This window comes from Vibrio sp. OPT41 (assembly GCF_015163595.1).
Taxonomy (GTDB): domain Bacteria; phylum Pseudomonadota; class Gammaproteobacteria; order Enterobacterales; family Vibrionaceae; genus Vibrio; species Vibrio alginolyticus.
In genome coordinates, this window is sequence record NZ_JADDYH010000009.1 from 30,869 (window position 1) to 75,211 (window position 44,343).

At 44.2% G+C, this 44,343-nt stretch carries 44 protein-coding genes; 27 read left to right on the forward strand and 17 right to left on the reverse strand.

Annotation, left to right across the window (positions count from 1 at the left end):
• Positions 1–138: 138 nt before the first annotated feature.
• Both pyrC and IQP38_RS00800 read right to left on the reverse strand, forming a co-directional pair.
• Complete coding sequence (pyrC, locus tag IQP38_RS00795; RefSeq protein ID WP_042521573.1) at positions 139–1,167, reverse strand: dihydroorotase; 1,029 nt, start codon at positions 1,165–1,167, stop codon at positions 139–141.
• A 155-nt stretch (positions 1,168–1,322) separates the two neighbouring features.
• A complete protein-coding gene (locus tag IQP38_RS00800; RefSeq protein WP_005375297.1) occupies positions 1,323–1,487 on the reverse strand; it encodes a YqaE/Pmp3 family membrane protein in 165 nt (54 codons plus the stop codon).
• Between the two features lie 267 nt (positions 1,488–1,754).
• On the opposite strand from IQP38_RS00800, the gene IQP38_RS00805 reads away from it, so the two are divergent.
• Entirely contained in the window at positions 1,755–3,572 is a 1,818-nt protein-coding gene (locus IQP38_RS00805; protein WP_193837187.1) for a hybrid-cluster NAD(P)-dependent oxidoreductase, read from the forward strand.
• Between the two features lie 100 nt (positions 3,573–3,672).
• Here IQP38_RS00805 and nadE read toward each other — a convergent pair whose 3' ends face one another.
• Positions 3,673–4,503, reverse strand: coding sequence for an ammonia-dependent NAD(+) synthetase (gene nadE / locus IQP38_RS00810; RefSeq protein ID WP_005375299.1), 831 nt, complete (start codon positions 4,501–4,503; stop codon positions 3,673–3,675).
• 178 nt (positions 4,504–4,681) lie between these two features.
• On the opposite strand from nadE, the gene IQP38_RS00815 reads away from it, so the two are divergent.
• Positions 4,682–5,215, forward strand: a complete 534-nt coding sequence (locus IQP38_RS00815) for a nicotinate-nicotinamide nucleotide adenylyltransferase (RefSeq protein WP_005375300.1) — start codon at positions 4,682–4,684, stop codon at positions 5,213–5,215.
• A gap of 14 nt (positions 5,216–5,229) precedes the next feature.
• Positions 5,230–5,712 carry a hypothetical protein gene (locus IQP38_RS00820; protein ID WP_017635276.1) on the forward strand — a complete coding sequence of 161 codons (483 nt, stop codon included), beginning with the start codon at positions 5,230–5,232 and terminating at the stop codon, positions 5,710–5,712.
• Between the two features lie 127 nt (positions 5,713–5,839).
• Here IQP38_RS00820 and IQP38_RS00825 read toward each other — a convergent pair whose 3' ends face one another.
• Positions 5,840–6,448 carry an AraC family transcriptional regulator gene (locus tag IQP38_RS00825; protein WP_193837188.1) on the reverse strand — a complete coding sequence of 203 codons (609 nt, stop codon included), beginning with the start codon at positions 6,446–6,448 and terminating at the stop codon, positions 5,840–5,842.
• A 191-nt stretch (positions 6,449–6,639) separates the two neighbouring features.
• Here IQP38_RS00825 and IQP38_RS00830 point away from each other — a divergent pair, with 191 nt between their 5' ends.
• Entirely contained in the window at positions 6,640–7,749 is a 1,110-nt protein-coding gene (locus IQP38_RS00830) for a 1-acyl-sn-glycerol-3-phosphate acyltransferase (RefSeq protein ID WP_005385027.1), read from the forward strand.
• A gap of 74 nt (positions 7,750–7,823) precedes the next feature.
• Here IQP38_RS00830 and IQP38_RS00835 read toward each other — a convergent pair whose 3' ends face one another.
• Positions 7,824–8,423, reverse strand: coding sequence for a hypothetical protein (locus tag IQP38_RS00835; RefSeq protein WP_025998668.1), 600 nt, complete (start codon positions 8,421–8,423; stop codon positions 7,824–7,826).
• A 319-nt stretch (positions 8,424–8,742) separates the two neighbouring features.
• Here IQP38_RS00835 and IQP38_RS00840 point away from each other — a divergent pair, with 319 nt between their 5' ends.
• On the forward strand, positions 8,743–9,015 hold the full coding sequence (locus IQP38_RS00840) for a YnjH family protein (RefSeq protein ID WP_005375306.1): 273 nt from the start codon (positions 8,743–8,745) through the stop codon (positions 9,013–9,015).
• 88 nt (positions 9,016–9,103) lie between these two features.
• Here IQP38_RS00840 and IQP38_RS00845 read toward each other — a convergent pair whose 3' ends face one another.
• Complete coding sequence (locus IQP38_RS00845; protein ID WP_005375307.1) at positions 9,104–9,403, reverse strand: YfcZ/YiiS family protein; 300 nt, start codon at positions 9,401–9,403, stop codon at positions 9,104–9,106.
• A gap of 607 nt (positions 9,404–10,010) precedes the next feature.
• On the opposite strand from IQP38_RS00845, the gene IQP38_RS00850 reads away from it, so the two are divergent.
• Positions 10,011–10,472, forward strand: a complete 462-nt coding sequence (locus IQP38_RS00850; RefSeq protein ID WP_005385033.1) for a TetR/AcrR family transcriptional regulator — start codon at positions 10,011–10,013, stop codon at positions 10,470–10,472.
• A 112-nt stretch (positions 10,473–10,584) separates the two neighbouring features.
• On the opposite strand, the gene IQP38_RS00855 is transcribed toward IQP38_RS00850, so the two are convergent.
• The 6 genes from IQP38_RS00855 to IQP38_RS00880 are packed head-to-tail and all read right to left on the reverse strand — an operon-like array spanning position 10,585 to position 15,166.
• Positions 10,585–11,367 (reverse strand): heme ABC transporter ATP-binding protein, encoded by a 783-nt coding sequence (locus IQP38_RS00855; protein WP_005385036.1) that lies wholly within the window; start codon positions 11,365–11,367, stop codon positions 10,585–10,587.
• Positions 11,367–12,404 carry a FecCD family ABC transporter permease gene (locus tag IQP38_RS00860; protein ID WP_005375318.1) on the reverse strand — a complete coding sequence of 346 codons (1,038 nt, stop codon included), beginning with the start codon at positions 12,402–12,404 and terminating at the stop codon, positions 11,367–11,369. Before IQP38_RS00860 ends, IQP38_RS00855 begins: the two co-directional genes overlap by 1 nt.
• Positions 12,405–12,413: 9 nt before the next feature.
• A complete protein-coding gene (locus tag IQP38_RS00865; RefSeq protein WP_193837189.1) occupies positions 12,414–13,283 on the reverse strand; it encodes a heme/hemin ABC transporter substrate-binding protein in 870 nt (289 codons plus the stop codon).
• 28 nt (positions 13,284–13,311) lie between these two features.
• Positions 13,312–13,725: an ExbD/TolR family protein gene (locus IQP38_RS00870; RefSeq protein ID WP_005375322.1), complete on the reverse strand. Its 414-nt coding sequence runs from the start codon at positions 13,723–13,725 to the stop codon at positions 13,312–13,314.
• Positions 13,722–14,420 (reverse strand): MotA/TolQ/ExbB proton channel family protein, encoded by a 699-nt coding sequence (locus IQP38_RS00875; RefSeq protein WP_005375324.1) that lies wholly within the window; start codon positions 14,418–14,420, stop codon positions 13,722–13,724. The genes IQP38_RS00870 and IQP38_RS00875 overlap by 4 nt, the downstream gene beginning before the upstream one ends.
• On the reverse strand, positions 14,420–15,166 hold the full coding sequence (locus tag IQP38_RS00880; protein WP_080773752.1) for an energy transducer TonB: 747 nt from the start codon (positions 15,164–15,166) through the stop codon (positions 14,420–14,422). Before IQP38_RS00880 ends, IQP38_RS00875 begins: the two co-directional genes overlap by 1 nt.
• A gap of 160 nt (positions 15,167–15,326) precedes the next feature.
• Here IQP38_RS00880 and hutW point away from each other — a divergent pair, with 160 nt between their 5' ends.
• The 4 genes from hutW (at position 15,327) to IQP38_RS00900 (ending at position 18,454) form a co-directional block, all read left to right on the forward strand.
• The gene (gene hutW, locus IQP38_RS00885; RefSeq protein WP_025768508.1) at positions 15,327–16,697 is read left to right on the forward strand and encodes a heme anaerobic degradation radical SAM methyltransferase ChuW/HutW; all 1,371 of its coding nucleotides are present in this window, start codon (positions 15,327–15,329) and stop codon (positions 16,695–16,697) included.
• A gap of 32 nt (positions 16,698–16,729) precedes the next feature.
• Complete coding sequence (hutX, locus tag IQP38_RS00890; RefSeq protein WP_053303816.1) at positions 16,730–17,233, forward strand: heme utilization cystosolic carrier protein HutX; 504 nt, start codon at positions 16,730–16,732, stop codon at positions 17,231–17,233.
• 56 nt (positions 17,234–17,289) lie between these two features.
• Positions 17,290–17,820 (forward strand): heme utilization protein HutZ, encoded by a 531-nt coding sequence (gene hutZ / locus IQP38_RS00895; RefSeq protein ID WP_005375331.1) that lies wholly within the window; start codon positions 17,290–17,292, stop codon positions 17,818–17,820.
• Between the two features lie 97 nt (positions 17,821–17,917).
• Complete coding sequence (locus tag IQP38_RS00900) at positions 17,918–18,454, forward strand: ATP:cob(I)alamin adenosyltransferase (protein WP_053303815.1); 537 nt, start codon at positions 17,918–17,920, stop codon at positions 18,452–18,454.
• A gap of 80 nt (positions 18,455–18,534) precedes the next feature.
• Here the strand turns inward: IQP38_RS00900 and IQP38_RS00905 are convergent, their stop codons facing one another.
• Positions 18,535–19,449, reverse strand: a complete 915-nt coding sequence (locus tag IQP38_RS00905) for a chemotaxis protein (RefSeq protein WP_005385059.1) — start codon at positions 19,447–19,449, stop codon at positions 18,535–18,537.
• 214 nt (positions 19,450–19,663) lie between these two features.
• Between IQP38_RS00905 and ppiC the strand changes: the two genes are divergently transcribed.
• From ppiC to IQP38_RS00935, 6 genes are all read left to right on the forward strand, one after another.
• The gene (gene ppiC, locus IQP38_RS00910; RefSeq protein WP_080276970.1) at positions 19,664–20,005 is read left to right on the forward strand and encodes a peptidylprolyl isomerase PpiC; all 342 of its coding nucleotides are present in this window, start codon (positions 19,664–19,666) and stop codon (positions 20,003–20,005) included.
• Positions 20,006–20,349: 344 nt separating this feature from the next.
• Positions 20,350–21,654: an MATE family efflux transporter gene (locus IQP38_RS00915; protein WP_193837190.1), complete on the forward strand. Its 1,305-nt coding sequence runs from the start codon at positions 20,350–20,352 to the stop codon at positions 21,652–21,654.
• Positions 21,655–21,827: 173 nt separating this feature from the next.
• A complete protein-coding gene (locus IQP38_RS00920; RefSeq protein ID WP_193837191.1) occupies positions 21,828–22,589 on the forward strand; it encodes an ATP-binding cassette domain-containing protein in 762 nt (253 codons plus the stop codon).
• Positions 22,590–22,609: 20 nt separating this feature from the next.
• A complete protein-coding gene (locus tag IQP38_RS00925) occupies positions 22,610–23,458 on the forward strand; it encodes an ABC transporter ATP-binding protein (RefSeq protein ID WP_193837192.1) in 849 nt (282 codons plus the stop codon).
• Positions 23,448–24,962: an ABC transporter substrate-binding protein gene (locus tag IQP38_RS00930; protein WP_193837193.1), complete on the forward strand. Its 1,515-nt coding sequence runs from the start codon at positions 23,448–23,450 to the stop codon at positions 24,960–24,962. The genes IQP38_RS00925 and IQP38_RS00930 overlap by 11 nt, the downstream gene beginning before the upstream one ends.
• A 4-nt stretch (positions 24,963–24,966) precedes the next feature.
• The gene (locus IQP38_RS00935) at positions 24,967–26,721 is read left to right on the forward strand and encodes an ABC transporter permease subunit (RefSeq protein ID WP_416222585.1); all 1,755 of its coding nucleotides are present in this window, start codon (positions 24,967–24,969) and stop codon (positions 26,719–26,721) included.
• 177 nt (positions 26,722–26,898) lie between these two features.
• On the opposite strand, the gene IQP38_RS00940 is transcribed toward IQP38_RS00935, so the two are convergent.
• The gene (locus IQP38_RS00940; protein ID WP_005375354.1) at positions 26,899–27,657 is read right to left on the reverse strand and encodes a DeoR/GlpR family DNA-binding transcription regulator; all 759 of its coding nucleotides are present in this window, start codon (positions 27,655–27,657) and stop codon (positions 26,899–26,901) included.
• 274 nt (positions 27,658–27,931) lie between these two features.
• Here IQP38_RS00940 and ltnD point away from each other — a divergent pair, with 274 nt between their 5' ends.
• From ltnD to IQP38_RS00970, 6 genes are all read left to right on the forward strand, one after another.
• Positions 27,932–28,840, forward strand: a complete 909-nt coding sequence (gene ltnD, locus IQP38_RS00945; protein ID WP_005375356.1) for an L-threonate dehydrogenase — start codon at positions 27,932–27,934, stop codon at positions 28,838–28,840.
• 25 nt (positions 28,841–28,865) lie between these two features.
• Positions 28,866–30,122 carry a 3-oxo-tetronate kinase gene (gene otnK / locus IQP38_RS00950; RefSeq protein WP_031777204.1) on the forward strand — a complete coding sequence of 419 codons (1,257 nt, stop codon included), beginning with the start codon at positions 28,866–28,868 and terminating at the stop codon, positions 30,120–30,122.
• Positions 30,123–30,133: 11 nt separating this feature from the next.
• Positions 30,134–30,781, forward strand: a complete 648-nt coding sequence (locus IQP38_RS00955) for an aldolase (RefSeq protein WP_005385078.1) — start codon at positions 30,134–30,136, stop codon at positions 30,779–30,781.
• Positions 30,781–31,557 (forward strand): 2-oxo-tetronate isomerase, encoded by a 777-nt coding sequence (gene otnI, locus IQP38_RS00960; protein ID WP_047101720.1) that lies wholly within the window; start codon positions 30,781–30,783, stop codon positions 31,555–31,557. The genes IQP38_RS00955 and otnI overlap by 1 nt, the downstream gene beginning before the upstream one ends.
• Before the next feature lie 61 nt (positions 31,558–31,618).
• Positions 31,619–32,578 carry a D-erythronate dehydrogenase gene (denD, locus tag IQP38_RS00965; RefSeq protein ID WP_017635260.1) on the forward strand — a complete coding sequence of 320 codons (960 nt, stop codon included), beginning with the start codon at positions 31,619–31,621 and terminating at the stop codon, positions 32,576–32,578.
• On the forward strand, positions 32,578–34,071 hold the full coding sequence (locus IQP38_RS00970; protein WP_005375369.1) for a GntP family permease: 1,494 nt from the start codon (positions 32,578–32,580) through the stop codon (positions 34,069–34,071). The genes denD and IQP38_RS00970 overlap by 1 nt, the downstream gene beginning before the upstream one ends.
• A 266-nt stretch (positions 34,072–34,337) precedes the next feature.
• On the opposite strand, the gene rcnR is transcribed toward IQP38_RS00970, so the two are convergent.
• Positions 34,338–34,610, reverse strand: coding sequence for a Ni(II)/Co(II)-binding transcriptional repressor RcnR (rcnR, locus tag IQP38_RS00975; protein WP_005375370.1), 273 nt, complete (start codon positions 34,608–34,610; stop codon positions 34,338–34,340).
• A 135-nt stretch (positions 34,611–34,745) separates the two neighbouring features.
• Here rcnR and IQP38_RS00980 point away from each other — a divergent pair, with 135 nt between their 5' ends.
• Both IQP38_RS00980 and IQP38_RS00985 read left to right on the forward strand, forming a co-directional pair.
• Positions 34,746–35,822 (forward strand): nickel/cobalt efflux protein RcnA, encoded by a 1,077-nt coding sequence (locus IQP38_RS00980; protein WP_132936325.1) that lies wholly within the window; start codon positions 34,746–34,748, stop codon positions 35,820–35,822.
• A gap of 550 nt (positions 35,823–36,372) precedes the next feature.
• Complete coding sequence (locus tag IQP38_RS00985; protein WP_017635256.1) at positions 36,373–37,932, forward strand: methyl-accepting chemotaxis protein; 1,560 nt, start codon at positions 36,373–36,375, stop codon at positions 37,930–37,932.
• A 147-nt stretch (positions 37,933–38,079) separates the two neighbouring features.
• Here IQP38_RS00985 and IQP38_RS00990 read toward each other — a convergent pair whose 3' ends face one another.
• Positions 38,080–38,979, reverse strand: coding sequence for a LysR family transcriptional regulator (locus tag IQP38_RS00990; protein WP_115386754.1), 900 nt, complete (start codon positions 38,977–38,979; stop codon positions 38,080–38,082).
• 141 nt (positions 38,980–39,120) lie between these two features.
• Between IQP38_RS00990 and accD the strand changes: the two genes are divergently transcribed.
• Positions 39,121–39,984: an acetyl-CoA carboxylase, carboxyltransferase subunit beta gene (accD, locus tag IQP38_RS00995; protein ID WP_193837195.1), complete on the forward strand. Its 864-nt coding sequence runs from the start codon at positions 39,121–39,123 to the stop codon at positions 39,982–39,984.
• 31 nt (positions 39,985–40,015) lie between these two features.
• Here accD and IQP38_RS01000 read toward each other — a convergent pair whose 3' ends face one another.
• Positions 40,016–40,993: a hypothetical protein gene (locus tag IQP38_RS01000; protein WP_193837196.1), complete on the reverse strand. Its 978-nt coding sequence runs from the start codon at positions 40,991–40,993 to the stop codon at positions 40,016–40,018.
• 448 nt (positions 40,994–41,441) lie between these two features.
• Between IQP38_RS01000 and IQP38_RS01005 the strand changes: the two genes are divergently transcribed.
• Positions 41,442–43,868: a M9 family metallopeptidase gene (locus IQP38_RS01005; RefSeq protein WP_193837197.1), complete on the forward strand. Its 2,427-nt coding sequence runs from the start codon at positions 41,442–41,444 to the stop codon at positions 43,866–43,868.
• 282 nt (positions 43,869–44,150) lie between these two features.
• Positions 44,151–44,343, forward strand: a 193-nt coding sequence (locus IQP38_RS01010) for a PAS factor family protein (protein ID WP_193837198.1), incomplete at its 3' end; no start/stop codon positions are given.

The window sequence follows — 44,343 nt, forward strand, 5'->3', positions numbered from 1 at the left end:
GGTGGCGGTATGGACGATGGTTGAAAAGCTTCGTGGTCAATAATCACATCTAAAACATGAGACGATAATAACAAGGGTCATGACTTCTTTTTACAAAAAGCATGACCCTGTTTTATATGTGAAATGTCAGTAAAGTACTTACTTCACTTTCCACTCGATCTGTTCATTTGCTCGAATAGGCACAACGATATCATTGCCAAATGGCATCGTTTCTGGCACATCCCAAGCGGATTTTTCTAACGTTACTGTATCTGTGTTACGTGCAATGCCGTAAAAATCAGGACCGTTGAAGCTTGCGAAAGCTTCCAAGTTTTCCAACTTGCCTTCTTTTTCGAAGACTTCTGCATAAAGCTCTAGCGCAGCGTGTGCAGTGTAAGAACCAGCACAACCGCAAGCCGATTCTTTTGCCCCTTTCGCATGTGGCGCTGAGTCTGTACCTAGGAAAAACTTCTTGCTACCACTAGTTGCTGCTTCGATCAGCGCTTGCTGGTGGGTTCCGCGCTTAAGAATTGGCAAACAGTAGAAATGAGGTTTAATACCACCCACAAGCATGTGGTTACGGTTGAAAAGAAGGTGGTGGGCAGTGATGGTAGCCGCTACGTTGTCTGAGGCGTTGTTAACGAAGTTTGCTGCGTCGGCGGTGGTGATATGTTCTAGTACGATTTTAAGATTAGGGAAATCATTGACGATAGGAGCGAGGACGGTATCAAGGAATTCTTTTTCTCGGTCGAAGATATCAACATCGTGATGTGTTACTTCGCCATGAACCAGAAGTAACATTCCGACTTCTTCCATCGCTTCTAAAACGTGATAAATGTTCTTCGCATTGGTCACACCGGAATCTGAGTTTGTTGTGGCGCCAGCAGGATAGAGCTTGGCAGCAACAATGTGTCCGGTTGCTTTAGCCTTACGTATTTCGTCTGGTGTCGTGTTATCTGTAAGGTAAAGCGCCATTAAAGGCTTAAACTGTTCGCCATGTTGCTCTTTGAGAATTCGGTCACGGTAGGCTAGGGCGAGCTCAGTTGTAGTAACAGGTGGGACGGTATTTGGCATAATCAGCGCACGGCCATTGTAGCGGCTGATGTCGCGAACGGTGTCTTTAAGAACTTCCCCATCGCGTAAGTGAACGTGCCAGTCGTCAGGACGAGTGATAGTCAGTGTTGTCATTAATTGCTCCCACCATTGAAAAGTTGTCTGATTGGAGCCTAAGCGCCGTATTTGCTTTTGAGCAAACGCTTGCGCTTAGGCGACAGGATGATAGAGGAATTGCCCTCATATTTCATCCCATTTTTCAATTTTATAAAGAGTGAGAGTGTAAGTGGTTACTTCATTGTTAACCAAAGCGCGTGGATCGTACCTGGTAGAAAGAAGAAACACGTCAATATTAGATTAATCAAAAAGTCTTTATTTAGACCTTTCTCCATAAACACCGCGACAGGCGGAAGAAAGATACATAACAAAATCAGAACCAGTTTTCTTGTATCCATAATTAAGCTCCAAATCGATAAATGGGAGTAGTGATAACTTGGGTGAATTATGTGTGTCGTATCACACTTTATCAAACGGTATTTGGTCAGAACGGTGTTAAAAAACGCGAATATTGAGTGTAGTAAATACTTGTCACTAAAACCAAATTTATAAGAATATGGTTTCGAGAAAGTTGAAATGGATGAAGAGGCAGCAGACTCTGCAACTTAATGTGATTTGAGTATACAATACCGCAACAAATAAAAAACACCCGTAGGAAGAAGGCTATGTCGCAACCCGTTTTATCCCAAATTAATGTTTTTCCGGTTAAGTCAGTTGGCGGATTATCGCTGTCGTCCGTATGGGTTGAGAAGCAAGGATTGAGCTTCGATCGTCGCTTTATGATTGCGAAAGCTGATGGCTCGATGATCACTGCGCGAAAGTATCCGCAAATGGTAACCATTAAGTCTGCCTTATTGTCCGATGGAGTGGTGTTTAGTAGTTTGGGTATGGAGCCACTTAAAATCCGTTACCAAGATTTCAAAATGCAGGAGACACCTGCAACGGTTTGGAAAGATACGTTTACTGCCTATACCACGACAGATGATGCAGATGACTGGTTTAGTCGTGTGTTGGGGCAGCGCGTTGAGTTGTTGTTTAGTGGTGAGCAATCGAATCGTGTCCGTGAAAAGCTAGGTCAAAACGTCAGTTTTGCTGATGGTTATCCGGTTTTAGTGATCAGCCAAGCTTCACTTGATGAGCTGAACCGAAGAAGTTCAGAGCTACACTCAATGGATCAGTTTCGTACTAACTTAGTTGTCTCTGATACTAAGCCATTTGAAGAAGATTCATGGAAGCGCATACGAATCGGTGAGGTAGAGTTTGAGTCTCTCAAACCTTGCGAGCGCTGTATCCTGACTACGGTGAATACCCAAAGAGGCACATTCCGTGAGAGCAAAGAGCCGCTCAAAACCTTGCAACAGTTCCGTGCAAACGGTGTCGGTGGTGTGTTCTTTGGCCAGAATCTTGTCGCGCGAAATGAAGGCATTATTCGTCAAGGCGATAAAGTTGAAGTATTGGAGTACAAAGAGCCGGAGTTTTACGCAGATAACTCGCCAGTGCGCATGAAGCTTACATGTGTTGAGCGTGAAGAAATTGCCCAAGACTTTGTGACCTTATGGTTAGAGCCAAACAAAGGTTCGTTGCCTAATTACTTGCCAGGACAACACCTGCCAATAGAGGTGAATATTGATGGTAAGAAAGTGGGTCGACGCTATACCTTGTCATCCAGTCCTTCTCGCCCGGGTCGTTATGCTATTTCTGTAAAGCGTATCGCGGGTGGAAGAGTCTCTAACTCACTCTTAGACAACTTACAAGTCGGTGATGTTTTAGAGGCAGAACAACCTGACGGTCAGTTCCACCTTAAAACGCATGAAGCGCAGCCTCTGCTGTTACTCTCTGCGGGTAGCGGAGTAACGCCAATGTTATCAATGGTGCGTTACTTAGCGGATCACAATCAGTTGGATAACGTGGTTTTCTACCATCAATGTCGCACCGAGAATGATATTCCTTGTCGCTCAGAGTTGGAGCAGTTAAAGCGTGAGCACCCAGGGCTAGAAGTAAAAGTCTGTTTAACGCAACCTGCTGTTGATTGGTTTGGTTTGAAAGGGCGTTTAAGTTTGTCACACATTAAGCAAATCAAAGATGTTGAACAGCGGCAGGTGTTTGTGTGTGGCCCGGATGGCTTTATGGATAAAGCAAAAAGTCTTCTACTAAGAAAAGGGCTGTCAGAGGAAAACTACCATCAAGAAGCGTTTGGAGTTTCTTCTCTTACGTCAAAGCCAGAGAAAAGTCTCGCTATTGACTTTAATGGAACTAAAGTCGTAGGCAACAACCAAAAAACGTTGTTAGATCAGCTCGAAGATGCTGGGAAGGTCATCAGCAATAGCTGTCGTGCTGGCTTATGTGGCGCGTGTAAGGTTCAGCTTACGTCGGGTCAAGTACATCATCCGGACGTGCCCGCGTTGACTGATGAGGAGCGTGCAATGGGAACCGTATTGGCGTGTTGTGCTGTGCCAGAGACGGACGTAACAGTAACCAACTAGGCGAGAGCAACTTTGTCCTTCGACAAAAACTGTTCCTAGACAAAAAAACGCTGCTATTTTTAGCAGCGTTTTGAGTTTTAAAGAGAGCTGAAAATATCGCTTAGTCGTAAATCGTCGGGATTGGCTGGCGTTTGTGCTGTGTTGCTTTGTAAATCGCTACCAGACGGTCACTCACTTGCTGTGGAACAGGTTTGCCCTCTAAGAAGTCGTCGATTTGCTCGTAAGTTAGGCTTAGGGCATCTTCATCTGCTTTTTGTGGAGCAAGCTCTTCTAAGTCTGCTGTTGGCACTTTCTTCACTAGTTGCTCAGGTGCACCCAATGTAGCAGCCACTTCACGAACTTGGCGCTTACTTAATCCGAACAATGGTGCCATGTCACAAGCACCATCACCAAATTTAGTGTAGAAACCAGTGATGTTTTCTGCTGAGTGATCAGTACCAAGAACAAGGCCGCCTACGTAGCCCGCGATCTCGTATTGAGCAACCATGCGAGCACGCGCTTTTACATTGCCTTTTACGAAGTCGACTTTTGCTGCATCAGTTGGTAGAAGGTCTGTGCCTTCTAATGCAACGTGAGAAGCCGAATGAAGCCCGTCAACACCTGCTTTGATGTTCACCGATACAGAATGGGTTGGCTGGATAAAAGACAGAGCGAGCTGAGCCTCATCTTCATCTTTTTGCTCCCCGTAAGGCAGGCGAACTGCGATAAATTGGTAGCTATTGTTGCCCGCTTCTTCGTTTAGTTGGTCTACAGCCAACTGAGCTAAACGACCACATGTCGTTGAGTCAACGCCACCGCTGATGCCAAGAACAAGAGACTTACAGCCCGCTTCTTGCAATTTACGCTTAATAAAAGCGACACGGCGTTCAATTTCAAAATGCGGATCAATTGAAGGGAGTACGCGCATTTCGTCACGGATGGATTGTTCCATTTAGGGTTCCTTTTCCTGCAAATATTTCAGACTCTAAAGCGCATTTGCTCAAATGGTGATAAACCATACAGTTGAGGCTCATTAAACGCGACTTTAGGGTCAAAAGCTGTAAAGATTAGTAGTATCATACCGAAATCATCAGATTAGAAAACTCTCTTCAACCAGGTAATCACCGGATATGAAAAAAATCGCCATTTTTGGTAGTGCATTTAACCCACCTAGTTTAGGGCATAAAAGTGTTATTGAGTCTTTGAGCCACTTTGATCTTGTGCTACTTGAGCCAAGCATTGCACACGCTTGGGGCAAGAACATGCTTGATTACCCAACTCGGTGCAAAATGGTTGACGCGTTCATCAAAGATATGGGGCTTTCTAATGTTCAGCGTTCTGATGCAGAGCAAGCTTTATACCAACCTGGACAAAGTGTGACGACCTATGCGTTGTTAGAAAAAATTCAAGAAATTTACCCAACTGCCGATATAACTTTTGTCATTGGTCCTGATAATTTCTTCAAATTTGCTAAATTTAGTAGAGCTGAAGAGATTACGGAACGTTGGACTGTTATGGCATGTCCTGAAAAAGTAAAAGTCAGAAGCACAGATATTCGCAAAGCATTGGCCGAGGGTGAAGAGATCGGCGCCTATACAACACCTTCCGTACGTGATTTATTACTTAGTAAAGGCTTATACAGAGAAACATTGTCTGGGAACTGAGAGGTCAGATTTTCATGGTCAGAGTCGTTTTATTTAGTGCATGTGCGCTGCTTGTGGTGACACAAGCTCATTCCGCGTGTAACTATTTTTCTGATCGTTCCGTGGTGTTTGAAGATAACACGCTTCCAATCTGTGAAGAAATTTTAGATTCCATCGGCGTGTTAAGTACTGAAGCATTGATTTGGTATGCAGCGGAAGCGAAGCTTGAAGGACCAACAGAAAACTATTGGGAGGAGTGGGCGATTAAGCCGGAAGACACCCCACTTCTAACTCAAAACTTAGAAAAGAATTACTTTGGTCTTGGTTTTTGGATGCCGGAAGAGCTCCGAGACGAAGAGAGTAAAATGGATACAGAAGAGTGGCTTCGTAGTCACGGGTTGATGTTCAGCGTTGGTTTTGGTGATAAATCCGACGGACAGCCAAGAATGCGGTTTGATTATCGTTGGCACGAATATTATGACGCTGACTGGATGATGCAGATAGAAGTACCTTTCTAGACACCTCAAGCAAATGAAAAAAGGGCGTACATTATCAATGTACGCCCTTTTTGCTTTTACTTGAATCTCTACTTTCTGTATCCGTAACTCTACGTAATGCTGAAAACGTAGCTTGTTAAAGAGCAAGTTATAGCGCTTCTCCAAAGACTAAAAAGCAAAGCTGTTCATATTCTTCGGTGTTACCAGCAAAAAGAGAGTCAACAATTTGCTCTTCCTTCTTCCCCGACAGTTTCATTTTTCTTGCTTCACGTAGTGTTAGTACCAAGCAAAGCTCTTTAGAAATATTAATGTCACAGCCAGGAGTCCATTGATTGATGGTTCTCGTTAACGTTGAGTGCGCTAGTTTAGGAGACAGCGTCAATACTTCATGTCTTACTACTGTCAGTAGATCGGTTTGCAGATCCGAGCGTTCGGCAGTTGTTGCTAGCTTCTCGACGAGCGCTTTTAGTAGCGGTGAAGGCTTCACAAAGCCCGCTTGTTGTGAGAAGTCGTCATTTAAACGCACAGAAAAATCACAACGATATACACGAGAATTAGGTAAAAAGGTGAGGGAGCTCAAACATCCTTGAGGAATCCAAAAATATTGGCCTGGTTCAATGGCATACTCCTGCTTACCCAATTTAATGACGGCTAACCCTTCGATGACAGACAATAGACTGTGCTTCAGTGCTTTTTTACGCGCAGCTACATCAAGAAAGGGGTATTTAGCGTCGTGAAATTCAATTGCGTAGTTCATTATGAGTACCAGTGTTTTTTGGCGCTAAGGGTAACGTTAAACCCATACGATTCCAACCTGCTGAGAGAATTTTTTAGCATGATAAATGGTGGCTTAACTGGTATGACCATGTTAAAAGTATGGGTTGAAATGCTGCTTGTCAGCAAAACTATGCGTAAAATGTGCCAGCTTTTTTTGATATGTAATGAACAATGACAGCCAATACCGATCCTTATATTGAAATTCGTCCTTACAACGACGAAGAAATTCCAGCAGCGCTGGATCGTCTAATCCAAGATGATGAATTTATCACTGCTATCCTAGAACATCGCTTTGCTAATAAAGCAGCGTGGTTCAAAACGCTAATGAGCCCGATCCTGCGCATCTACCTGAAAGCTAAGTGGAGCAAGCTTGATTCTGTCGAAGCAATTCAGATTGAAGTGAAGAAGTATCTGAAAGATACATTGAATAAGACAACGGATGGCGTCACTTTTTCTGGTTTGGATAAGCTGGATAAAAACACGTCATACCTATTCGTTTCTAACCACCGTGATATTGCGATGGACCCTGCGCTCGTAAACTATGGCTTGTACCAAAGTGGGCACCGTACAGTTCGTATAGCGATTGGCGATAACCTGCTGAAGAAGCCATGTGCGACAGAATTGATGCGACTCAATAAGAGCTTCATCGTTAAGCGCTCTGCTAAAGCGCCTAGAGAAATGATGAAAGCATTGGGACAACTTTCAAGCTATATCAAACATTCGCTTGATACTGGCAATTCAATTTGGATTGCCCAAAAGGAAGGCCGTGCTAAAGATGGAAACGACTTTACTGATCCTGCGATTTTAAAAATGTTCCATGTTGAAGGTCGTAAACAAAAGATCAGCTTTGGTGAGTACACGCGTTCTCTGAAAATCGTTCCTGTCTCGATTGCCTATGAAAATGATCCATGTGACATTGCCAAAGCAAAAGAGCTGTACGAAAAAGCAGAAAATGGCCGCTATGAAAAAGGCGAATTTGAAGATATCGAAAGCATCATTCAAGGTATCGTTGGCTATAAAGGCCGTGTACATGTTGCGTTTGGTGATGTGATTGAGCAAGAGTTTGAAACGCCGGAATCTCTTGCTGGTGAAATCGACCGCCAAATTCACAACAACTACAAGTTGTACCCAATCAACTTGTTAGCTGCTGGGCATGAAGATTCGAGCATCATTACGGAAGCGGTTAAGCGTCATCTCGCGGATAAGTTGGATCAGCTACCTGAAGGCGCAAGACCTTATTTGGTGGCGAGCTATGCTAATCCTGTGAATAACCAAGAGTAATCTTCGTCACTGAACTCTGTTGATTCAGAATGCCTTAAAGCCTCGGCCTGCCGGGGCTTTTGTTTATCTGCTCTTTAAGGTGCGACGGCGCCACCAAGGGTTAAATTGCTAGGCCATTTGGTGATCCTGTTACCACCTAAATAGATATTCCCTTTCACCGTCATTGTGTCTGGAAATACTTTCAGCGCTGATCCTCCAATATAAAGATTACCATCAACCACCAATCCTTCAGGAAGTTCAGAAATGGGAGTGCGAATAACACTTAGATCACCTTTTACTCGAAGTTTAGCTGGAAGCGCTTTTAACGGTGTATCTGTCAGATTTAGGTAACCGCCTAGTTTGATGCCTTTAGGCCAGTTTTCGATCTTACTACCTAGTAGGTTTGCATAGCCTTTTATCTTTGTTCCTGAGCGAATAACTTTGAGTGCGCTGTTAGTTGCTTCCAGACTGCCTTCAACATCAAGCCCTTTAGGCAAGGTTTTGATAGGGGTTTGTGAGATGTTTAAGTTGCCCTTTACCACTAGGCCAGAGGGGAGTTGGGTGTAAGGCTTGTTTCTAAGATCAAGATTGCCGTAATTATCGATGTGACCAAACTTAGAATAGTAATCTAGCTCATATGCCAAAGGAGACGAGCAGAGCAGGATTGAAGTAATGCATAGGGAAACAAAACGCATAGTCAAAGAGTTAGTTAAATACCGAGATCAACAGGTGCTTATCTTATACTTAAATAAACCTATTATGCATTTTTTGCTCACAGTTTTTGATTCATAACTTAAATATTCAAATTAGAGATACACGTTAAAAGTGTGCGCTTCTTTACTGAGCTAAGTAACTTCAAGCTTACTAAAATGAGATAAATTAAATGATTGAATGTGAAGCAGACCCAAGTGTAGAGGTGAGAAAAATATCAGTAGATATTTGAATAATATGAGATTCTTCCAAGAACTTCACAAGGGTCCTTGTTAGTATTATTGAGGTTTGAGGGAGATTTTCATGAAGTTAAAAAGTGTATCTATTTTTACCGCTGGTGTTTTTGCAGTACTGCTGTCGGGTTCCGTTTTTGCTAAATCATACAGTACACCAGAAAACAAAGCGCTAATAGTTGCTGACGGTAAGGTAGGTCAGCGTATCTGTTACTACGATGATAAAGCCTACACCACAGGGGCCGTGATTAATGTTGAAGGCGTATTACTGATGTGTACCGCTGAGAACGATTTTGAAACCAATGGCTCGTTAAAGTGGGTCGTGTTCAAAAAAGATAAATAAACGCGCCGAAGTTGTCTGTTTCATTTAGAGCGGTTTAAGATTAAGAGATTGGAAAAATAAAAAGCGAGCATCATGCTCGCTTTTTTCATTAACGCGCGAGTGAGCGAGTTTTTAATTCAAAGATAAGTTTTTCAGCACTTACTTCAAATTTGAATCGAGCCGTCGCTTGGTTCGATTCTTCGGTTATTTCTGAAACATTGTATTCAACATCAGCACATACTGATTTAGCGAGCTCGATGTATTTTTGTAGTTCAGACTCTAGCTCTGTTTTTGTCTGTGCGAAAACCGTTACGTCGGCAACTTCGTCACCTTCTTTGATGATAAAGCCAATCTCGCCAGCACAGCCGCAGGCCTCACATACTTGGTTTTTTTCTAATTCGACACTCATAACGAATCCTCTTGTAAATACTAAGGGTATTCTATCAGGTATTTGATCTGTATCTACAAAAATGACGACTTTTGCGTAAAAAAGGAACAGAATAGGCACTTGTTAAGTAAGGGTTAAAGATTGGATTACTAAATCATCAAGAACGTTAATGTGATATATATCAACATTTAAAATCAATTAACGAACATAGTGACGAGATTTTGCTCAGTCCAGTTGAACTAATGGTTAATTTATAAGACTATTTCTTGATTGATTATTTTTAATAATTATCATTCTTGGTCTTTGAATAGTTTCGATGAATAATTGGCGCAAGGTTTTGATGAGACTAACTTTTCGCCTTATTTTGAGTAGCATGTATTGACAAAAACATAACTGAAAATTACACATTACGCAGTGTAAAGACGTTATGGTTTGGAACTCGACATGATATTAAATAGTCGCAATACATATACCCAAAGCGCTTTCAAGTGCAGCGCTTAGCAACCTGATTTCTAGGTTTTCGCTAATCGAACCGCATCGGCGAGCCGGGTATAATGCTAAGAATGATTTCATTCTGGCCTCATTTAATAGTGAGTTAGATGGATTTACAAAGAGAAGAGCTTAAAATATGCCAAAGCGTAGTAAAGAAGATACCGAAATCACTATCCAAAAGATCATGGATGCCGTTATTGATCAGCTACTCAGATTAGGTTACGACAAAATGTCGTACACGACGCTAAGCCAGCAGACAGGTATATCGCGTACCGGTATTAGCCATCACTTCCCTAAGAAAACGGACTTCACCGCCGCACTGGATGGCCGTATCTTTAAAATGTTTATTGAACACTTAGAGTTTGATAAAGGATTAAATGCATTTTCACAAAGTTGGATTAAAGCGCTGGAAGATGCTGAGTTTCTCGCGATTTTACGACTGCTATTCCATCACATTGTCACCGCTGAAAATGCGCAAGAATTTGCTGCTAATGGTATTGACCGCTTATACAAAATGGTTGAAAGCCAGTTTGGTGCGGGTGGTGACAAAGAGCTTGAGTGGTTGATTGGTCGATCATTGATCCAAATGAGCAAGTAATAGCCTTTAAAGCACCAAATTCTGCCACTATCAAAGCAAAGGCCCGCAACTCTCATATTGCGGGCCTTTGTCGTATCGAAGTGTTTTAGAGACGGCTTAGAGGAGATACGCTTTATGCTGCGGCATGCACTTGAGGGAAGTCTAGCGTCGGATGTTTTGTCACAATAGATCGATAGCCATAAACTTGCTCAATGCGCTCTGACGTTAGTGCATTCCATGGCGTGTCATCACAAACTAGTTTCCCGTTATGCAAGAGTACAAGGCGGTCTGCGTACTGAGAGGCTAGATTCAAGTCATGTAACACCACAACCACCGCTGCGTTTTGTGCTTTTGCCGTTTCACGAGCAATCTTTAACGTGTTGTGTTGGTGGGCGAGATCCAACGCTGAGGTAGGTTCATCAAGCATTAAGATTCGTTTTTCGCCAGATTGATGTAGTTGTGTCATCACTCGTGCTAGATGCAGTCGTTGCTTTTCTCCACCAGATAAAGACGGGTACAGGCTTTCTGCTAAATGCAATACGTCGGTTTGTTCCATGTAATGTAAAGCCAGTTTAGTGGTTTCTTTATTGGACAGTGATAGCGGTATTGCCCCCAGCTCTACTACTTCTCTGGCTAGAAATGGGAAGGTTAAGGTGCTGTGCTGCGGGAGCATTGCAATATGTTTGGCGCTTTTTTCAGGCTCCCAATCATGCTTTTGTTTACCGAAGTAGGTGATGTGATGATTCGAAGAGATCTCACCGCATAGAAGCTTGAGCAAAGTACTTTTACCTGCGCCATTGGGGCCGAGTAGGGCGGTCACTTCACCAGCTCGGATATCAATGTTGATGTCATCGAGCACCACACGGTTGCCATACGTCATCGAAATGTTTTTCCCCGATAAAACGATCTGGTTCATTACAAAATCTTCCCTTTTTGCTGGAACAATAAGTAGATGAAAAAGGGCGCGCCAATCAATGCGGTCACGATTCCAACTGGTAATTCAGCTGGTGCCACGGCAACACGAGCAAACATATCTGCGGCAGTAAGAAGCAGTGCTCCCATTAAGGCAGATATTGGTAATAGCGTTCGATGGTCAGGCCCAGCGAGCATGCGCCCTAAGTGAGGAATCACGAGCCCAATAAAGCCAATTGCACCACTGATGCTCACCGTAATACCAACACCCAGTGCAGAAAGTAAAATAAGCTGACGTTTGAGTTTTTGAACCGGAACTCCTAAGTGTCTTGCTTCTGATTCCCCTAACAACAGAGCATTCAGCGCCATCGACTTCTTCTGGAACCAGAGTAATAGGATGACGAGTGTTACAGCAGATAGAGCAATCCCTGACCAATTTGCACCAGCTAATGAGCCCATCGACCAAAGCGTCAAGTCTCGCAGCATCTGATCATCTGCGATAAAGTTCATGTAGCCAATCGCAGCACCCGAGAGCGCACTGATGGCAACGCCGGCTAACAACATAATTGTAACTGAGGTACCAAACTTACTTGTGCCGAGTTTATAAACGAGAATAGTCGTTAGTGCACCGCCAAGGAAAGCAAAAAGAGGCAGAGCCGCTAAGTTCATTAGTTGCGGATAGTTTTGGCTAAATTCAGCAAATACAACAATAGCGAATGCACCACCAAGAGCAGCGCCAGCAGACACACCAATGATACCAGGCTCGGCTAATGGGTTACGGAACAAGCCCTGCATAACCACACCACAAATTGCCAAAATGGCGCCGATGAACATACACAAAATGGTGCGAGGCAATCGGATTTCGTTAATGACCAACTGAATGTGAGGAGCGAGATCAGAACTGCCTCCCGTTAGGCTACGCAAACTGTCAGCAAAGCTAATGTTCATTGGGCCAACGGTAATAGAGGCGATAGCAATAAATGCTAAAAATCCACTAAGCACTGATAACGTCGTTGAAAGGGGGATGCGTCTTAACAACATGTCATGTCTCTATGGGTAAAGCAGTGCATTCAAGCGTTTAGCTTCTGCAAGGCTTTTAAGGCCCAAACCACCTACCAGAGCATGGCCATCAATCGTTATGATGTCTTTGTTCTTTCCAGCGGGTGTTGCAGCAAGAAGCGGCATTGCTTTTAAAATTGCATCGGCACCACCCAACGTTTCATAGCTGCGACCACTAACAAGAATCACGTCAGGCTGCATCTCTACCATCGCTTCTGTGGATAGAGGCTTGTAAGACGAGAGTTGTGTAGCGGCTGGGTTTTGTCCGCCGGCGAGTTGAATAATTGCATCGGGTGTCGTTTGTGAGCCCGCAACATTTGCAGGTCGCCCTTCATGGATCAGCAGAAAGAGCACTTTCTTTTTCTTTGCTTGATTAGGCTGGTTTGCATTGAGTGCTTGTACTTGCGCCTGGACATCTTGCTTTAAGCTTTCAGCTTGAGCCTTGCGATCCATAAGGTTCGCAATTTGATCAATACGTTGATAAAGGCCCTCGACATTTGCATCAGTATTAACAATTTCTACATCTACGCCAGCCGATTTCAATTGGCTCAATGTTGTTTTCGGCCCCATCTCATCAGAACCAATGACTTTTGTCGGACGTAAGGCGAGCAACCCCTCCGCTGAAAGACGACGATGGTAGCCCACTTTAGGCAGTTCCATCCCTTTTGGTAATTGACTGGTGACGTCGATAGCAACCAAGCTATCTTTAGCGTCGAGTTCAAGCAAGAGTTCAGTGACGGCGCTGCCTGCGCTAACAACGCGCTCTGAGGATGGCGTTTCATTGGCAAAAAGTTGACTACTCGCGAGTAGGGAAATAGCTGCCGTGATAACAGCATGAATAGTGATGCGTGTGTTCTTCATTTTGAAAGGATCTCTATCTTACTTATTTTTATGATGGCTCTTCAGTGAGTAACTGAGTTGCTTGAATTCCGTTTTCTTGTAAAAAGCCGAGAAGTTGTACTAGCGACTGAATATTCGCGGTTTTTTCTGCTCCAATTACAATCGGTTTATCGCTTGACTTACTCTCTTCTAACAGCGCGAGGGTAAAGTTGTCCCAATCGATATATGTCTTGCCGTTAATAGCCCAGTAAGGCTCGTCTTTAAGAATATTTACCGTGATGGATTGCTTATCGACATCTGCAACAGCCTGAGATTCTGTGCTCGGTAAATTGACGTCTAATGAATCGAGTTTGACCGCTGCGGTTAACATCAGGAAAACCATGACGATAAAAATAATGTCTAACAGCGGTGTTAAATCGGGGGTTAAACCGTTACGACTATTTTCTTGTGGTGTTTTAATCATTTAGTTGCTGCCTCAATCTTCTCAGAAGAGCGCAGTGTTACTTTTGAGTGGTCTGGCGAGACATGCTGTAACGAGATACCTTCAAGCCATAAGTTGACGTAGTTTAAAGTGTGCTCAAGCTTGGCGATTACACGATCCGCCCACAAACCAATGATCTGCGCTCCTGAAATGGCAGGAAGTGCGATAATGAGACCCGCGGCAGTGGTGCGCATAGCAAGACCTAGGCCGTCAGCCAAATCATTCGGAGTGATATTCCCCGTTGAAACCGCGATGCCTTTAAACATGTCAATTAAGCCAAGTACCGTACCAAGCAAGCCAATTAAAGGGCTGATGACGCCAATCAGCGTCAGCAAACGAAGGCCGGAATGCAGCTGATGGCGTTTTTCTTGCAGCCAAATACCTGCGGCATCCTCTCTTAAAGATTTCGAGAAAGAATGATGAGCAAGCAACATCGCAACACCACGGTACAGAAGCGGCCGCTTATTCGACAACTCTTCAGCAAGTGCTTCAAGCTCGCTCCCATTTGTTGGGTCTAATCCTGTGAGCTTTTGGCGAATGGCTCGCTTTCCTACACCAAGGCTAATTAACACATGGAATAATCGCTCGGCGATGATCATCACCGTTAGAGCTGAGCAAATGATCAAAGGCCATGTCATCAGCCCAAATTGAGTTTGTAATTCTTGTAGTTGTTCCATTATCCATCCAACTTAAAACGAACAGGTACTTGTACTCGGTGAGCGACTTTTAGCCCACCTGAAATATGTGGTGTAAATTGCCACTGTTTGATCGCACGAAGTGCTGAGGCATCTAGCGACTCTGTGCCGGAAGACTCAATCAAAACCTGTTTAATCTGGTTACCATTCTCATCTAGCCATATCTCATACAAGGCTACACCCTCAATACCGCGTCTTTGTGCAGATCTTGGGTAACGGGGTTGTGTTGGTTGACTCACAAACGTTGGTTTGTCGACCAAGACAGGCTGAGACGTTGCCCCTTTGGATTGGCTCGCAGGTGCGGATTGTTGAGCTACCGTCTCTTTCTTCACTGGTTCCGTTTTTTTCTTTGGTTTCGCTTCGGGCTGAACCTTTTGCTTTGTTACGGTTTTGGTGGGCTCGACCGCTTTAGGTTTAGATTGTTTAACCGGTTCAGGTTTTTTCTCTACTACCTTCTTCTTAACAGCGTCTTTCTTGACGACCTGTTTTTTTACAATTTTCTTTTCTGGTTCAGGTTGGTCTTGAGGCTGCTGCTCTTTTGATGGCGCTACATTTTCTGGTGTAGATTTTTCGACAGCGGGAGGAGCAGACACAAGATTTAGACTTACCGAACTTGCTGGGTTTCCAGCCGGCATCGCGAACACCTTTGTCTCTTGAGAAACAAAAAGAAGTGCGGCATGGATGACAAGGGAAGCACCTCCTGCAATGACATATCTTTGTACGTTCACGGAATATCTCGGGAAACTATGAAAACTTGGGAAGATTATTACTTACAATGGAAATAAGATCAATTATCAATTGCATTATCATTACGCTCAAATTATGATTCTTGCAGAATTTTTAAGATCAGCTTCCATCCCTTACATGATGGGAGTTAAGCGAGTATATATGAGCGTCGATATCGATAAGCTTGATGAATCAGTGTTGGGCAGTGATAGTCCTGATCCATTGCGATTTGCTTTTGTTAAGAAGCATTCTGCACATGCCGGGGGAGCGAGCGTACCTGTGCCCTCGTCTCAACAACAGGCGATTTTTTCGAGTATTACGGCTAACTCAATTAAAGCGACCAATAAGCGCTGTCTTTATATTCATGTTCCGTTTTGTCGCGTTCGTTGCACTTTTTGTAACTTCTTTCAAAATGCTGCAAGTCGCACACTGGTTGATGAGTACTTTGAAGCATTAATGCAGGAGCTTAGAGAGAAAGCGGCATTACCTTGGACACAAAATGGTATTTTTCACGCCGTATATATCGGGGGCGGAACGCCAACGGATTTATCTCCAATACAGGTTCGTGTGTTAGGCCAGGCTATCCGAGACCACTTTCCTTTGGCCGCAGACTGCGAAATCACCTTAGAAGGTCGCATCAATCGTTTTTCTGATGAGTTGTATCAAGGCGCTTTAGACGGTGGGTTTAATCGTTTCTCTTTTGGTGTGCAAAGTTTTAATACACAAGTGCGCCGCAGCGCAAAACGTTTAGATGATAGAGAAGATGTCCTCAAACGGGTGAGCGAGATCGCCAAAGAAGACAAAATTCCGGTCATTATTGATTTACTCTATGGCTTACCTTATCAAACCAAAGAAGTGTTAGAGCAAGATTTAAATGATTTCCTCTCGACTGGCGCACACGGACTGGACTTGTATCAGTTAGTGGTTGGTGGGTCAGCTCCCATGCTCAACCTCGTAGAAAAGGGAAAAATCCCGCCACCTGCGACCACACCAGAAAAAGCGGGAATGTATGAGCTCGGTGTGAACTTTATGGCCAAACACCATATGAAGCAACTGAGTGTGAACCATTGGGCAATCGATAACCGCGAGCGTAGTTTATACAATAGTTTAGCCAAGACTTATGCAGAGGTATTGCCAATTGGCTGTGGTGCTGGAGGTAATATCGGTGGCTACGGGATGATGCAACACCGCACACTAGAGACCTATATTAAAGCGGTCAAAGAAGGTCAAAGCACCATCGCGATGATGATGAAGCAAAGCCCTCTAGAACCACTTTTTTCTGCACTCAAATCTGCGTTTGACCGTGGCATTGTTCAAGCAAATCAACTTCCATCATTTATGGGAGAGGACGCGTTCGGGTTTTTATTGCCTCTATTTAAAGTGTGGCAAGCGAAAGGCTTAGTACAACTACATGAACGTAGCGCAGTCCTTACTCTTGCAGGCAGCTTCTGGGCTGTGTCATTGGCTCAAAGTTGTATTCAGGTACTCACGTCAGAGATGAACGAAACCGTACCGAAAGCATCCAATAATTAATGAAAACAAATTGAACAAAAACGGAAGACACAATGGAATCAATCAAGCAACAAGTTGAAGTATTACTAGAGCAAGAACCACAATTATTGCCAGCTGCGATGGCAGAGCGTCTTGGCATTTCCGAGTTTGAGGTTGTTGCGGCTCTACCTCAGGAAATGGTGGCTATTGCACCAGGAGAGCAAGCGCAAAGCATCTTAGAAAGTTTGGTTGGTTTTGGCCCGGTGACGACCATCGTCCACTCTTTTGGTTCTATCTTTGAAGTTAAAGCGCCGTTTCCAAAAGGAAAAGTGGCGCGTGGCTATTACAATTTAATGGGTAGAGAAGGTGAACTGCACGGCCACCTTAAATTAGATAACGTTAAAAATGTCGCATTAGTCAGTAAACCGTTTATGGGTAGAGAGAGTCACTATTTTGGTTTTTTCTCAGAGTGCGGAAGCAATATTTTCAAGGTTTATTTAGGCCGTAACGAAAAGCGCGAGTTGATTGAAGAGCAAGTAACCGAATTTCGCGCCCTACAAGCCGAATTAAAAAAGTAATCACAAACATAATCGAGGCTTAACTCGAATACTAATTAGTAAAGTCAGGTATCAATATGGATCAACAAGTTAAACAAGAGCGTTTGCAAGGTCGTTTAGGGCCAGAGATCAAAGAGTTCCGTCAGGAGCGTCGTACACTTCAGCTTGCAACTGTCGATGCAGAAGGTCGCCCGAATGTAAGCTACGCGCCTTATGTCCAAAACCAGGAAGGTTATTTCGTTCTCATTTCTAAAATCGCTCGTCATGCCCGTAACCTTTTAGAAAATCCAAATGTTTCATTGATGATGATCGAAGATGAAGAGTCTTCAAAGCAGCTGTTTGCTCGTAAGCGCTTAACTTTTGATGCGGTAGCAAATGTAGTTGAGCGAGACACAGAGATGTGGCAACAAGTTGTTGGACAAATGAAAGAGCGTTTTGGTGAGATTATTGATGGTCTAAGCCAGCTAGAGGATTTCGTTTTGTTCAACTTAAAGCCAGAATCGGGGCTATTTGTTAAAGGTTTTGGTCAGGCGTATCAAGTGTCTGGTGATGATTTAGTCGATTTTGTTCACCTTCAAGAAGGTCACAAGAAAGTCGAAAGTGCCTGATTGTAAACCGATCATATGAATGTCGATCATTTGGCATAATGAACGTTTAAAGGGAGTTAGGTTATACTGACTCCCTTTTTTATATTGGAACAAAAGCATGAAACCTGTAAGCAAGGAATTGAGCGAGATTTGCTATCCGTTTATTTACGAGGACAGTCCGGTTTGTGACTTTGAAATTACAGCAGATGAACTTTGTAGTCGTATTGGCCTTGTTCTCGCTATGGAATTGGACGAGTTTAGCCGCGATATACTGACAAGAATGCAGCCTAATGTTTATCATCTAAATGGTTCGGTTCGCGGAAAATTAGCGATTACAGAAGCGGAAGTTGAAGAGTTAAAGGCCGATTATGCTTTGCTCAAGCAACGTATTGATGGCGGCTTCAAAGGCTTTGTTCTACCCGGAGGGCACTCGGCAGCCAGTCAATTGCATTTGTGCCGTTGCCAAGCTAAAAAAACGGTACGAGCATTAGTTGCCGTTGAACATACAGGTAAGAAGCAGCCCTCACCTATTTTGTTTCGTTACGCGAACTTATTAGCGAATGTACTTTACAGCCTAGCTTCTTATATTAATCATGCTCACCAAGTCAAAGAGACGGAATTCGTTTCTCGTAGTTACGCGATGCCAAAGAAGTGAGCTGAGAAATTAGCGGATGTGAGCATCAGGGATAGGACAAGCACTGCATTATATTCTCAAATCAACTCGTCCAATAAGAGTTAAGAAGTCATAGCTTTGGCTTCTAGCTCTTTTGCTCCGCGAAGCATCGCTTCGATTAGTTCTCCAGCATTGAACTTCTCAAGTGCCTCATGCGCGCCAACTTGGTGAGCTCTGTCTACACAGATTTCGCTCGATAACGATGTATGTAAAATGCGGTATGAATGGTTCAGAGAGGAATTATTCTGAACTTCAAATGCTAACTCATAACCGTCTAATCCGGGCATTTCAATATCGCTGACCAGAATATCAATTGGGCGATGAGCCGCAGCGTCACTTTTCATCAGTTCCAATGCATCTAAACCATTTTTACAGATTTGATACCCAATATTGATGCTATCGAGTGCGTCACACAGCTGTTTACGAGCGATGGAAGAGTCATCCACCAATAGAATACTGAGTGCTTTTAGGCGTTCTCGCTCAATATCTGTCAGCATTGGGATCTTTGAATTCTCGTACTGCGGATAAATTTTGGAAAGTAGCAGCTCCACATCCAGCATTTGAACAGTTTTGTCCTCGTAGCGAGTAATTCCAGTCACGAAAATATTTTTTCCAGCGCTCGGAGGTGGCGTTTCAATAGCTTTCCAATCGCACTCAATGATCTTCTCTATACTACGAACCATAAAAGCAACCACGGTTCGCAAGCAATCTGTCACGATCAAGTAGCAGCTTTTATATTCTTCTTCACTTATAGGACGAAAGCCAACAGCTGCTGACATATCGATCACTGGTACTGTTAAGTTACGTATCGTAACTGTTCCAATGACGTGATGATGCGAGTAAGGGATCTTCGTCGTTGGCATGTATGGGACGATTTCACGGACTTTTAGCGTACCGATAGCGAAACTCTGTTGCAGGGTGAGCTTAAACATCAACATGCCCTGAGACTGATTCGCTTTGCTTACGACTTTTGCCATGAAAATAACCTTATAAATACCACCGAATTGTGTCTAATCTAATCTTATCAGACGAAGGCTTCAACCATCGGAGAGACAAATGTGAGCTTTTTAGACAATCTTTTAGAGAATAGTGATTAACTGAGCAAAACTTGTTTGTATTTTAAACTCATTATGTAGACGATTTTATATTCCTCGTGTATTGGGGCCTTTACCGCTGAGCTATTATTAAGAAATGTTTGGTCTGTTAAAAAGGATTGGGTACACTTGCGCGACCAGAATAGTGAGAGATAGATCAATGGCAAATACAGCAGCCGCATTACATATTCTTGTGAAGCACAAAGAGCAAGCGGAAGACATAATCAAGCAACTGAAAAAAGGCGCTAAGTTTCAGACATTAGCGAAGAAGTATTCAACTTGCCCGTCAGGCAAACGCGGTGGTGACCTTGGTGAATTCCGCCGTGGTCAAATGGTACCTCAGTTCGACAAAGTGTGCTTTTCTGGCGAAGTGTTAACGCCGCATTTAGTTAAAACCAAGTTCGGTTGGCATGTTGTAAAGGTGCTTTACAGAACATAAGGCTTGGTATCGACCTAAACATTGTCAGATGAAACCCACAAGCATTAAATATCATCTGTACGGTCTCTTTTCACCAATCACTACCGTTATGACATGGCAGATACATTCTGATCTGCCATGCTCAACCAAACGCTAATCTTTCCAAACTAGAAACTCATTTATATGCAGTTAACTTGGCTTTTCTCATAAGTCGTTATCCTATTTCAAGCTTTGGTATGAGAATACGTTTGCTGGTTGTATCAATTATCAATGCTATTCCTTGCTGGCGAACTTTGGTTCATGTTCGGACGCCATTCGCATATGATAGCGACCTTATAAAAAATTAACCCCGTTCATAATTTAAGATGTCCCTGACTCATAAAGACTATTTTAAAATCGCATTTCCTTTCATCGTTTCTACTGTTACCCAACCATTATTGGGGGCGGTGGACACCGCGGTGATCGGTAAACTCGGTGTGGCTGAGATGATTGGTGGTGTAGCGATCGGCACCGTCATCATGAATACCTTGTATTGGCTGTTTGGCTTCTTCCGCGTCAGTACTACCGGGCAAAGTGCAATCGCATTAGGTAAAAATAGCCCAGAGGATCAAGCGAGTAGCTTATTGCGTCCTTTCGTGCTTTCGCTCTGCCTTGGCTTGATTTTCATTGCGTTGCAGTCCGTGATTTGGATGGGGGCAGAGCTGATTATCTCCCCTGATGCAGTCGTGGCCGAAAACGCTAAGATTTACTTCGATATTATGATCTTTGGTGCGCCATTTGTACTGCTGAACTACACCGTGATTGGTTGGTTGATGGGGCAGGCGAAAGCCAAAGAAACCTTGTTCACGCAAGTGTTTGGTAACGTGCTGAACATCGTGCTGGATATCGTATTTGTGTTGTACTTCGATATGGGGATTGCTGGTGTTGCGGTGGCGACACTTATCGCGCAAATCTCGACGTTTGTTATCGGTGCAGTGCTGGTGTTGAAAACCTGTCGCTTCCCGCTGTTTGATTACATTCAGACCGCAAAAATGACGCGTAAAGATCTCAAAGTCATCGCGTCTTCCAATATGGATCTGCTGCTTCGTACTGTGTGTCTATTGGTGTTCTTCAACATGATGGCGCGTGTAGGCTCTCAGCTTGGTTCTGATGTGCTTGCTGCGAACGCAATCTTGATGCAAGTGACCTTTATCGTCAGCTACATGTTCGACGGTGTGGCGAATGCGTCGAGCGTCTTTGCAGGTAAAGCAGTAGGGCAGAAGAATAAGACATTGCTTGATAACGTGATTAAGCTAAACACGCAATGGACCGCAGCGTTCGTTGTTGTCTTGACCTTGCTGCTAGTGCAGTTCAAACACCAAGTGGTGTCGTTATTTACCACTTTGCCAAATCTTGTTGAGCTGTATTTGGACATGAGCCCTTGGTTATTGGCATTCCCGTTGGTTGCTGGTTTTGGTCTTACGTTTTACGGAATCTTTACCGGTACAGGGACGACGCGACCAGTGCGTAACTCTACCTTTCTAACCATGGTGTTGTTCTTAGTGACTCAATTTATTGCGGTGCAATATTGGGGCAACCACGGTTTATGGCTGGCATTCACGTTGTTCTACGTTGGGCGCTTTGTCTTCTTGTTTCCATACCTCGGTCAAGTTAAACAAAAGTGTCTTTAATACACACTGTCACAAATGACCTAACTTAGATGTTCTTATCACAAGGGGGGGAGCTATCTGCCCTTGTTGATAAATCTGAAAAAGGTGATGAAATAACCTTTCCGACTGGTTTCCTTGCTTTAACCCGCATGATATTATTTGTGATGTTATATTATTACATTTAGTTTGATGCCGTGATTTCTCGACCAATACTCTCCGTTAATAATCTCAGCCTTATAGACTCAGAACGCACACTCTTCAAAGACATTTCTTTTGAGCTGTTTCAAGGTGAAGTTCTTGCCATTATGGGACCTTCCGGCATTGGTAAATCCATGTTGTCGAAAGCCGTCGCAGGTTTTTTGCCGTCTGATATTTGGGTAGACGGAAGTATCCAGCTTAACAGCAGTGAAGTCGCACAAACTGCCATGCTGCAACGCAGTCAATCGCAGCGTCCTGCGGTCATTTTCCAAGATGCACTTAAAGCGCTGAATCCATTGGCGTCTGTCGAACAACAACTGTGTTTGGCATTGACGGGCAACAAAACACGCTTGTCTTCAGCAAACCGAGACACGGTGACGACCTTGTTGTCTCAACTCGGATTTGCAGATCCAAAAGCAGCATTGGCGCAGCATCCAAGCCAGCTATCTGGTGGTCAGCGCCAGCGTATTTGTATTGCGATCGCGTTGCTTGGTAGTGCCAACTTGATCATCGCGGATGAGCCCACCAGTGCGCTCGATCCAATCACCGAAGCGGAGATCCTTGAGTTGTTTCGCAGTAGTGTTCAGCAACGCAACATCAGTGGTTTGTTGATCACGCACGACCTATCTGCGGCTTTGGCGTGTGACAAAGTCTTGGTGATTGCGGACAACACCATGGTGGCTTATGGCGCACCATGGCAAGCCATTCAGCAAAGTTCGCATCCTTTCTGCCAACAACTTGCGCAACTGCTGCCTTAACCTCATCTCTGGAGCCTATTTTGACTAAGCACAACTTGAGCGGGCACACGCAGCCTAAATCGGCGGAAGTTCGCTTTGAGCAAGCCAGTGTTCACTATTACTCCAAACCAAATTGGTTGGGGGGCAAACCGTTTAAAGCGCTCGAACAATTGGATCTTGCCATCGACACAAAGAACATTGCGATTGTTGGTCCTTCTGGCGCGGGTAAATCGACCTTGATTGAACTTCTATTTGGTCTTCGTAAACCCACATCTGGTGAAGTGTATGTGTGTGGCTATCCGCTATCGCGTAGCTCGGCTAAGCAGCGCCAAGAGTTGTGTCAGCACATTCAATTGATTCCGCAAGAGCCGCAGTCGAGCTTGAATCCTTATTACACCGTTCGTCAGATCTTACTGGAGCCGCTAAGCAATATTGGTTTAACGCAAGAGCTTAACGAGAAGGTGGAAAAGGTTTTGGCGGATGTCGGTTTAGATCTCACATTGTTGGAGCGTAACCCGCAGCAGTTATCGGTTGGGCAAGCGCAACGTGTGGCTATCGCCAGAGCTTTGATTGTCGAGCCTTGTGTTTTGGTTGCCGATGAGCCAACCAGCAGCCTAGACCCCGTCAGTCGTAAACAGATTCTCGACCTGTTGGCAGGCATTCAAAAGAGTCGTCAGATGCGCCTGATTTTGGTGACACATGACCTCGATGCGGCACAAACCCTATGCGATGAAATCCTAGTGTTAGACAAAGGACGCGTTGTCGAGCACGGCACGGCACAAAACGTGACAAATAATCCATCACACTTGATCACGAGAGCCTTGATGAGAGCTCAACACAAAAGTAATGAATTCACAAAAACCATTGGAGAGGTTTCTTATGCACCTTAGTACTCCCAAGTTAGCTTTGTCGCTGGCTTTAAGCGCACTGCTGACGGGTTGTTTTGACTCTGGCGAAAGCAAGCCAGAAGCGGGAAAAGCAGCTGCACCGCAAGCAACGGAAATTCGCGTTGCCATGATGCAACCACCACGCACAGGTTTGTCGCCATTTTCAGATGACGCGTTCAAACTGTCACGTTGGAGCACGGCAGAAACGCTAGTGAACCTAAACGATCAGTCGGTAGCAGAGCCTATGCTGGCAACAGAGTGGGAACAAGTTGACCCAATGACGTGGCAATTTAAGGTACGTAAAGGCGTGAAATTCCACGATGGTTCTGAGCTTGATGCCAACGCGGTCGTGAACTCTCTGCAAAAAGCATTAGATGCCGCACCTAAACCACGCATCTTGGACGGTATCGAATGGCAAGTTCGCGCATTGGACGACTTCACTGTTGAAATCAAAACGACCTTTAACGATCCACTGTTGCCAAGCCGTCTTTCTAGCCCACAGCTAGCGATCCTTTCTGGTGCTGCATATCAAGAAAACGGTCGTGTTGTGCCAATCAATGCGGGTACGGGCCCATTCGTTCTGACAGAAATCAACGGGACAACCAGCGCTAAATTGAAGCGTTTTGATGGTTACTGGGGTGAAAAAGCGAAAGTAGATAGCATTTTTGCGGAATACGTACCAAACGGTTTTGCTCGTGCTGCTGCACTACGTACCGGTGAGGCGGATGTAGTTGAAGCCGTTCCTGTTTCGCAAATCGCGATGATGGAATCTTCACAACTGCATGAAGTTGCAATGCCACGTACCAACACGCTTTACCTAAACAATAAATCAGATGTGTTTAGCCAGTTCGGTTTGCGTAAAGCAGCGGCTCAAGCGGTTAACCGTGAGCAAATCATCAAAACGGTTTACGAGAACCACGCCGATTCAGCAAAAGGTTTGTTAGGTCCTGCATTGGCATGGGCTCAACCAATTCGTGATGCGAACCCTCGTATGGAAACCATGGAAATGCGCCACGCGAACGGAGAGAAGATCACCATCGGTACATTTACCGACCGTGCTGAGTTGCCAGAAGTAGCGGTGCTGCTAAAGCAACAACTTGAAGCGGCTGGCTTTGTGGTTGAGCTAGACGTTCGTGAATACGCACAAATCGAAAACGATGCACTAGCAGGTAAGTTCGATGCGTTCTTGTTGTCACGTGCAACGGTGCTGGATTCTGGCGATCCAGTGGCGTACATGCAAAGTGACTTTAGCTGTAAAGGTTCTTACAACCTAGGTCAGTTCTGCTCTGAAGAAGTGGACGCAGCATTGAAACACGCTGATCGTCAACCTTTGGGTGAGAAACGCCAACAAGCGATCATCGAAGCAGAAAGCAAAATCCTTGAGCAATACGCTGTGATTCCACTGCTTCACGAGCGTGTAATCCAAGGTGAGAGTGATCGCGTGAAGAATGCACAACGTGACCCACGTGAGCGTCGCCTGATCGACCAGTTTACTGAGGTGAACTAACTCGATGTCGTCTGTTGCCAACATGCGTTCTCGTTGGAGCGCTTGTATGCCTGAATGGTTTACGCGTTTTTTGTCGCGCTTCCTGTCACTCGGGGTAGTGGTTGTGCTGGTGGGTTTGATGCCGGATATTGCCGGTATCGACCCAAGCCAATCAATCCTCCGTGCTCGTGCGGGTGCTCAACAATTGCTGACGGCAGAAGCTCTGCAAGCAATTCGAGAAGATCTTCAACTTGACCGCAGCGCTGCTGAGCGATTGTGGGATTGGCTGACGCTTGCCATGCAAGGAGACTTAGGTGTCTCTTGGGTGAGCGGCGCATCCGTGATGGAGAGCGTTCAACAAACCGCAAAAACGTCGCTATTACTGATGCTTACAGCGTTAGTTATGGCATTTGTAATGTGTATGGCGAGCGTCCTTTACACTGTGCGTCGTTGGCAACAGAATCGTTTAGACAAACATCATGACACGCTCAGTTCGGTGTTGGTCTCACTGCCTGAATACGTGATTGCTTCGTTGCTGATCATGGTGTTTTCCATTTGGTTGGGCTGGTTCCCGCCTTATGGTTGGCAAGGCGTGCAAAACCTCTGGCTACCAAGTTTGGCAATGGCATTGCCTGCTGCTGGCTTGTTTGGGCGCTTGCTCAATGACAGCCTCAAGCGTGTACTAGATGAGCCTTGGGTGATCAGTTGGCTATCGGCGAACGTCAGTAAGTTTCAAATATTACGCTTTGCCTTGTGGCGTGCTGTTAGTAACTTGATTCCTCAAATCGCAATGACGGTGATCGGTTTAACCGGCGGCGCGGTTGCTGTGGAGCAAGTGTTTTCCATTCCGGGTATCGGACGACTAATCTTAGGCGCGGCGAAGTCACAAGATCTGCCGATGCTGCAAGGTGGCTTGTTGGTGTTGCTGGTGTTCTCGATGTTGATCAGCAGTGCGAGCATCTTATTGCAACGCTGGTTACTCGGGCACAGTGTCACAAGTGGCAAGCTGATCAGCAGTCACAGTACGTTCCGTTTTACCCAAAACACCACCAAACGCATCGTCAGTGCGACAATCTTTGCGTTGCTGATTGGTTGTGCGGGATGGGCGTTAATGCGCGATCCTTACACCATCCAATTTACCCGCCTTGAATCGCCAAGCTTAGCTGCCCCGTTTGGTGCCGATGCGGTTGGTCGAGATCTGCTTGCTCGCGTTGGCGGCGGTATGATGTCGACAATCAAAATGGGCATCATCGCAACGTTCCTAAGTTTGGTGATTGGTTTGCTGCTCGGCTTCGTGACTCGTTATAGCCAAGGCTTAATTGAGATCACCAAAGGTGTGCCATACATTGTGGCGGGTCTGCTGATTGCTGGTCTAACGGGGATGAACCCAAACAGTGCCTTGATTGCGATTGTTATGGTGTCATGGGCACCATTAGCGGCGCACTGTGCAAGTTTGTTGATGGAAGCCAAAGCGCAGCCTTACACGCATCTTGCGCCCATTTGGGGAACCAGTCAGTGGCGAGTACTCCGTTACTACTTGTTGCCTTATGTGCTGCCGCCATTGATTCGTCATGCGTTTCTGCGTTTGCCGTACATCACGCTTAGCCTGACGTCTCTGAGTTTTATCGGACTTGGCGTTAAGCCGCCAGAACCTGAGTGGGGTTTATTGATTGCAGAGAATCTGCCTTACATTGAGCGCTCGCCATTAGGTGTCTTGCTGCCAATCTCAGGCTTAGTTTTGATGGCAATTGCAGTGAATTTGATTTTTGATGACAAGTGACGAGCAGCGATAAAGCGAAGTGAGCTTTCATATCCAGATGTAATCAGTAATTTGGTAATTTAGAAAACAAAAGGATGTGTTTTCTGCCAGAAAGTACACAGCACGGTCTATGTATATTGGAAGCACCTATAAATTAACGAGTATAAAAGTTACGCGAACTCAGATGTTTAGGTAGTGTTACTCTTTATACACACGTAATCCTTTATCCGTTAATTCTTGAGTGACCACTTCGGATAGGTTTCGATCGGTAATAATTCCGTCCAATTGCTCGATGTCTAATGCATGAAAGCTCGCTATCTGACCGTATTTAGTTGAGTCTGAGATCAGATAATTGGTTTGTGCCGCCTTGATGATTGCTTTTTTAACGAGAACTTTATTTTCATTAGGTGTTGATAAGCCTTTCAAGCTCCAAGATGAAGTCGAAATAAAGGCGATATCAATATTTAGCCCATTCAAGAACTCTGCGACTTTTCCACCAATGGTGGATTGGTTCTCGCGGTCAATTTTTCCGCCAGTGTGGTAAAGCTCACATTCACTGTGCGTCATAAGGAAAGCAGCAATAGAGAAGTCATTGGTGATCACTAAAAGATCATTACGATTTGCTATTTGATGGGCGATTTCTAGAGAGGTTGTTCCCGCATCCAAGTAAATCGTAGCGTCTTGACCAATTAACGTAGCCGCCAGCTTACCAATTTGAATTTTTTCATCCGCTTGTTGCTCGACCTTCGCATCATGGGAAAGTTCGGAATGTAGAGCTTGAGCGAGTTGCACTCCACCAGAAACAGAAACGACTTTACCTGAGGATTCAAGCTTCACGATATCACGACGAATGGTCATATGTGATACGCCAAGGTGGTCGGTTAAATCTGAAATGCTTAACACTTCTTGATGTGATAACAGGGATAATATGGTTCTTTGACGTTCTGCTGGGATCATAGTTTCACTTCTATATTCTTGTTTTTCAGTATCCTACCAATCTTTTCATTTGTTGTGAATATCTGTGAATTATGTTCTCAACGTTGTAAGAACAGCCTTCGCTTGTGTTAACTGCTCGGAATATCTCTGCCTATAAAGAGGTATATATCACGACATTGTTAATTTGTGTGAAAAAATGTGATTCAAAGCGAGGTCTTAGTATTAATATTCACATATAATCACATCAACCAAACAAGAATTAACAAAGTTTAATAGACCAGAAGGCATTGTTTTTATGAGTGAAGTTCAATCTGTAGGTGTTATCGGTTTAGGCTCTATGGGAATGGGCGCCGCAAAGTCATGTGTGCGTGCAGGCCTAGATGTCTATGGTTTCGATTTAAATTCTCAAGCGCTTGAAGAGTTAGGTTCATTCGGTGCAAAAGCTGTTTCTACAAATGCAGTTGAGTTTGCAGATAAGCTTGATTCGGTTCTAGTTCTTGTTGTGAACGCAGCTCAAGTTAACACGGTCTTGTTCAAAACCGGTCTTGCTACAGCGCTTAAGCCGAATACGCCAGTAATGGTTTCAGCAACCATCTCAGCAGAAGACGCAAAACAAATTGAAGCGAAATTGGCAGAACACAATCTTGTGATGCTTGATGCACCGGTATCTGGTGGTGCTGCAAAAGCAGAATTAGGTGAGATGACTATTATGGCGTCGGGAGCGCAAAGCACATTTGATGCACTTGAACCAGTACTCAACGCAACGGCAGCTAAAGTCTACAACATCGGTGAAGCGATTGGCCTAGGCGCAACTGTGAAGATTATCCACCAATTGCTAGCAGGTGTTCATATCGCAGCTGGTGCTGAAGCAATGGCATTAGCGGCACGTGCAAACATTCCTCTTGACCTGATGTACGACGTGGTGACGAATGCAGCGGGTAACTCTTGGATGTTTGAGAACCGCATGAAGCATGTAGTTGATGGTGACTACTCCCCTAAATCTATGGTCGACATCTTTGTGAAAGATCTAAACCTCGTATCGGACACAGCAAAAGATCTCAAATTTCCACTTCCTCTATCAAGCACAGCACTAAACATGTTTTTGAGTGCAAGCAATGCTGGTTTTGGCCAGGAAGACGACAGTGCCGTTATCAAGATTTTTGATGGTATTGAGCTTCCAGGTGTAGAAAACAAACAGAAATAAGCGCACGTAAAACGGAGAAAAAATGATGTTATTAGGCGTTATCGCAGACGACTTTACTGGCGCAACAGACATCGCAGGTTTTCTTGTAGAAAACGGCATGCGCACAGTTCAGCTTAACGGTATTCCAAAAGAAGAGATTGATGTAAACGCAGATGCGGTCGTGATCAGTCTTAAATCTCGCTCTTGTCCTGTAGATGAGGCAATCGAGGATTCAGTAGCGGCGCTTAAGTGGCTGCAAGCAAATGGCTGTCAGCAGTTTTACTTCAAGTACTGCTCAACGTTTGACAGCACAGCAGAAGGTAACATTGGTCCTGTAACGGATGCACTGCTTGCAGAGCTAGGTGAAGCGTTCACCATTGTATGCCCATCATTACCAGTGAATGGTCGCACAGTTTTCAACGGCCATCTATTTGTATTCCAAGACTTGCTAAGCGACTCAGGTATGCGTAATCACCCTGTGACACCAATGACTGATTCAAGCCTAGTTCGTATGATGGATGCTCAATCTCAAGGCAAATCTGGCCTGGTGAACTTCCAAATAATTGAACAAGGTCCAAAAGCGGTAATTGAGCGCTTTGAAGAGCTAAAAGTACAAGGCAACCGCTACGCAGTGGTTGATGCATTCAATGCAGAGCATCTTGTCACACTTGGCCAAGCGGCGAAGTCTCTAAAACTGGTAACTGGTGGTTCTGGTTTGGCTGCGGGTATTGCTAAGAACTGGATAGAGAGCCTTGAAGATCAAAGTGATGCGAAGCAAGAGGGGAACCCTAAAAAAGCACCAACCGTTGTGTTATCTGGATCTTGTTCTGTCATGACCAACCAACAGGTCGCTGTTTACAAAGAAAAAGCGCCACACTTTGCTATTGATGTGAAGGCGTGTCTGACGGAAGAAGACTACTCAAATCAAGTGTTTGATTGGGTCATGACCAACATCGAAAGCGAGTTCGCACCACTGGTTTACGCAACCGCAGATGCAGCGGCGTTAAAAGCGATTCAACAAGAGTTTGGCGCGCATGCTTCAAGTCACGCGGTTGAACAATTCTTTAGCCAACTTGCAATCAAACTTCAGCAGCACGGTGTGAAAAATTTCATCGTTGCGGGTGGGGAAACCTCAGGGGTTGTAACCCAAAGCCTAGCCGTAAAAGGTTTTCATATCGGTCCTCAAATCGCACCAGGTGTACCTTGGGTGAAGTCACTTGAAGGCGAGCTTTCTTTGGCTCTGAAATCGGGCAACTTCGGCGATGAGCACTTCTTTGCCAAAGCACAGTCGTTTTTTGAATAGGTGAGGTTGTGATGAATAAAGAATTGATGACAGAACAACAACTGCGAGAGCAAATGGTCACTATGGCTCGCTCTATGTTTGAACGTGGCTATGCGACTGGCGGCGCTGGCAACCTTTCTCTAAAGCTGCCTAATGGACACTTTCTGGCGACGCCAACTGGTTCCTCGTTCGGCCGCTTGATTGCTGAAGAGCTTTCGGTTGTGGATATTGATGGCAACCATATCTCTGGTGAAAAGCCATCAAAAGAAGTCGCTTTTCATCTGGCGATTTATCGAAATAACTCAAAGTGTAATGCGATTGTGCATCTGCATTCTACTTACTTGACGGCGCTTTCTTGTCTTGAAGGTCTAGATCGCGAGAATGCCATCAAAGCTTTTACACCTTACTTTGTAATGCGCATTGGCGAACTGCCAGTGATTCCGTACCTGCGCCCGGGCGACCCTCAGATTGCTGAAGAACTTGCGCAGCGGGCTAGTGACTACAGAGCTTTCCTCCTGGCGAACCATGGTCCAGTGATCACGGGTACGGACTTTGAAGATGCAGTGGATAACGCAGAAGAGTTAGAAGAGACAGCGAAGCTAGCGTTCATTCTTAAAGACAGCAACATCCGCTACTTAACGGATACTGAGATTCAAGACCTAAAAGGGAGAGGTAAGTAATGGCTAAATTCGCGGCAAATCTGACAATGTTATTCACAGAAGTTCCTTTTCTAGATCGTTTCGAAAAAGCACACCAAGCGGGCTTCAAAGCGGTGGAATACCTTTTTCCATACGCATTCGAAGCGCAAGAACTAGCAAGCAAGATACAGCAGTTTGGTTTTGAGCAAGCGTTATTCAACATGCCTCCAGGTGATTGGGATGCAGGTGAACGAGGTTTTGCAGCTATTCCGGGGCGTGAGGATGAATTTAAAACGAGCGTCGAGACTGCGCTGATGTACGCCAAGGCACTGAACTGTAAAAAGGTTCACGCTATGTCTGGCATTGTTGATTCACGCTTCACTCGTGATCAGCATATTGAAACCTTTATCTCAAACATTCGTTATGCAGCGGATAAGTTTGCCGAACAAGGTGTTGAGCTGATGATTGAGCCACTCAACAATCGCGATGTACCGAACTACTTCGTTGCACATCAACGTGAAGCGGTGGAACTCATCAAACAAGTGGCTCGTCCAAACGTGAAATTGCAGCTCGATCTCTATCACGCACAAATTATGGACGGTGATCTGAGTACGTTGATTCGCGATGTGGCGCCATACACAGGCCATATTCAAATTGCTTCTGTGCCTGAAAGGCACGAACCATCGGAAGGCGAACTGAATTACCCACACCTATTCAATGTTTTGGATGACTCTGGTTACCAAGGCTGGATCGGTTGTGAATACAACCCAAGGCATAGCACGCAGCTGGGCCTTAGTTGGGTTAAACCATACCTATAACAATTTTAATTTCTATCCATAAATAACTTGAAACCAATTACAAAAACAAAGGGTCGTGACTATGAATATTATCATAACTGGAGGGGCGGGTTTTCTCGGAACCCTACTTGCCAAATCACTACTAAAAGAAAACAAAGCTGAAAGTATTACTATTGTCGACATTCAAAAGTCGCGCTTAGAGGGCATTGATGACCGAGTCGTTTCTTTAGTCATGGATATGACAAAGCGAGAAAATATAGACCAAGTTATTACTGCCGAAACGACACACATTTTTCATTTAGCGGCAATTGTATCGAGCCATGCTGAGCAAGATTTTGATTTAGGCGTAGCTGTAAATCTGACGACCACACAGTTATTGCTTGAGCGTTGCCGTAAAGTAAACCCTAATATTCGTTTTACGTTTGCTTCATCTTTAGCTGTATTTGGTGGTGATCTTCCGGAAACGATTACACCAATAACAGCACTTCATCCTCAGTCATCCTACGGGACGCAAAAAGCTATAGGTGAGTTATTGGTGAACGACTATGCCCGTAAAGGCTTTGTTAAAGCTGTATCCGTACGTTTACCGACTATTTGTATTCGCCCTGGGAAACCAAACCTTGCCGCTAGCTCTTTCGTAAGCGGAATTATTCGTGAGCCTTTGAATGCTCAAGAATCAAATTGTCCTGTAGACCCTACGCTAAAACTTTGGATATCGAGCCCGTCTAGAGTGGTGGACAATATTCAATATGCAGGGCTAATGCCTTATGAGCAGTTAAATAATCTGTCCTATAGAACGCTTAATTTACCTGGTATTCAAACTACACCAGCTGAGATGATTCAAACAATGGACACTCTAATGGGTAAACAACTTTCTAATTATATTACCTATGAGCATGATGCGGGTATTGATCGTATTGTGAGTAGTTGGCCACAAAAAATTGATTGTACTAAAGAACTGGAGCTTGGATTTAAAGCAGACAGTAATTTCAAGGATGTATTACAACAATTTATTTCTGTTAACAATATGGAGATTGTCTAATGTTACCAACCTCAGTAATTGGACTAATAGTAGCCGTATCAGTCCTTGTTTTTCTTGTATTACGTACAAAAGTACATGTGTTAATTGCGATGTTAATTGCGGCATGTATCGCAGGTATTATTGGTGGGTTAAGTGTTGACGACACGATTGCGACCGTTAGCAAAGGATTTGGTGGAACATTAGGCGGTATAGGGATTGTCATCGGTCTCGGCGTTATGATGGGGGCTATTTTAGAGGCTTCTGGAGCAGGAGAAAGTATTGCCTATAATTTTATAAAGTGGTTAGGAAAAAAGAAAGAAGAGGCCGCTCTTGCTGTAACTGGCTATATTGTTAGCATCCCAATCTTTGTGGATAGCGCGCTTATCATTCTTTATCCAATAGCGAAGTCTTTGTCAAAAACGTCCAATCGCTCGATTTTAACGCTTACGGTTGCTCTGGCGGGCGGCTTGGTCGTAGCGCATCACGCTATTCCGCCGACTCCAGGGCCTTTGGGAGTTGCTGGTATCTTTGGTGTCGATCTTGCCAGCATGTTAGGTTTTGGTTTGATGATCGCAGCGCCTTGTGTCATGGGTATTGTTTGGTATGCAAGATGGTTAGAAAAGCAGTTTCCTGAATTCATTCCAACCGAACATTTCTCGAAGTCTAGTGAGCAACTGATTAATGATCACAAAGAGTACATTGCAAGTAAAGAAGCGAAAGACCTACCATCTTTAAGTAAATCTATCGCTCCAATTATTATCCCAATTTTACTTATACTTGCGAAATCAGTGATGGGTTTATTAGAGGGGACTTTCGGTTTCGAAGGGCTGACTGCAACAACATTTGGTCAATTTATCGCTTTTATCGGCAGCCCTACTATTGCACTATCAATAGCGACGTTATTAGCGGTTTACACATTGGGTAATAACCTTACCAAAGAAGAAGCGAATGAAAAGATGGAACAAGGAATCTCCACTTGTGGCATCATTTTGTTAGTAACAGGAGCTGGTGGTGCGTTAGGTGCCGTATTGCGTGAAACGGGTGCGGGCGCAGAGATTGCTAACCAAGTTGCAGGGCTTCCTATTTCTGCGGTTATGATTCCATTTATTATTGCGACGTTAGTTCGTATTATTCAGGGCTCTGGTACAGTCTCCATGATAACCGCTGCTTCTATATCTGCCCCAGTTTTAGTAAATATTCCTGACGTTAACCTTTTATTCGCAGCGACGGCAGCTACGATGGGATCTCTATTTGCTGGCTACTTTAATGACTCGCTATTCCATATTGTTAATCGATTAATGGGGGTGACTGAGGTTAAGAAACAACTCATTATTTGGACTATTCCAACAACAATTGCTTGGGCTATTGGTGGTTCATTAGTCATGATTCTTAACTTATTCTTCGGATCTCATGGTTCAATCTTTGATCCTGTGTTACCACTTGCTGTACTTTTGGGGTGTGTTGCATTTACAAAATCTTACAGCGCTAAGCACGTCGAATTACAAGAGGTATAAAGGTTTACTTGTACTCTTCCATAAAGTAAAAACCTATCACAATATGTATTTTTATCAGATAGTTTAGAGTTTTTTAATAATATGAACGGCCCTATGTTTGGGCCGTTTTAGTTCTTATAAATAAACTATTTAACTTGAACCGATATAGGTTCCATTTTCAACTTAATCAATATGAAATGGAATTTTTATTTCCCGCTTAGTAAGCGATTACCTATAAAGGATCTATTCGAGTTTAACCCTAGTGACTTTACTCTAGCGAAGTAGGGTTACTTTATATAAGAGTCCAGTACTTTTAATACGACTTCCATATCTTTTTCACGTTGAGTTTTGTCTTCCTCAAGTACAACGTGCTCAAGTAAGTGACCTTTAATTACTTCTCGCATCAAACCATTTACTGCTCCCCGAATAGCGGCAATCTGCTGCAACACATCTTGGCATTCATGCTCTTCTTCCAGCATTTTTTTAAGTCCATTCACCTGACCCTGTATTTTACTGACTCGAGTGTTGAGCTTCTTTTGATCTCTGGTTGTATGCGACATGTCTTATCTTCTTTAAGTTACGGGCCGAGTTATTCTAACTGATAATGTAGCACTCAATTTATACTGGGGGGTAGTATTTAATACTAGGGGGGAGTATAGTTTGCGATAAATTAGAATCAACAACAGAGAACAACAATGGATTTTGTCGCGTTACTACAACAAGGTAATGGGTGGTTCTTTATTCCCAGTGCCATTTTGCTTGGCGCTTTGCATGGTTTAGAACCTGGGCACTCTAAAACGATGATGGCGGCGTTCATTGTCGCTGTGAAAGGAACGGTCAAACAAGCCGTGATGCTGGGTTTAGCTGCCACACTTTCTCACACTGCAATTGTATGGTTAATCGCTGTTGGCGGGATGTATATTAGCCAGAAATTCACCGCTGAAGCGGCTGAACCATGGATGCAACTTATCTCTGGGGTCATTATCGTGACAACCGGCGTATGGATGTTTTGGCGAACATGGAGCGATGAGCGAGCTTGGAACAAAGCTCAGGATCATGCTCGCGATTGGACGACGCAAGTTGTGGATACAGGACATGGGCATGTTTCGCTTTCGATTACACAGGAAGGGGACCATCACCGTTTCCAGTTGCGAACACTCAGCGGTAAACCTTTAACTGCGGAAGGTATCAAGGTTTCGGTATCGAGTGATGGTTATCAACCTGCTGATATCTATCACTTTATAGAGCGTGATGGATACTTGGAATCGGCGTCTTGCATTGAAGTCTCTAATGGACTTTCTGTCACTTTGATCATCGGGCACCATGATCATACCCATGACTTTGATGTGCATTTCCGTCCTGGTTCTCATTTAGAAAGCGAAGATAAGGAATATCAAGATGCTCACGAGCGCGCTCACGCTTTAGACATTCAAAAGCGCTTTGAGAATCGAGACGTGACGAATGGGCAAATTCTGCTGTTTGGATTAACGGGCGGTTTGATTCCATGCCCTGCTGCGGTAACGGTTTTGCTTATCTGTTTGCAGCTTAAGGCAATGACTCTTGGTGCGACTTTAGTTGTGTCATTCAGTATTGGCTTAGCCTTGACTCTGGTTGCTGTTGGCGTTGTGGCAGCAGTGGGCGTGCAAAAAGCGACATCTAAATGGAGCGGTTTGAATGATGTTGCACGTCGAGCTCCTTACTTATCGGGCGTCTTGATCAGTGCAGTTGGTTTGTACATGGGTATGCATGGATACATATCGCTGACAAGTTAAACTCTGTGGTAAAGATTTTTTTCCTTTCTTTTTTTATGGGCAATGGCTTCATGCCTTGGTTTGCCTATTTTGCTGCCGATTCTTGATTGAGAATCACTCGATCTGACATCGCTGCCATATCTACAAACCAAGTCATTCTCGCTTCACCAAGCATCTCGGATTACAACCGCTGCAATTGTGGCTCTAATATCTGAACCTGAGATACTAAATGATAAAACGGGAGCACTGACCACAGTGCTCCCGACGGTCAAAACGCTAATTAGAAGTCTTTTCTTTAATGTTCGATACCAATTTGGTCGCATAGTTAAATTTAACTATGCAAACGTTTCCTTTTGCGTACTCGTCCCTTCGCCAAACCTCGTAGAAATGTGACGTTTTGAAGACTTTTTTTCCTTCTGTCTAAAGTAATCGGGAACCAAGCAGATACATAGTTATAAAGTTATGTCTTGCTCTGCCAAACAGACCCAAAATGCAGTTTGGTTGGTTTTGGAGAAGAAAGGCTTAGCGCTCGATTAATGAGCATCAATTGAATTGTATTGAGACAATTATAATGAAAAGAATCATCTTATTAGCAGTCTGCGCCATGTTTGGTATTGCTGTCGTGGCGAGTATGGCATCAACGTACCTAATTTCGAGTCAGAAAATCGATGACATCATCTTAAACAAATCCCAAGTTCAAGCTGAGTTTCTAGCGGGAAATGCGAGTTATATTTTGGAGAACTCAGCTAATCCAATGCAAGATTTACAATCGCTTGTTGAGGGGCTGAAACAACGTTCAGACGTGAGTTATGCCGTTGTAATTGACCGTAACGTAACGGCAGTAGCCCACAGTGATAAGCACAAGCTGAACAAAACCTATAACGATGAATATACTGTTGAAGGCGCGACGAGAGGTGTTCAACAGTACTCAAAGTGGTATGCCGATGTCCAGAAAGTATGGGTGTTTGACATCATGGCACCAATTTATGTGGATGGTCAGTTATACGGTACTTTTGATATCGGTATTCCTATTACTGAAGTGAGCCAAGCGACGAATGGAATTATTACTTACCAGTTGATCTCTATGGTGGCGATCTTCGTTATGTGTGTTTTGATTCTGTCACTTTTGCTAAATAAACTGATGAGACCGCTTTCTGCGCTTAAAGACGCTCTACAAGACATCTCAAAAGGAGACGGAGACTTAACCGTTCGTTTGCCAGCGAAAGGTAATGACGAAGTCGCGCAAATTTCTTCTGCTTTCAACGTTTTTGTTGGGAAAGTACATGAGATTATTACACAAGTTGTAAATACTGGTGTGGAGCTTAATAGTTCAGCTGTCGCTTTGCGTGGGCAATCTCAACAAGCGCTCACAAGAGGGCAAGAGCAGAACGAGCAAACCATGCTGGTTGTCACATCCATGAACGAAATGATTGCGACGGTCAATGAAATTGCCTCCAATGCTGCTGGAGCGGCAAATGCTGCGAGTGCAGCAAGTAATGAAGCGCAAGATGGCTACACGACGCTAGAAAGAACCAAAACGGCGATGACTAATCTTGAAAACGAGATGAACAGCACTTCCAACATTATCGTGAGTCTTGCTGAAAATACTCAGTCGATTGGTAGTATTCTAGAGGTGATTAGAGGTATTTCGGAGCAAACCAATCTATTGGCTCTCAATGCGGCTATCGAAGCTGCACGCGCTGGTGATGCCGGCCGAGGTTTTGCAGTCGTAGCTGATGAAGTTCGCAACCTAGCGACTAAAACGGCTCATTCTACCGATGAAATTGACAACATGATTCACCAGCTACAAACTGAAGCTCAAAGTGCGGTGAATTCAATGAGCAATAGTAAGACTCTTATTGAAGAAGGAACGGCAGAAACCGAGTTAGCTCGACAGGCTTTAGAAGCAATAGCTGCACAAGTGACGACTATTTCAGATATCAATACTCAAGTAGCAACCGCAACAGAACAGCAATCAACGGTAGCAAACGAAATTAATATGAACATGGATACCGTCAGCCACTCAGTGAAAAGTGCGCTAACGGCGAGTGAGCAACTAGAAGAATCAAGTCAACAACTCGCGGAGCTATCGCGAACACTCGATCGTCACGTAGGAGCGTTTAGAATCTAAACGCCAACTGACCCTCTTTAATAAAAGCCAGTAAATGTTAATTGCTGGCTTTTTTATTTGAAAAAATCGAGTCTCAAATCGCTTAGCGGTGTTTGTCCTTTCTAGACGATAAAACAGAATACGATAAATTAGTTGAGTAAAGCTTAGCTAGGCGTTAAGTTTTGCGTTTTGCTTTAAATGTTCAACAAACATAGATATTTTCTTAGCTACATGTTTTCTAGACGAGTAAAAGGCGTAAAGCACTAAATCCTCAGGTTCGTACTCTAGAGTGACGATTTCTAGCTCACCATTTTTGATCTCATTTTGGCATGACTCAATTGGCAATATTGCGTATCCAAGCCCTGATAACGCGCCATATCTGGCGAGATGACCGCTGTTTACTTTGAATGAAGATTGCACAGTTTGAGTAATATGGCCTCCAACAGGGTTTCTGAATACCCATGGTGCACCATTTACAGCGGTAAGCGTCGTGATGCAGGGAACATGACTTAGATCCGTAATTTTGTAAGGGGTGGCGTATTTCTCAATTAGTTGAGGCGCGGCTAAAATGGCACTGGGCCAGCGTTTTATCTCTCTCGCCACCCAGTTACTGTCTGACAAAGTCCCTCTATGAAAACTCAAAATGACATCAAAGCTGTCAATAACATCATCTTTAGGGTTTAGCGTTGTATCGCAAGACAAAGAGATTGACGGGTATTGCGTGCAAAAGGTGACAACCGCTTTGGCCAGTACAGGTGTGTCTGGCATAAGAATTCGCAGTTCCCCTGTTACCGTGTGCGAGTGGCGCGTTACCGTTTCTAGTGCGGCGTTGAGTTGCTCCAATAACGGACGAGTGCTGCTATAGAGCTCTTCTCCAGCCTCGGTAGGTGTCATTCGCCTTGTTGTTCTATTGAACAACCTAATGTTTAACTTTTCTTCAAGCAGGGCAATGTGTCGGCTGATATTTGATGTTGGTATATTCAAACACTCAGCGGCTCGCTTAAAGCTGTTGTTCTCATAAACACAGTGAAAACTTTTTAACCAGATTTGGTCAACGTTATCAAACATTTCATTATCCCACTTTATTGGATTATCAAGCCAGCATATCGCACTTTATCCCTGTACTAAGTTACATACAATTTTATTTACAAGTTTAAGCGAACAAACAACGAGATATCGCGCTAGAACGTAATCAATAGAGGTGAATTTATGAGCTGGTTAGAACGGTTATTTGAGAATAAAAATATAATAGGTTCGCGCAAAGCGTCTATCCCTGAGGGCGTTTGGACAAAGTGTCCTGAGTGTGAACAAATACTTTATCGTGCCGCGTTAAAAGAAAATTTGGAAGTATGCCCTAAATGCTCATATCACATGAGAATGGCTGCGCGTCAAAGGTTGATCTCTTTTCTGGACTATGGAACACAACAAGAGTTGGCAAGTGAGTTGGAGCCACAAGATATTTTGGGTTTTAAAGACTTAAAGCGATATAAAGAGCGAATTGCTTTAGCACAGAAAACGACTGGAGAAAAAGATGCGTTGGTGGTGATGGAGGGCAAGTTATTGGGGCTGCCTGTTGTTGCGTGTGCATTCGAATTCTCTTTCATGGCAGGCTCGATGGGCGCAGTGGTTGGCGAGAAGTTTGTCCGAGCAGTTGAAAGCGCAATTAATACAAAATCTGGGTTAGTATGTTTTTCCGCTTGCGGAGGGGCGCGCATGCAAGAGTCTTTGGTGGCACTCATGCAAATGTCAAAAACCAGCGCCGCGTTAAACCACTTATCTGAGCACAGATTACCCTATATCTCAGTATTGACGGACCAAACTTATGGTGGCGTCTCGGCGAGTTTAGCCATGTTAGGAGACATCAATATTGGTGAACCTAAAGCAAGTATTGGCTTTGCGGGAAGACGGGTCATTGAGCAAACGGTACGTGAAAAGCTACCAGACGAGTTTCAGCGAAGTGAATTTTTACTAGCGCATGGTGCGCTAGATATGATTGTCGATAGACGTGAAATGCGCGATCGCGTTGGCCGCTTACTGGCTAAGTTAACCAACGCGAGGGTGGTCTCAGAATAGGTTGTATTAAAGTTAGACTTAGTACTTGCGTTTATTGAGCCGTAATCATTACAAACCGTTCATTTTGCCCCCATCTTGGTTCCGCATTCATTAGGCTGAGATCCAACGCCGTTTGGTATGGGTCAACAGCAAAATGGTCGCTTACTAACCCCCAGAGCATCCAGTTGATTGCGGTTTCATTCTCGGTAAGCTCTTCGAGTGGCGCTTGGAGGAAAAAGTACTCATCTTCGCCATCGTAACCGAGCCGATCATAGATAATGTTGCGTAGCTCTCGATCCAAATCATGTTGGAGGTTGATTGAGTCGTACAGTTGCTCTTCTGTTGGGCCATTCTCATGGTGATAAACATTGCGTTTTGACTCTTTGTGTAAAGTACCTGCGCCAGTTTCAATGCTTACTTTCTTTTGCGAGTGTTGCTCAAGAACTTGAATGATTTCATCCTCTAGTTGATCGAGTTTACTCAGCAAAACTTGATTGTTTATGTCACCAGCGGGGGAGGCCATCGTTTGGAAGGCTTTCACTCTCTCGTAGACTGCTTTCCCGTGAGGAAGGGCTGCAAAACACTGTTCTTGGAGCGCTTCATTGGCTTGCCAAATGCCCGAGTAGAGCTCGTAATCATGTGTATATGGTGGAAGCTCTTCAGTATCTTCCCCTAATAATTCTCGCCAGTGCTTTTGCCACTGTTCTTCTTTTGCGTGTTTTACACGCGCGTATTGCTTAATCCAGCGGTTACGAAGTTTTACCCCAAAAATGGCAAGTCCCCATGGAGCGAGCAAATAAAAATAATAGTGAGAAGAGTTATCCCAAAAGTAACCGTAAACGTAAACACCAAAAGCAAGCACCCAAGTTCCAATAGTACAAGCAATAACCCCGGACATTATTGATGATTGGCGCTTTGTTTCTCTTAATGTATTACCTTCAGCACATAACCAAAAAATGCCGCCAAAAACAAAGGCAAACGTTGTCATGAAGTAGGCAAGCGCCGCTCCCAAAAATCCCCAAAGTGACATGTATTATCCCTAGCCAAATATCTGCTTATTCACTCATCAATGACTGGAGGAGTAAATGTGTTTGATTTGGCGGAGAATTTACCATTAATGCCAACCTTTTGATATGCACTCGATGACTTATTGGGAATGAGTCACAAATAAAAATAGATGGTATCAAGCATCAAAATTTAATTTAGAACCTTTGATTGTCGTGAACTCTATCTGGAAGAGTTAAGGGTGGAGTTTAAGGGCAATTTTCCTCATAAAGTCGTTATTTAGAAAAAGGTAAATTAATGTTTTTATTGATAATTGTGAGTTTTTTTTGGAGTGGGATTGCTCCCATTTAATTAGAGTAAAAGGCCTATTTTTGGGAGCGGTTTCATAAATTTTATGACACTGATTTCACTGTTTGAGCTGTAAAGAATATAAACCCCCACTCAATGTATGTTAATAATCAATGAGTGTTGTTATGTCTCATATCCGTTTTTTCCCGCGCCATCGTTTGGCGCTTGCTTGTATGCTAGCGAGTGTGTCTGGCTTCTCTTTTGCACAAAATCAGTGTGCTGTTGCTGATTTACAACAATCGCGAGATCTGGCTACTGCCGTTTCTGGTGCTGAGTATGATTGCTACCACGCTTGGTTTTCCGCACCTTCAGAAACGCTGAATGATATCTATAGTGAAGCGAGCCTAAGCCGTATCCAAGTCGCGCTGGATCAAGAAATCGCTCGCTATCGTGGTGAAGCAGATCAAGCTCGTATTCTAGAGAACCTAGGCGAATTTATTCGAGCGGCCTACTACGTTCGCTACAACGCTGGTACTGGTACACCTGAGTTTTCGCAAGCGTTGAGTCAGCGTTTTGCTCAGTCGACGAACCTATTCCTAAACAACCCTCATGCTTTGGATCAAGGTCGTGAACAAGTTGGTGCAATGAAGAGCCTGACTTTGATGGTTGATAACGTTAAGCAGTTGCCGCTGACCATGGATAGCATGATGGCCGCGTTGATGCACTTTAATCGTGAAACCGCGCAGGACACGCAATGGGTCGATGGTTTGAACAACTTGTTCCGCTCTATGGCAGGCCATGCGGCGAACGATGCGTTCTACCGATACATGGCAAACAATACTCACCATATTGATACGTTGGTGAAATTCGCATCTGATAATGCTTGGGCATTAGATACGGATGCAAGCTTTATCGTTTTCAATGCATTACGTGAAACTGGTCGTTTGCTCGCGAGCCCAGATCAGGAGACCAAACGCAAAGCATTGGCAGTAATGCAACAGGTGATGCAGCGTTATCCACTGGGTAGTGAGCATGACAAACTATGGCTTGCTGCCGTTGAAATGATGAGCTACTACGCACCAGAAGGCCTAAATGGTCTGAATATTGAGCAAGCCAAGCAAGATTTAGCTGCACGTGTAATGCCAAATCGTTTTGAATGTCAGGGACCTGCCATTATTCGCTCTGAAGATCTGACCGATGCTCAAGCAGCGAAAGCGTGTGAAGTGCTAGCGGCAAAAGAAGCCGACTTCCATCGAGTTGCGAATACGGGTAATCAACCTGTCGCTGATGATTTGAATGATCGTGTTGAAGTGGCGGTATTCGCGAGTAACGCTAGTTACGTTGATTACTCTTCATTCCTATTTGGTAATACAACGGACAACGGTGGTCAGTACCTAGAAGGTGACCCTTCAAAAGCGGACAATACTGCGCGTTTCGTCGCTTATCGCTACGCGAATGGTGAAGATCTCTCTATCTTGAACCTAGAACATGAATACACGCACTATTTAGATGCACGATTTAACCAATACGGTTCGTTCAGCGATAACTTGGCTCATGGTCATATTGTTTGGTGGCTAGAAGGTTTTGCTGAATATATGCATTACAAGCAAGGTTACCAAGCTGCGATTGAGCTGATTGCAGATGGTAAACTGAGCCTTTCCACTGTGTTTGATACCACGTACTCTCACGATACCAATCGTATCTATCGTTGGGGTTATCTAGCTGTTCGATTCATGTTAGAAAATCATCCACAAGACGTCGAAAGCTTGTTGGCATTGTCGCGCTCTGGCCAGTTCGAACAATGGGCACAGCAGGTGACGTCTTTAGGTCAACAATACGATGCTGAGTTTGAGCGTTGGTTGGACACATTAAAAGTGAAACCTGAGCAACCTGGTACAGACCCAGAAGAGCCAACAGAACCAACAAGCCCTGAAGCACAAGTGACTGAATTGACGGCGAACCAAAGTCTTCAGCTCAGTGGCGAAGCATACAGTGAAAAACTGTTCTATGTTGATGTTCCAGCTAACACCGTTAACTTCAATGTATCTATTGAGGGCGCGGGTGATGCGGATCTTTACATGAGCTACAACAAAGTTGCGCATTACTATGATTTCGAAATGAGTCAATATGCTGATGGCAGCAATGAAGAGATTGTGTTTGAACCAGAGCAAGATGGTTACGTTAAAGCGGGTCGTTACTACATCAGCTTAACTGGACGTGATAGCTATGACTCAGTAAATCTTGTGGCTGCGTTAGAAGTGGAAGCGCAAACACCGCCAACCCAAGTGCAAGATGATTTAGCACCTGTGGTACTAGAGTCTGGTGAAGCCAAAATGCTTACCGTTCACAAGCAGCGTTATGCAGCAGTTTATGTGCCTGAAGGTGTAGAAGAGGTTTGTGTATGGCTAACGGCTCACTCTCAAACTGGTAATGTCGATCTATACGCGAGTAGGGAGCATTGGCCTACAGTAGAGCAGCACGAGTATGCGTCCAACTATGCAGGCAGCAATGAATACCTTGCGATTCCTATTACTGAAGCAGGGTACGTGCACTTCGCTCTTCAGGCTCCAGAGCAAGGCGATGACGTTGAAATGCTAGTGCACTTCAACTAAACAGGTTCGATTAACTAAAGTCGAGATAAAACGTCGCTGATACAGCGACGTTTTTGTTTATATCGGACACGATTATAAACAAACAGCGGCGAATGCTAGTTAATCGGCTGATCTATCGAGTTATCAGTTGCCCTTTTTCTAAACGGCTTTAGGTTTGTATTGCAATTTACCGCGCACATAAACTTTTTTAGCGACGCGTTCTGTGACCTAGCTTCTGATTTGTGTTTCCCAAATAGATACAATATATATGCACCCCGTGCAATAAAGTGAAAAGGGAAAGACATGAAAACGCTTATTTATGAAACGTTGATTAGCCTTGCTAACCAAGAACCAGAACAACATGCAAGAATCCGACAAAATCTCTATGAACAGTTGGATCTGCCGTTCGATAAGCAGCTGGCTTTGTATTCTTGTGCCCTTGGTCCTGCAAGTTCAGGCAAGTTGGAGAGCAGTCAAGGCATTAACAACGCGGTAG

Excerpts from the sequence above, each read along its gene's own strand:
- pyrC (WP_042521573.1), bottom strand. The coding sequence starts at position 1,167 with ATGACAACACTGACTATCACTCGTCCTGACGACTGGCACGTTCACTTA.
- IQP38_RS00800 (WP_005375297.1), bottom strand. The coding sequence starts at position 1,487 with ATGGATACAAGAAAACTGGTTCTGATTTTGTTATGTATCTTTCTTCCG.
- IQP38_RS00805 (WP_193837187.1), top strand. The coding sequence starts at position 1,755 with ATGTCGCAACCCGTTTTATCCCAAATTAATGTTTTTCCGGTTAAGTCA.
- nadE (WP_005375299.1), bottom strand. The coding sequence starts at position 4,503 with ATGGAACAATCCATCCGTGACGAAATGCGCGTACTCCCTTCAATTGAT.
- IQP38_RS00815 (WP_005375300.1), top strand. The coding sequence starts at position 4,682 with ATGAAAAAAATCGCCATTTTTGGTAGTGCATTTAACCCACCTAGTTTA.
- IQP38_RS00820 (WP_017635276.1), top strand. The coding sequence starts at position 5,230 with ATGGTCAGAGTCGTTTTATTTAGTGCATGTGCGCTGCTTGTGGTGACA.
- IQP38_RS00825 (WP_193837188.1), bottom strand. The coding sequence starts at position 6,448 with ATGAACTACGCAATTGAATTTCACGACGCTAAATACCCCTTTCTTGAT.
- IQP38_RS00830 (WP_005385027.1), top strand. The coding sequence starts at position 6,640 with ATGACAGCCAATACCGATCCTTATATTGAAATTCGTCCTTACAACGAC.
- IQP38_RS00835 (WP_025998668.1), bottom strand. The coding sequence starts at position 8,423 with ATGCGTTTTGTTTCCCTATGCATTACTTCAATCCTGCTCTGCTCGTCT.
- IQP38_RS00840 (WP_005375306.1), top strand. The coding sequence starts at position 8,743 with ATGAAGTTAAAAAGTGTATCTATTTTTACCGCTGGTGTTTTTGCAGTA.
- IQP38_RS00845 (WP_005375307.1), bottom strand. The coding sequence starts at position 9,403 with ATGAGTGTCGAATTAGAAAAAAACCAAGTATGTGAGGCCTGCGGCTGT.
- IQP38_RS00850 (WP_005385033.1), top strand. The coding sequence starts at position 10,011 with ATGCCAAAGCGTAGTAAAGAAGATACCGAAATCACTATCCAAAAGATC.
- IQP38_RS00855 (WP_005385036.1), bottom strand. The coding sequence starts at position 11,367 with ATGAACCAGATCGTTTTATCGGGGAAAAACATTTCGATGACGTATGGC.
- IQP38_RS00860 (WP_005375318.1), bottom strand. The coding sequence starts at position 12,404 with ATGTTGTTAAGACGCATCCCCCTTTCAACGACGTTATCAGTGCTTAGT.
- IQP38_RS00865 (WP_193837189.1), bottom strand. The coding sequence starts at position 13,283 with ATGAAGAACACACGCATCACTATTCATGCTGTTATCACGGCAGCTATT.
- IQP38_RS00870 (WP_005375322.1), bottom strand. The coding sequence starts at position 13,725 with ATGATTAAAACACCACAAGAAAATAGTCGTAACGGTTTAACCCCCGAT.
- IQP38_RS00875 (WP_005375324.1), bottom strand. The coding sequence starts at position 14,420 with ATGGAACAACTACAAGAATTACAAACTCAATTTGGGCTGATGACATGG.
- hutW (WP_025768508.1), top strand. The coding sequence starts at position 15,327 with ATGAGCGTCGATATCGATAAGCTTGATGAATCAGTGTTGGGCAGTGAT.
- hutX (WP_053303816.1), top strand. The coding sequence starts at position 16,730 with ATGGAATCAATCAAGCAACAAGTTGAAGTATTACTAGAGCAAGAACCA.
- hutZ (WP_005375331.1), top strand. The coding sequence starts at position 17,290 with ATGGATCAACAAGTTAAACAAGAGCGTTTGCAAGGTCGTTTAGGGCCA.
- IQP38_RS00900 (WP_053303815.1), top strand. The coding sequence starts at position 17,918 with ATGAAACCTGTAAGCAAGGAATTGAGCGAGATTTGCTATCCGTTTATT.
- IQP38_RS00905 (WP_005385059.1), bottom strand. The coding sequence starts at position 19,449 with ATGGCAAAAGTCGTAAGCAAAGCGAATCAGTCTCAGGGCATGTTGATG.
- ppiC (WP_080276970.1), top strand. The coding sequence starts at position 19,664 with ATGTTTGGTCTGTTAAAAAGGATTGGGTACACTTGCGCGACCAGAATA.
- IQP38_RS00915 (WP_193837190.1), top strand. The coding sequence starts at position 20,350 with ATGTCCCTGACTCATAAAGACTATTTTAAAATCGCATTTCCTTTCATC.
- IQP38_RS00930 (WP_193837193.1), top strand. The coding sequence starts at position 23,448 with ATGCACCTTAGTACTCCCAAGTTAGCTTTGTCGCTGGCTTTAAGCGCA.
- IQP38_RS00935 (WP_416222585.1), top strand. The coding sequence starts at position 24,967 with ATGTCGTCTGTTGCCAACATGCGTTCTCGTTGGAGCGCTTGTATGCCT.
- IQP38_RS00940 (WP_005375354.1), bottom strand. The coding sequence starts at position 27,657 with ATGATCCCAGCAGAACGTCAAAGAACCATATTATCCCTGTTATCACAT.
- ltnD (WP_005375356.1), top strand. The coding sequence starts at position 27,932 with ATGAGTGAAGTTCAATCTGTAGGTGTTATCGGTTTAGGCTCTATGGGA.
- otnK (WP_031777204.1), top strand. The coding sequence starts at position 28,866 with ATGTTATTAGGCGTTATCGCAGACGACTTTACTGGCGCAACAGACATC.
- IQP38_RS00955 (WP_005385078.1), top strand. The coding sequence starts at position 30,134 with ATGAATAAAGAATTGATGACAGAACAACAACTGCGAGAGCAAATGGTC.
- otnI (WP_047101720.1), top strand. The coding sequence starts at position 30,781 with ATGGCTAAATTCGCGGCAAATCTGACAATGTTATTCACAGAAGTTCCT.
- denD (WP_017635260.1), top strand. The coding sequence starts at position 31,619 with ATGAATATTATCATAACTGGAGGGGCGGGTTTTCTCGGAACCCTACTT.
- IQP38_RS00970 (WP_005375369.1), top strand. The coding sequence starts at position 32,578 with ATGTTACCAACCTCAGTAATTGGACTAATAGTAGCCGTATCAGTCCTT.
- rcnR (WP_005375370.1), bottom strand. The coding sequence starts at position 34,610 with ATGTCGCATACAACCAGAGATCAAAAGAAGCTCAACACTCGAGTCAGT.
- IQP38_RS00980 (WP_132936325.1), top strand. The coding sequence starts at position 34,746 with ATGGATTTTGTCGCGTTACTACAACAAGGTAATGGGTGGTTCTTTATT.
- IQP38_RS00985 (WP_017635256.1), top strand. The coding sequence starts at position 36,373 with ATGAAAAGAATCATCTTATTAGCAGTCTGCGCCATGTTTGGTATTGCT.
- IQP38_RS00990 (WP_115386754.1), bottom strand. The coding sequence starts at position 38,979 with ATGTTTGATAACGTTGACCAAATCTGGTTAAAAAGTTTTCACTGTGTT.
- accD (WP_193837195.1), top strand. The coding sequence starts at position 39,121 with ATGAGCTGGTTAGAACGGTTATTTGAGAATAAAAATATAATAGGTTCG.
- IQP38_RS01000 (WP_193837196.1), bottom strand. The coding sequence starts at position 40,993 with ATGTCACTTTGGGGATTTTTGGGAGCGGCGCTTGCCTACTTCATGACA.
- IQP38_RS01005 (WP_193837197.1), top strand. The coding sequence starts at position 41,442 with ATGTCTCATATCCGTTTTTTCCCGCGCCATCGTTTGGCGCTTGCTTGT.